This window comes from Anabaena azotica FACHB-119 (assembly GCF_014697625.1).
GTDB lineage: Bacteria > Cyanobacteriota > Cyanobacteriia > Cyanobacteriales > Nostocaceae > Trichormus > Trichormus azoticus_A.
On the sequence record NZ_JACJSG010000039.1, the window covers coordinates 1 to 57,671 of the forward strand.

The 57,671-nt window shown below is 42.9% G+C and carries 49 protein-coding genes and 2 tRNA genes (1 of these 51 running past the window's edge); 23 read left to right on the top strand and 28 right to left on the bottom strand.

The genetic code is table 11. The features are described 5' to 3' along the window. A partial coding sequence (locus H6G83_RS24235; RefSeq protein ID WP_199328579.1) for a hypothetical protein occupies window positions 1-383 on the top strand: 383 nt, incomplete at its 5' end. A 276-nt stretch (window positions 384-659) separates the two neighbouring features. Here H6G83_RS24235 and H6G83_RS24240 read toward each other — a convergent pair. Then, the gene (locus H6G83_RS24240; RefSeq protein ID WP_190476665.1) at window positions 660-1,241 is read right to left on the bottom strand and encodes a DUF3611 family protein; all 582 of its coding nucleotides are present in this window, start codon (window positions 1,239-1,241) and stop codon (window positions 660-662) included. 129 nt (window positions 1,242-1,370) lie between these two features. Between H6G83_RS24240 and H6G83_RS24245 the strand changes: the two genes are divergently transcribed. The 3 genes from H6G83_RS24245 to H6G83_RS24255 all read left to right on the top strand — a co-directional run bounded on the left by H6G83_RS24245 (window position 1,371) and on the right by H6G83_RS24255 (window position 3,046). Beyond that, window positions 1,371-1,526 (top strand): hypothetical protein, encoded by a 156-nt coding sequence (locus H6G83_RS24245; protein WP_190476666.1) that lies wholly within the window; start codon window positions 1,371-1,373, stop codon window positions 1,524-1,526. 304 nt (window positions 1,527-1,830) lie between these two features. Next, window positions 1,831-2,304 carry a TspO/MBR family protein gene (locus H6G83_RS24250; protein ID WP_190476670.1) on the top strand — a complete coding sequence of 158 codons (474 nt, stop codon included), beginning with the start codon at window positions 1,831-1,833 and terminating at the stop codon, window positions 2,302-2,304. 268 nt (window positions 2,305-2,572) lie between these two features. Then, window positions 2,573-3,046: a TspO/MBR family protein gene (locus H6G83_RS24255; protein ID WP_190476672.1), complete on the top strand. Its 474-nt coding sequence runs from the start codon at window positions 2,573-2,575 to the stop codon at window positions 3,044-3,046. 49 nt (window positions 3,047-3,095) lie between these two features. Here the strand turns inward: H6G83_RS24255 and H6G83_RS24260 are convergent, their stop codons facing one another. The 3 genes from H6G83_RS24260 to H6G83_RS24270 all read right to left on the bottom strand — a co-directional run bounded on the left by H6G83_RS24260 (window position 3,096) and on the right by H6G83_RS24270 (window position 6,087). Then, window positions 3,096-3,785: a M15 family metallopeptidase gene (locus tag H6G83_RS24260; protein WP_190476674.1), complete on the bottom strand. Its 690-nt coding sequence runs from the start codon at window positions 3,783-3,785 to the stop codon at window positions 3,096-3,098. A 250-nt stretch (window positions 3,786-4,035) separates the two neighbouring features. After that, entirely contained in the window at window positions 4,036-5,253 is a 1,218-nt protein-coding gene (locus H6G83_RS24265) for a hypothetical protein (RefSeq protein ID WP_190476676.1), read from the bottom strand. Between the two features lie 294 nt (window positions 5,254-5,547). Further along, complete coding sequence (locus tag H6G83_RS24270) at window positions 5,548-6,087, bottom strand: DUF3172 domain-containing protein (RefSeq protein WP_190476677.1); 540 nt, start codon at window positions 6,085-6,087, stop codon at window positions 5,548-5,550. 1,045 nt (window positions 6,088-7,132) lie between these two features. Between H6G83_RS24270 and H6G83_RS24275 the strand changes: the two genes are divergently transcribed. Continuing rightward, a complete protein-coding gene (locus tag H6G83_RS24275; protein WP_190476802.1) occupies window positions 7,133-7,570 on the top strand; it encodes a CAAD domain-containing protein in 438 nt (145 codons plus the stop codon). A 445-nt stretch (window positions 7,571-8,015) separates the two neighbouring features. Here the strand turns inward: H6G83_RS24275 and H6G83_RS24280 are convergent, their stop codons facing one another. Together H6G83_RS24280 and petH are read right to left on the bottom strand one after the other, a co-directional pair. Continuing rightward, window positions 8,016-9,305 carry a homoserine dehydrogenase gene (locus H6G83_RS24280; RefSeq protein WP_190476679.1) on the bottom strand — a complete coding sequence of 430 codons (1,290 nt, stop codon included), beginning with the start codon at window positions 9,303-9,305 and terminating at the stop codon, window positions 8,016-8,018. A 200-nt stretch (window positions 9,306-9,505) separates the two neighbouring features. Then, window positions 9,506-10,804 (bottom strand): ferredoxin--NADP reductase, encoded by a 1,299-nt coding sequence (gene petH / locus H6G83_RS24285; RefSeq protein WP_190476681.1) that lies wholly within the window; start codon window positions 10,802-10,804, stop codon window positions 9,506-9,508. A gap of 1,148 nt (window positions 10,805-11,952) precedes the next feature. Between petH and H6G83_RS24290 the strand changes: the two genes are divergently transcribed. From H6G83_RS24290 to H6G83_RS24315, 6 genes are all read left to right on the top strand, one after another. Then, on the top strand, window positions 11,953-12,957 hold the full coding sequence (locus H6G83_RS24290) for a phosphoribulokinase (RefSeq protein WP_190476683.1): 1,005 nt from the start codon (window positions 11,953-11,955) through the stop codon (window positions 12,955-12,957). Between the two features lie 637 nt (window positions 12,958-13,594). Then, a complete protein-coding gene (gene metK / locus H6G83_RS24295) occupies window positions 13,595-14,857 on the top strand; it encodes a methionine adenosyltransferase (protein WP_190476685.1) in 1,263 nt (420 codons plus the stop codon). 324 nt (window positions 14,858-15,181) lie between these two features. Next, a complete protein-coding gene (gene pgl, locus H6G83_RS24300) occupies window positions 15,182-15,904 on the top strand; it encodes a 6-phosphogluconolactonase (protein ID WP_190476687.1) in 723 nt (240 codons plus the stop codon). Window positions 15,905-16,464: 560 nt separating this feature from the next. Next, on the top strand, window positions 16,465-17,370 hold the full coding sequence (locus tag H6G83_RS24305) for an FHA domain-containing protein (protein ID WP_190476690.1): 906 nt from the start codon (window positions 16,465-16,467) through the stop codon (window positions 17,368-17,370). Between the two features lie 149 nt (window positions 17,371-17,519). Beyond that, window positions 17,520-18,266 (top strand): M50 family metallopeptidase, encoded by a 747-nt coding sequence (locus tag H6G83_RS24310; protein ID WP_190476691.1) that lies wholly within the window; start codon window positions 17,520-17,522, stop codon window positions 18,264-18,266. 285 nt (window positions 18,267-18,551) lie between these two features. Further along, a complete protein-coding gene (locus tag H6G83_RS24315; RefSeq protein ID WP_190476693.1) occupies window positions 18,552-19,697 on the top strand; it encodes a SpoIID/LytB domain-containing protein in 1,146 nt (381 codons plus the stop codon). Between the two features lie 160 nt (window positions 19,698-19,857). Here the strand turns inward: H6G83_RS24315 and H6G83_RS24320 are convergent, their stop codons facing one another. Beyond that, window positions 19,858-21,150 carry a hypothetical protein gene (locus H6G83_RS24320; RefSeq protein ID WP_190476695.1) on the bottom strand — a complete coding sequence of 431 codons (1,293 nt, stop codon included), beginning with the start codon at window positions 21,148-21,150 and terminating at the stop codon, window positions 19,858-19,860. 153 nt (window positions 21,151-21,303) lie between these two features. Here H6G83_RS24320 and H6G83_RS24325 point away from each other — a divergent pair, with 153 nt between their 5' ends. Both H6G83_RS24325 and H6G83_RS24330 read left to right on the top strand, forming a co-directional pair. Next, on the top strand, window positions 21,304-22,533 hold the full coding sequence (locus H6G83_RS24325) for an RNA-guided endonuclease InsQ/TnpB family protein (protein WP_190476697.1): 1,230 nt from the start codon (window positions 21,304-21,306) through the stop codon (window positions 22,531-22,533). A 42-nt stretch (window positions 22,534-22,575) separates the two neighbouring features. Next, on the top strand, window positions 22,576-23,055 hold the full coding sequence (locus H6G83_RS24330) for a hypothetical protein (protein ID WP_190476699.1): 480 nt from the start codon (window positions 22,576-22,578) through the stop codon (window positions 23,053-23,055). Between the two features lie 200 nt (window positions 23,056-23,255). On the opposite strand, the gene H6G83_RS24335 is transcribed toward H6G83_RS24330, so the two are convergent. Together H6G83_RS24335 and H6G83_RS24340 are read right to left on the bottom strand one after the other, a co-directional pair. Beyond that, window positions 23,256-23,327, bottom strand: a tRNA-Gln gene (locus tag H6G83_RS24335). Window positions 23,328-23,708: 381 nt separating this feature from the next. Then, window positions 23,709-24,413, bottom strand: coding sequence for a diacylglycerol/polyprenol kinase family protein (locus tag H6G83_RS24340; RefSeq protein WP_190476700.1), 705 nt, complete (start codon window positions 24,411-24,413; stop codon window positions 23,709-23,711). A 61-nt stretch (window positions 24,414-24,474) separates the two neighbouring features. On the opposite strand from H6G83_RS24340, the gene yidD reads away from it, so the two are divergent. Further along, window positions 24,475-24,720, top strand: coding sequence for a membrane protein insertion efficiency factor YidD (yidD, locus tag H6G83_RS24345; RefSeq protein ID WP_190476702.1), 246 nt, complete (start codon window positions 24,475-24,477; stop codon window positions 24,718-24,720). 72 nt (window positions 24,721-24,792) lie between these two features. Here the strand turns inward: yidD and H6G83_RS24350 are convergent, their stop codons facing one another. From H6G83_RS24350 to psbQ, 3 genes are all read right to left on the bottom strand, one after another. Continuing rightward, entirely contained in the window at window positions 24,793-25,641 is an 849-nt protein-coding gene (locus H6G83_RS24350; protein ID WP_190476704.1) for an alpha/beta fold hydrolase, read from the bottom strand. 133 nt (window positions 25,642-25,774) lie between these two features. Continuing rightward, window positions 25,775-26,857 (bottom strand): NAD(P)/FAD-dependent oxidoreductase, encoded by a 1,083-nt coding sequence (locus H6G83_RS24355; protein WP_190476706.1) that lies wholly within the window; start codon window positions 26,855-26,857, stop codon window positions 25,775-25,777. A 130-nt stretch (window positions 26,858-26,987) separates the two neighbouring features. Further along, window positions 26,988-27,491 (bottom strand): photosystem II protein PsbQ, encoded by a 504-nt coding sequence (gene psbQ, locus H6G83_RS24360; protein WP_390822705.1) that lies wholly within the window; start codon window positions 27,489-27,491, stop codon window positions 26,988-26,990. Between the two features lie 332 nt (window positions 27,492-27,823). On the opposite strand from psbQ, the gene H6G83_RS24365 reads away from it, so the two are divergent. Both H6G83_RS24365 and H6G83_RS24370 read left to right on the top strand, forming a co-directional pair. After that, on the top strand, window positions 27,824-28,252 hold the full coding sequence (locus tag H6G83_RS24365; RefSeq protein ID WP_190476708.1) for a hypothetical protein: 429 nt from the start codon (window positions 27,824-27,826) through the stop codon (window positions 28,250-28,252). A gap of 73 nt (window positions 28,253-28,325) precedes the next feature. Continuing rightward, window positions 28,326-28,970, top strand: coding sequence for a Uma2 family endonuclease (locus H6G83_RS24370; protein WP_190476710.1), 645 nt, complete (start codon window positions 28,326-28,328; stop codon window positions 28,968-28,970). Here H6G83_RS24370 and H6G83_RS24375 read toward each other — a convergent pair. The 3 genes from H6G83_RS24375 to mnmA form a co-directional block, all read right to left on the bottom strand. Continuing rightward, the gene (locus H6G83_RS24375; protein WP_190476712.1) at window positions 28,967-29,371 is read right to left on the bottom strand and encodes a hypothetical protein; all 405 of its coding nucleotides are present in this window, start codon (window positions 29,369-29,371) and stop codon (window positions 28,967-28,969) included. The two genes, H6G83_RS24370 and H6G83_RS24375, sit on opposite strands and share 4 nt — an antisense overlap. Beyond that, a complete protein-coding gene (locus tag H6G83_RS24380; RefSeq protein ID WP_190476714.1) occupies window positions 29,364-29,708 on the bottom strand; it encodes a hypothetical protein in 345 nt (114 codons plus the stop codon). The genes H6G83_RS24375 and H6G83_RS24380 overlap by 8 nt, the downstream gene beginning before the upstream one ends. An 80-nt stretch (window positions 29,709-29,788) precedes the next feature. Further along, window positions 29,789-30,844: a tRNA 2-thiouridine(34) synthase MnmA gene (gene mnmA / locus H6G83_RS24385; protein WP_190476716.1), complete on the bottom strand. Its 1,056-nt coding sequence runs from the start codon at window positions 30,842-30,844 to the stop codon at window positions 29,789-29,791. A gap of 377 nt (window positions 30,845-31,221) precedes the next feature. On the opposite strand from mnmA, the gene H6G83_RS24390 reads away from it, so the two are divergent. Both H6G83_RS24390 and H6G83_RS24395 read left to right on the top strand, forming a co-directional pair. Further along, window positions 31,222-31,947: a hypothetical protein gene (locus H6G83_RS24390; protein WP_190476718.1), complete on the top strand. Its 726-nt coding sequence runs from the start codon at window positions 31,222-31,224 to the stop codon at window positions 31,945-31,947. A gap of 198 nt (window positions 31,948-32,145) precedes the next feature. Then, window positions 32,146-32,961, top strand: a complete 816-nt coding sequence (locus H6G83_RS24395; RefSeq protein ID WP_190476720.1) for a prohibitin family protein — start codon at window positions 32,146-32,148, stop codon at window positions 32,959-32,961. A gap of 778 nt (window positions 32,962-33,739) precedes the next feature. Here H6G83_RS24395 and H6G83_RS24400 read toward each other — a convergent pair. Next, on the bottom strand, window positions 33,740-33,913 hold the full coding sequence (locus H6G83_RS24400; protein ID WP_190476721.1) for a hypothetical protein: 174 nt from the start codon (window positions 33,911-33,913) through the stop codon (window positions 33,740-33,742). Window positions 33,914-33,923: 10 nt separating this feature from the next. Continuing rightward, the gene (locus H6G83_RS24405; RefSeq protein ID WP_190476723.1) at window positions 33,924-34,778 is read right to left on the bottom strand and encodes an SDR family NAD(P)-dependent oxidoreductase; all 855 of its coding nucleotides are present in this window, start codon (window positions 34,776-34,778) and stop codon (window positions 33,924-33,926) included. A 1,368-nt stretch (window positions 34,779-36,146) separates the two neighbouring features. Here H6G83_RS24405 and H6G83_RS24410 point away from each other — a divergent pair. Continuing rightward, on the top strand, window positions 36,147-37,589 hold the full coding sequence (locus H6G83_RS24410; RefSeq protein ID WP_190476725.1) for a S8 family peptidase: 1,443 nt from the start codon (window positions 36,147-36,149) through the stop codon (window positions 37,587-37,589). Window positions 37,590-37,688: 99 nt separating this feature from the next. Here the strand turns inward: H6G83_RS24410 and H6G83_RS24415 are convergent, their stop codons facing one another. The 7 genes from H6G83_RS24415 to H6G83_RS24445 all read right to left on the bottom strand — a co-directional run bounded on the left by H6G83_RS24415 (window position 37,689) and on the right by H6G83_RS24445 (window position 46,641). After that, a complete protein-coding gene (locus H6G83_RS24415) occupies window positions 37,689-39,464 on the bottom strand; it encodes a serine/threonine-protein kinase (RefSeq protein ID WP_190476727.1) in 1,776 nt (591 codons plus the stop codon). 209 nt (window positions 39,465-39,673) lie between these two features. After that, complete coding sequence (locus H6G83_RS24420; RefSeq protein WP_190476730.1) at window positions 39,674-41,377, bottom strand: serine/threonine-protein kinase; 1,704 nt, start codon at window positions 41,375-41,377, stop codon at window positions 39,674-39,676. Between the two features lie 438 nt (window positions 41,378-41,815). Continuing rightward, window positions 41,816-43,264 carry a protein kinase domain-containing protein gene (locus H6G83_RS24425; protein ID WP_190476732.1) on the bottom strand — a complete coding sequence of 483 codons (1,449 nt, stop codon included), beginning with the start codon at window positions 43,262-43,264 and terminating at the stop codon, window positions 41,816-41,818. A 335-nt stretch (window positions 43,265-43,599) separates the two neighbouring features. Next, a complete protein-coding gene (locus H6G83_RS24430) occupies window positions 43,600-44,142 on the bottom strand; it encodes a GIY-YIG nuclease family protein (protein ID WP_190476734.1) in 543 nt (180 codons plus the stop codon). A gap of 197 nt (window positions 44,143-44,339) precedes the next feature. Continuing rightward, window positions 44,340-45,605: a glutamate-5-semialdehyde dehydrogenase gene (locus H6G83_RS24435; protein ID WP_190476737.1), complete on the bottom strand. Its 1,266-nt coding sequence runs from the start codon at window positions 45,603-45,605 to the stop codon at window positions 44,340-44,342. Window positions 45,606-45,609: 4 nt separating this feature from the next. After that, window positions 45,610-46,017 carry a hypothetical protein gene (locus tag H6G83_RS24440; RefSeq protein WP_190476739.1) on the bottom strand — a complete coding sequence of 136 codons (408 nt, stop codon included), beginning with the start codon at window positions 46,015-46,017 and terminating at the stop codon, window positions 45,610-45,612. Window positions 46,018-46,398: 381 nt separating this feature from the next. Beyond that, entirely contained in the window at window positions 46,399-46,641 is a 243-nt protein-coding gene (locus H6G83_RS24445) for a hypothetical protein (RefSeq protein WP_190476741.1), read from the bottom strand. Window positions 46,642-46,857: 216 nt separating this feature from the next. On the opposite strand from H6G83_RS24445, the gene H6G83_RS24450 reads away from it, so the two are divergent. Beyond that, window positions 46,858-48,171, top strand: coding sequence for an AAA family ATPase (locus H6G83_RS24450; protein ID WP_190476743.1), 1,314 nt, complete (start codon window positions 46,858-46,860; stop codon window positions 48,169-48,171). Beyond that, entirely contained in the window at window positions 48,164-48,646 is a 483-nt protein-coding gene (locus H6G83_RS24455) for a hypothetical protein (protein WP_190476745.1), read from the top strand. Before H6G83_RS24450 ends, H6G83_RS24455 begins: the two co-directional genes overlap by 8 nt. Before the next feature lie 114 nt (window positions 48,647-48,760). Here the strand turns inward: H6G83_RS24455 and H6G83_RS24460 are convergent. The 3 genes from H6G83_RS24460 to psbZ all read right to left on the bottom strand — a co-directional run bounded on the left by H6G83_RS24460 (window position 48,761) and on the right by psbZ (window position 49,969). Next, window positions 48,761-48,832: transfer RNA gene (locus tag H6G83_RS24460), tRNA-Gly, on the bottom strand. A gap of 183 nt (window positions 48,833-49,015) precedes the next feature. Beyond that, window positions 49,016-49,588 (bottom strand): 6,7-dimethyl-8-ribityllumazine synthase, encoded by a 573-nt coding sequence (gene ribH, locus H6G83_RS24465; RefSeq protein ID WP_190476748.1) that lies wholly within the window; start codon window positions 49,586-49,588, stop codon window positions 49,016-49,018. 192 nt (window positions 49,589-49,780) lie between these two features. Continuing rightward, complete coding sequence (gene psbZ / locus H6G83_RS24470; RefSeq protein WP_190476750.1) at window positions 49,781-49,969, bottom strand: photosystem II reaction center protein PsbZ; 189 nt, start codon at window positions 49,967-49,969, stop codon at window positions 49,781-49,783. A 231-nt stretch (window positions 49,970-50,200) separates the two neighbouring features. On the opposite strand from psbZ, the gene H6G83_RS24475 reads away from it, so the two are divergent. Then, entirely contained in the window at window positions 50,201-52,906 is a 2,706-nt protein-coding gene (locus H6G83_RS24475; RefSeq protein ID WP_190476806.1) for a CBS domain-containing protein, read from the top strand. Between the two features lie 369 nt (window positions 52,907-53,275). Here H6G83_RS24475 and H6G83_RS24480 read toward each other — a convergent pair whose 3' ends face one another. Continuing rightward, window positions 53,276-54,421: an alanine--glyoxylate aminotransferase family protein gene (locus H6G83_RS24480; protein ID WP_190476752.1), complete on the bottom strand. Its 1,146-nt coding sequence runs from the start codon at window positions 54,419-54,421 to the stop codon at window positions 53,276-53,278. Window positions 54,422-55,837: 1,416 nt separating this feature from the next. Between H6G83_RS24480 and H6G83_RS24485 the strand changes: the two genes are divergently transcribed. Beyond that, window positions 55,838-57,671, top strand: the 5' portion of a protein-coding gene (locus tag H6G83_RS24485) for a M10 family metallopeptidase (RefSeq protein ID WP_190476754.1). Its footprint extends 893 nt past the window's final position; the window shows 1,834 of its 2,727 coding nt (coding positions 1-1,834); the start codon lies at window positions 55,838-55,840; the stop codon falls past the right edge of the window.

Genomic DNA, 57,671 nt, shown 5'->3' on the forward strand with positions numbered 1-57,671 from the left:
TAGATGAACGAGTAGTTGAGGTGGATGAATCTATCTCTGAACTAGATGAACGAGTAGTTGAGGTGGATGAATCTATCTCTGAACTAGATGAACGAGTAGTTGAGGTGGATGAATCTATCTCTGAACTAGATGAACGAGTAGTTGAGGTGGATGAACGAGTAGTTGAGGTGGATGAATCTATCTCTGAACTAGATGAACGAGTAGTTGAGGTGGATGAACGAGTAGTTGAGGTGGATGAATCTATCTCTGAACTAGATGAACGAGTAGTTGAGGTGGATGAATCTATCTCTGAACTAGATGAACGAGTAGTTGAGGTAGATGAACGAGTATTTGTAGGGCGCTGCACTGCCCACCATATCCTAATAGGGTTGAAAAAAGAATAATTAACCGCCGATAACCGCCGCTCAACGTCGATAAATTCAGATTTTTAATTAATTGCTTGGAATTATTTCAGTCCAATCTAACCTTAACTGAACTGTATTGTACCGAATCATTGGCTTGGTGGGCAGTGCAGCGCCCTACTAATACCAATTCTCTATAAAGTTGCATCAAATAAATTATGTAGAGACGTTGCATGCAACGTCTCTACAGTTAAGAATAAAGTGCATCTTCATCAAAAAACGGTATAAGTCTTTCAATTAAGAATCACGAATTACAGATTAATGCTGATGGACTCGTTCAAGTAACCAAATTGAAGCGATCGCACCAATAAAATGAGCAGTAATACCATTAATATTAGCTACCATCACAAACACATCCAACGCCCGAATAATCTTGTTGGGATCAGTAATTGCAACGCCTGGCGGTTGGGAGATAGATTTGGCTATCAGTACACTTAAGGTTGCACCCGCACCCAGCAGGGTTAATAATATCCCCACTAAACCGACTATTATCCCTATCCTAATAGCTTGGGTTGTGTCCGCTTTACTAGGATGTAAAGACGGATTAGGATTTGCTAAATGCTTACCGATGCGAGTGTAACGAAAATCCCAATACACGCTAAACAATAAAGCAATAGCACCACAGACAGCCCAAAATACACCAACTCCCAGACCTGGATTTGGTTGATCGGCAAAAGCGCGACCAGTGAAAGCAAATAGTAAAGTTAAACTAGTTACTACAGTCAGTCCTAGTTGTATCCAAAAGGTAATCCAGCCTGTAAGACGAATTGTATTTGCAATTCCGTATAGTTTCGGTGATTGCATATGCTCTACAGTAGGTGTGCGTGTTTCCGCTTCCATATTCCTTTCCTTCACTTATCCCCCAATCATTAAGATATTCCTCCCCTAATATATAAACCCCCATCCCCAGACAGAACACCCTACAATTCTGGGGACATAAAATCGCAATACGGCAAATTGGTATCACTCATGGCTAGACAGCGCCAGAACATTCAACAAATACAAGAAATTGCTCAAAATACTTTTGGTTACGAATCCTTAAAACCAGAACAACAAGAAGTTATTGAAGCAATTTTAGCTGGACATGATACTTTAGCAATCATGCCCACGGGTTCAACAAATTGATTAATTAGACTAACGTATGGCGCTGCACTGCCCACCAAAACCAGCAAATGGTGCAAAAAAATTCAGTTAAAAGCTCTCTTTTTTGAAAGAGATTAATTAAACATCTCAAATCATCGGTGTAGCTTGTGGTGAGATTTGTATATATCGGCAGTTAATTATGCTTAATGGTGGGCAATGCCACGCCATACAAATTTTATTAATTCTTCCCATGTAAAGATAAATTATCAATCTCAAGAATGATGAAAAATGAATATTTAAGTTGTCAAAATACCTTTAGAATAAACGATATTTAAGTAATAGAGAAATGATTAAATCTTGGATGGTGATTGGAGGTGTGGCGTTTTTAGTAGCCTTGGCTGCTAACTTCATTACACCAAGCGATCGCAAATGGTTCAAACGTCTACAAAGACCCAGATGGCTAACCTTTGAAGCCGCAATTCCCGTTATCTGGACTGTAATTTTTATTTGTGGTGCTTGGTCAGCATATATTGTGTGGGAAAAGAACCCAGGAACCAATACAACCTGGGTCATCATGGGTTTATATTTGCTATTAGAAATTGTCACTATTGCATATACACCTGTAATGTTCAGGCTGCGTAGTCTTCAGGTAGGTACAATTGTCGGCGGTGCAGGTTTAATTATCAGCATCATTTTAACCCTGGTCGTCCTCTCTATTTCCAGTTGGGCAGCATTATTACTAGTTCCTTACCTGCTGTGGAGTCCAATTGGTACTTACACAACTTGGCAAATGGTTCATCTTAACCCGCAGGATGCTTAGGGAATAGGGAATAGGGGACAGGTTACAGGTAACAGGTAACAGACTTAAAAGCCTTTTGCTGCCTAAGTTTTCTCATTTCCTGATGTCCTAACTGTCTTGGCTATTGCTATAAATTAGAACTTAAACTAATCAGAAAAATATTTCCTGTAACCTGTCCCCTGTGTCCTGTCCCCTAATAAAACTTACTACCAACGACTGATTAATCCCATATTCACGCTTGTCAAACTGACAGTATAGGACATGACAAAAGATCAGGGACAGAAAAAATATGATACCCTCTTGGATGGTGATCGGAGCTGTTACTTTCTTAGTCGCAATTGGTAGTTTCTTTATTACGCCCCGTGATATTAAATGGTTTGCTCAACTAAGCCGTCCCCGATGGCTATTTTTTGAGCCACTTATACCCTTTATTTGGACTACAATCTTTATTTGCGGTGCAGCTTCCGCCTACATTATTTGGGAACGTAACCCAGGCGGTATCGTTACTTGGCTGTTGATGGGTTTATATCTTCTAGTAGAAGTAATTACCGTTACCTACATACCTTTAATGCTGAGATTCCGCAGTCTCAAAACGGGAGAAATTATTGGCTTAAGCGGCTTCCTAGCAGGTATTGTATTAGCGATCGCAGTACTACCCATCTCCGTAATTGCCGCCCTATTAATCGTTCCCTATTTACTTTGGAGTCCCATCGGTACATACACTACCGATGAATTAAAACAACTCAATCCCGAAGACGCTTAAACAATTCAAAATTCAAAATTCAAAATTCAAAATGGACTATTAGCCTCAGCTATATCACCCGTCCATACATAGCTGTGGGTTGGTTACTCAGCCAAGCCCACATTTGATCACCGTAACAAAAATGCCACCATTCCTTGGGGTTGCGTTGAAAGCCAGCTTTTAACATCACATCACACAACAGTTGACGATGAGTGTGATATTGTTGTGCGGCTGGTTGTTCATTATGGGCATAATAATCGGGATGCGATCGCTCTGACAACTCATCAATCGGCGAACCCATATCGACAACTCGTCCCCTATCATCAACCAACGTCACATCCACGGCTGCACCTGTACTGTGAGGAGGCGGCGTTTTTTTATCCAAACTGGGTACAGCCCAAATCTCGTAAACAGCTTGCCAAATTTCTTGGCGTTGCTGCGGGGTTAACTCAGCCTCAACCCACCCGCGTTCCTGTATCGCCGTAGCAAAGCTGTAGTCTACCATAAACTGCTGTACAGCTACAGGACGATAGCCATCAAAAATTTGCATCCGCCAGTGAGGACGCAGCGACTCTAAATAACTTTGGGCTTGAATTAAGTTATTAACTACACTTTGACGTAGATAATAAGGTGAATAGTCTCCGTAAATCGCCCCCAGTTTTGCATAAGGATGGGGAGATTCCACCGCAAACAGTTCTAGAGGAATCTCTACTAGGGGTTCACCACATTCCAAAATAAGTATCTGGTGATATGGCCTCATGTATTAAATCTCAGTACCTGTAGTACCTGTAGTGGCTTGGCTAGACTAAAATAGTAGTGGACTGTCTAGACTAAATTTGTGCATTAGCAAACTCTTGTGGGATGGGCATCTTGCCCGTCCAGTGCAGGCAAGATGCCTACACCACAAGAAAATTTTTTGCAACCTTTTAGCCTAGACAAGCCAGTAGGGTGCGTCAGCATAAATATTTTCTGGGTATAGCTACTGACACACCCCAGATTTTGCATATTTTTTAAGGATATGAGTAATTATTAGGGTTATTAGGGTATCCATTGACAGGTTGCCCTTGATAAGAATTGTTATTTGAGAAGATAGGTTGAGGCGTTTGAGTTGGTTGCGCCAAGATAGAATTTCTATAACCACCATTAAACCCTGCATTGGTTCTTGGGCTACGGACTGTGTAGGGGCCAATAATTGGCGATGTTCCAGTAATAGTAGATGTTGATTGAGTTTGATTGGGTAAATTTTGCGGGTAATTTAAATTATTAGAAGGATTGGGTATAGCTGGCTGACTGTAACCCACACCTGAATTAAATCCTGTATTGGGCGCAATAGGCTGATTGTTATTTATGCCATTGTAATAATTTGGCTGAGTGTAACCCGTAGAGGAATTAACTCTAGTATTTATGGGTACAGGCTGAACGTTATTTAAGTTATTGGTATAACTTGGTTGTGTGTAACCCAAACCAGTATTTAACCCTGTGCTAGGTGAAAACCCCTGACTGGTTTGGGTGCTAGTTGGTAAAGGCTGCGTCACTCCACCATAAGTAGGCACTGTAGAGTTGATAATAGATGAAGAGTTATTATTTACACTAGGTGTTTGATTCGTCGATGGGGTAAGCCCTGTGGGTAACAGGTTATTAGAATTAACATTCTGGCTTGTATTTACTTGATTAACTAATTCTGGTCTTAATAGAGAGGTATTAGGCGTTTCCCCTGTAGTTGGGGATGTCCCATTTACAGATTTGTATCCCATCAACTGATTATTATCAGTCGCCCCAAACCGCAGTAAATTTTCTGCTTCTGAGATAAAAATATTTTTATCTATAGTTGTAGGTGATTGATTACCTAAACCTAAGTCTGAGTTGGGTTTAGAACTATCAACAGATGGTGATTTGGTATTTGTATTTGTTGAGGGTGTTTTATTTTTATCCTTGGAAGATTTAGTTGTAGCTGGTGTAATGATTGGTTGGGTATCAGCAAACAAAGATGGTAAATTATCGATATCTGCTGCGATCGCTTTATCTTCCTGTGTCAGATCAGAGTCCTCCCCAGTAGTATTGGCTGTATTGGGATTGTTCGTTACTTCTGGATTACTCCAGTATTGCTGAACAACTAGCCCTACCACACATAAAAAAATTGCTGTCCCCCAAAAACTAGGTTTACCTAAATTTAATAACCTAGCTCTCAGATAGCGCCAATATGGAGAAGGATAACGACGATTTGACATAGTTGTTGCTAAATAATTGATGGGTGGTTAGTCTTAAAATAACAACTATACGTAATATGGGCATTGCCCAGCGTATATATACTGTTTGTTATAGTTTTATGTTACTTATATCTGTAATTCTATAATTTATTTTTGCTGATTTATTTAAAGTATTGTGTTTAATAGATGTCGTAGCATTTAGATATGGTAATGGGTTTGCGCCCTGAGCGTCAGTTAACGGTAACTAGTATTACCAATTAACAGCAAAGTCCACCCATTACCAATTCCTGATTTATCACCAGCAACTCAAGATTACTAGAATCTATCCGTTTCCTGAGTAGGTGCAACTGCGCCTGGTTGAGACATAAAGAAATTCTGTGCAGCTTCGTTTTGATAAATACACCTAATATCAGGTTTTTCACTGTCCAAGTTGCCAGTAAAACCAAAAGTATTGAGGCGGTTTTTACATTCTCTCACTTGATCGGATGTCACAAGTTTACGTTGCTCCAACAACGCCCAGTTATTTTGCCGCAGAACACATCCAGGGCGCATACTAGGTTGAGCAACATAGACATTAAATGGGTTGAGAGTCACAAACAGCCTAGCGTCCATCACCATTGCACTCGCCCCATACTGGACGCAAATCTCTGGGTTTGGTGCTTTTGTATCGATAAATTCACGGGAAGCCACATTAGACGGCGATAATGTGGTTGTGGAGCTAAAAGCAATGCCAATACCAATTCCTAGTACAAAAACACCCCCTAAAATCGCAATGGTGAACAAGTTAAACATTGAGGATAGGGAATTAGGAGGTTTAGATGGAGTAGCTGTTCTACCAGTAGATTTACGTCTCATTAGTGCTTTATAACCTTCACGCCTGAAAAGCCGAGAGAGCTTGCTTATATAGTAATAAGTTACCAGTTATAAATGTTAGAGAATCTTAATAACTGCTAGTAATTTACTAATTTAATTAGCTCTCCTTATTTCAGTATGCCGATTCTTGACCTAATTGCCCGCAACTTCACAGACAATGTTTAATAATGGTGTGTATACCACAAAAAAAGCCAAATGTCCAGTCAACTTAATGTAAAATGGGCGGTTAGAAACCGCATCTACACAGACAAAACCTGCCTCCGCAGGTTCAAAAACATTAGGACTTATACCAATTCTCCATGAAGTTGCGCCGAATAAACAATGTAGAGACGTTGCATGCAACGTCTCTACAGCGCAGAATAAAGTGCATCTTCATCAAGAAACGGTATTACGCAAGTGTCATAATCAAACTAACTGTAGGCTGCTTCAGCCCCAATAATTTCGTACACATTCAAGGATTTTCTGCATCTGACGCACCCTACTACTGTGCCAGTTGCGTAAGTCCTGAACATAAATTTTTCTTGAGTCCGCGTAGGCGGACTTTGCCTGTGTAGCCGCGAATTATATTCGCCCACGCTTAAGTTGACACTGTCTGCCCCCTGCCTCCTGCCGCTCGTAGACCATTGCGGTTTAAGATAGCTTTAATATTCCGATAAAATCGGCGTTTATGCTTATATAAATGAAAGGTAGAGTGATTTTTGCATAATTTGTACTTGAATCAGTACGATTAGGAGCAAGTGACACAGTTTGGGATAATAACAACCTGAAGATTGCAGTTGATTCACGAAAACAGAATTTAGAAAGGTGGAGAGTGTAGTACATTCTGCTAATTTCTGACTTCTATCCTCCTACTGACTGTCTACCTTGTAGTTGATGCAGCAAGTGTTGTGGGACAAGTATGGTTATAGGACATTAAATTCTATTTCCTCTCCTTTGTTTGATGCACCCCTGCATTGCCCAATCAACAGCCTTTTGGTTGTCATTGTCCTGATATAGAACCTCAACTGTCAAATTTATGGAAGTGAAAATGCAAGAACCAGAATTTACTCAAACCCAGCCCAAAGAGGCAACAGTGCCAGACATCAACACTCAAGCAGGAACTATTACCAAACTCCAGCCTCCTGTGCAGTCCCAAGAACAATGGCGCAAATACGGAGAACAAGTTTCTGACTTCTTAGCCACTCTCCCCGACTACGTAGGCAACTTTTTTAACGACTACAAACAACCCTTAGTCAGCGTGGGTTTAATTGTGGGAGCAATTGTCGCAGTTAAAGTACTGTTGGCAGTTTTAGATTCTTTGAATGATATCCCTTTAGTAGCACCAACTTTTGAATTGATTGGTATCGGTTACTCGGCTTGGTTTGTTTACCGCTACCTATTGAAAGCTTCTACCAGACAAGAACTAACCGAAGAAATCACCACCCTCAAATCTCAAGTCGTTGGTCAGGATGGTACAGAAGTATAATATAGTGCTGAGTTATGAGTAATCAAGAGAAGTAGTTGCTTTATTGGTCTGAACAGTCAGCACTGTCCTAACTTATGTAACTACGGCTATGTCTGATTAACCAGCGACTAATATTTTTTTCATCAGAAAAATGACCAAGCATGGTTTTGCTTGGTCATTTTTTTACCACGCCGTGCTTGTTCAGTTTAGGACTTACGCACTAAGATTGTCTGTTTAGACTGGGTGTAAGAGTATAGGTTTAAAGCTTTTACACCCCTACACCCCTATACCCCTATACCCCTGTACCCTTACTAAAACCCTTGATTTTTCGTTCTCATGCGTAAGTCCTAATAAAATCCTTCTACCAAGCAACTTTTAAAGCTGTCACCCTTTGGGTTCGCAGTCGCCTACGGAGGGAAACCCTCCTACAGCGCTGTCTCACCTGTCACCTGTCACCTGTCACCTGCTATAACACCCGCAAAATGCTAGGAATACTGTCAATTGCTGACAAACTCTTAATTTCTGCCAGGGCTTGACGAAATTCCCCTTCTCTGACATCGTGAGTTACAACTACAATCTCGGCTAGTTCTCCCTGAAAACCAGTTTGGACAATTGACTCTATACTCACACCATGATTCCCGAAACAAGTACCTAATTGCCCAATGACACCGGCTTGGTCTTTGGTGAGAAATCGGGCGTAAAATCGGGTTAAAAGCTCGCTGATGGGGGCAATTTGGCTGTACTCTTCGTGTCTACAGCTTAACAGGGGATTGGGGGCTGTGGTATTGCTTTTTAGGGCTGCAACCAGACTCAAAATATCTGAGGTGACGGCGCTGGCGGTTGCACCTGCACCCGCACCAGGGCCAAAAAACATTACCTGACCGATGGGTTCGCCTTCTACGAGAATGGCGTTATATACGCCGTTAATGCTGGCTAGGGGATGGGCTTTGGGTACGAAGGTCGGATGCACCCTGACAGATAGTTTGCTGGTATCGTTAGCCTGATTGTTAGCGATCGCCAATAATTTAATCACATATCCCAATTTTTCAGCATAGGCGATATCCGTCTGACTAACTTGGCGAATCCCCTCACAATAGACATCCTCTAGCTTAATCCGTCCATCGAAAGCCAAGGATGCCAGAATCGCTATTTTATCCCCTGCATCTAAACCGTCTACATCAGCCGTAGGGTCAGCTTCCGCATAACCCAAGCGTTGGGCATCAGCCAGCACATCAGAGAAGTCGCTACCCTCCGTCTGCATCCGGGTGAGGATATAGTTAGTTGTCCCGTTGACAATGCCTGTGACAGTATGAATCCTATTCACACTCAAAGCCTGCTTCAATGGCTGAATCACGGGAATACCACCACCAACGGCGGCTTCTAGCATCACATAAACCCCGGCCTCATTGGCAGCCGTAAAAATTTCTGCCCCAAATCTCGCGATCGCCGCCTTATTTGCTGTGACTACGTGCTTCCCATTTTTGATGGCTTGGAGAATTAGCGATCGCGCCGGTTCCAAACCCCCCATCACTTCCACCAGAATATCTACTTCTGGGTCATTGACAATTGACTCTAAATCTGTTGTGATAACTGCCGAGGGTAATTGTACCTCGCGGGGTTTATCAAGCGATCGTACTCCCACCCGATATATTTCTATTTCTTGCAGCAAAGGATGACGACCAACCGCATCTTGCAGTAGTTGCACCGTCCCCGTTCCTACCGTACCTAATCCTAAGATTCCCAGCTTTACACCCACAAACTTTCTACCAAATTTAGTTTTAACTGCTGAGTCCTAGTAGGAGCGTACAGATGTACACCCCTACCTCAGCGATTTATATACAAAACAATTGTAGGGTCGGCACTGCCCACCCTACAAATTCATGTTTAGTTGTTCACCAATAGCCCTAGTCCTTTAACTATAGACTAATGACCAATGACCACTGACTAATGACCAAATTAATATGTCTCAACGTGCCAACGTCCAGCTTTCTTAAGGTCTTTTTGGTAATCACTCCAAGTCACACCTTCCTTAGCAGCAGCAGCAGTTAAAGCAGCATCAATACCATCTTCCATACCGCGCAAACCACAGATGTAGGTGTGGGTTTTCTCATTCTTGATTAACGCCCACAATTCATCAGCATGTTCTGCCACACGGTCTTGGATGTACATTCTGCCACCTTGGGGATTCTTTTGTTCCCGGCTGATAGCGTAGGTGAGGCGGAAGTTATCAGAATATTTCTCTTGAATTTCTTCCAATTCTTCTTTATAAAGGATATTAGGAGTTGTCGGAACGCCGAAGATTAACCAAGAGAACCCTTTAAATTGGTATTCTGGGTTAGCAGCTCTTTCTGCATCCTTAAACATCCGCCACAGGTAAGTCCGCATAGGCGCAATACCAGTTCCTGTTGCCAACATAATCACATTGGCTTCGGGGTCATCGGGTAATAGCATTTCTTTACCCACAGGCCCAGTGATTTTCACTTCCGCACCTGGTTCAATGTGAGTCAGGTATGTTGAGCAAACACCGTAAACTGTTTCGCCGCTTTCTGGGTGCTTGTACTCTAATTGACGCACGCATAACGAGATGGTTTTATCATCAACATCATCGCCGTGACGAGTTGAGGCGATGGAGTACAATCTCAGTTTTTCCGGCTTACCGTTTTTATCTAGACCTGGGGGAATAATACCGATACTTTGACCTTCAATATATTTCAAGTCTCCGCCAGTCAGGTCGAATTTGATATGTTGTACAATACCAATCCCGCCTTCCTTTACCAATGGCTCGTTAGAAATTACCTTACCAATGAAGGGAGCATTGGGACGGTAAATATTCACAGGAACATCAGCGTGTTTAGCTTTCGCTTGAGTCATGGTGTTGCCTTTGTTGTCTTTTTTATTAGACTTTTCTTCAGCTGGCGGTTTAGCGAGGCTTTGAGCTTCACTATCCGCTTTTACAGGTGTGGCTTTACCATTAGCCTCAGTGTTAGCCGTTTCACTGGTAGCTTTACCATTGAGTTGTTCTAGTATGCTTGCCTGGTGAATGTTAACAATTTTGCCGCCTAGTCGAGTGATACGCTGCATTTCTTGATTCATGCGCTTGTAAGGCACTCTGATGAACACACTGCCACTTTTACGAATTGGGTAGTTAGTTTGATCAGTTTCTTCGTTCTGACGTAGACCCACCACTTCGTAAACGAAGATGCGGCTACCTGATTCTATGTTGGCAGCACTCTCAAAAGCACCTTGATTAGACATTCCTTCTACCACTCCGATCTTTAACTTAACAGTTTCTCAAAAAAATTTTTCTCGTCACAAACCAGCTTTAGTTTATCGGATTTTTCGTCACCAAAACTAGGGTTCCGAGAAATTAGCATTATCAATTAATGCCTCGCTTGGAACACTCTCCTCAAGACGTGCAGGTATGGTAAGAAACACACCTATTCACCTTCTAAGTTAGAAGATAAGTCTCCTAGAGAATGTTAATAATGAGTCAATTTAATCATTTCTTCTTAAACTTATACTCCTGCGTGGAAAGAGTAATACGTGCTGTTAGCAGTAGCAGAAATTTTATCCACATACTGAGTCCTGAGCCTTGAATTCAAGTACAGTTAGCAGCCATTAACACTTTCGGGGAGACTTGTTACAAGTAGATACATAACTTAAGTTTTACTTGATGTGTAGCATCTGTCAACCTCTATTCCCATCTGGCGATCGCTTGTATATTTACAGCTATCAGTCTATATGAGGTGATCCCCAAAACTTTTTGTCCTCATCGCAGGTTCACTCCGGGGATAGATTCAGTTGGTAATATTTTCCGCTATGTCGGGTGTATAAATAAAAAAATGGCGAAAATTTTCCTAAATTCGCTGCTAAAAGAATTTATACCTTATAGACTGAAATATATAAACATACAAACCAATAGACGGATTAGCTACACGAATTACGGGTAGTGATGAGGGCAATTTCCAAAATCCTAATTACATCATCAGTATGTTTGGTCAACTAACTCGATTCTCTTGACAATCAATATTGTATGGGATACCCCATTCTGTTAAAATCAACTATACCACTAGGATTAAATACTTACCAGCTATAAATCAAGGATATTCAGAGGGTTACAGCCATTGAATCAGTGAACAGTGAACAGTAAACAGTGATCAGGCGGATAGTGTGAGATTTAAACCAGCTACTCAACCTACTACCAATTGGTGTAGGCTTTCCCCCAGGATTTAACTGAATAACTGATAACTGATAACTGACAACTGTGGTTTTACACCTGTCTGGTAAATCTTTAATGCTGCTGAGTAGCAAGAACGCAGGACAAACCTATGGGGTAACTCCTGGCTTCACATTCTGCTGTGTGAAAACTTATTGATTGACACATTTAGTATTTGAGGAGATTTATGACAACTAAGCCGGAACGCGTGGTATTGATTGGAGTAGCCGGAGACTCCGGGTGCGGTAAATCTACGTTTTTGCGTCGTTTGATTGATTTATTTGGTGAAGAGTTTATGACAGTCATCTGTTTAGATGACTATCATTCCTTAGATCGCAAACAACGTAAAGAAACTGGAATCACTGCACTTGACCCCAGGGCCAACAATTTTGATCTGATGTATGAGCAAATCAAAGCGCTCAAAGAAGGTCACGAAATTAACAAGCCGATTTACAACCACGAAACCGGCATGATTGACCCACCTGAAATAGTCAAGCCAAATCATATTGTAGTGGTTGAGGGTCTGCATCCTTTATATGATGAACGGGTGCGAGGTCTCCTCGATTTCAGCGTCTACTTTGACATCAGTGATGAAGTCAAAATTGCTTGGAAAATCCAACGCGATATGGCAGAGAGGGGTCATCGCTACGAAGATGTTCTCGCTGCGATCAATTCTCGTAAGCCAGATTTCCAAAAGTATATCGAACCCCAAAGAGAATTTGCCGATGTAGTGCTGCAAGTATTGCCCACCAACTTAATTAAGGACGATACAGAGCGCAAAGTGCTACGGGTGCGGATGCTACAACGGGAAGGTAAAGAAGGTTTTGAACCAGCTTACTTGTTCGATGAAGGTTCAACGATCAACTGGACTCCTTGTGGACGTAAACTCACCTGTTCTTACCCTGGAATGCAGTTGTACTACGGTTCCGATGTTTACTACGGTCGCTATGTATCCGTTCTCGAAGTAGATGGTCAATTTGACAACCTCGAAGAAGTAATTTACATCGAAACCCACCTCAGCAATACATCCACCAAGTACCAAGGTGAGTTGACTCAGTTGCTACTCCAACACCGTGAGTATCCAGGTTCTAATAACGGAACTGGTTTTTTCCAAGTATTGACAGGTTTGAAGATGCGTGCTACTTACGAACGCTTGACAGCAAAGGAAGCCAAGCTAGCAGTTCAGGTTTAATACAGCAGTGTTTGTGTCAAAACTCCTGGGGTACTTTCGAGTACCCCTTTTTTTGTGTAGATGAAAACATATTTTAGTTATTGATAATTTCCGTAAATTGAATTTTTGCCAAAATTACTTAAACATAAAGTTATTTTTTTCACAAACAGACATACTCTCTGTAGAATGTGTCAAGATGATTATCGAAAAACTGGGTCTAAAAACCCGTCGTTCTACGACGGCTTTCTGATAAAGTTGAACATAAGCGGGAACGAAGATGTAGTCGTGGCATACGAACTCACACGCTGTATAAAGGCTAATGTCACCAACCTAAAACGGGTTGCCCCAATACCTCACTGCCCTCTAAAAATATGGCATAGGTGGGAGAAAACAACAATCAAATAAACTACCGTGGGACACAAGGAAAGTTAACGCTTCTCTTCGAGACGCTAGCGCGAAGGGGAGTAGTCCATCAGAGTGCTTGCCGCAAGGTGTAGTCGGACTAGACATGATCTTGTAAGACCAATATTAAGCTTGCTTAGTGGAGGCAGTGATCAGCCCAAGAATCACCGCACTTTTAGGGCGGTGAGTGTCAATAGCTTGCCTAAATAAGTTAAATATTTAGCCAGCGAAAATACTACTATAGGAGGAATACTCTTTGTCTAAACGTTATCTATTCACCTCCGAGTCTGTTACAGAAGGTCATCCAGATAAAATCTGCGATCAGATTTCTGATACGATTTTGGACACCTTACTGGCACAAGACCCTACCAGCCGAGTTGCAGCTGAAGTTGTCGTCAATACTGGCTTAGTGTTAATCACAGGTGAAATCACCACCAAAGCCAATGTTAACTATGCCAATATTGCCCGCAAAAAAATCGCGGAAATTGGTTATATCAATGCTGATAACGGCTTTTCTGCCAATAGCACCAGCGTGATTGTCGCTTTAGACGAACAATCACCAGATATTGCCCAAGGGGTGAACACTGCTCAAGAAACCCGCGAGCAGGATAGTGATGAGGCCTTCGATAAAATTGGTGCTGGTGATCAAGGTATCATGTTCGGTTTCGCTTGTAACGAAACCCCGGAATTGATGCCCCTGCCCATTTGCTTGGCTCATCGCATCGCCCGCCGCTTGGCAGCAGTCCGCAAAACAGGCGAATTATCATACCTGCGTCCTGATGGCAAGACTCAAGTTACCGTTATTTACGAAGACGGTCGCCCTGTGGGTATCGATACAATTCTCATTTCCACCCAGCACACAGCTACCATCGATGATATTACCGATGAAGCGGCAGTACAAGCCAAAATTAAACAAGATTTGTGGGCTGCTGTAGTTGAACCTGTGTTTGGCGACCTGGAAATCAAACCAGACGAAGACACACGCTTTTTAGTTAACCCGACGGGTAAATTCGTGATTGGTGGGCCTCAAGGCGATTCTGGTTTGACAGGACGGAAAATTATTGTTGATACCTATGGCGGTTATTCCCGACATGGCGGCGGCGCTTTCTCTGGTAAAGACCCCACCAAGGTAGACCGTTCTGCGGCTTATGCGGCTCGTTATGTAGCGAAAAATATCGTTGCTGCTGGGTTGGCGGAGAAATGTGAAGTCCAGTTAAGCTATGCGATCGGTGTAGCAAGACCAGTAAGTATTTTCCTTGATACTTTCGGTACTGGCAAAGTAGAGGATGAGATTTTGTTGGAACTAGTCAAAGCCAACTTTGAACTGCGTCCAGCCGGGATTATCCATAGCTTCAACTTACGCAATTTACCAAGTGAAAGAGGCGGACGTTTTTATCAGGACATCGCGGCTTACGGTCACTTGGGACGGAACGACCTAGATTTACCCTGGGAACGTACCGATAAGGCGGATTTCTTGAAGCAAGCCGTTAGCCATTCATTATCAGCTGCGATCGCCTAAACATTTGTTCGTAGTGGGGGCTTCAGCCCTCATTCACAAGAGGACTAAAGTCCTCACTACATACTAACAAGGGAGTATCTCAACACTCCCTATTTTTTTAGTCATTAGTCATTAGTCCCCCTTCCCCTTTCCCCTTTCCCCAGTCCCCAATTCCCCCCATTAGTACAACTGACTACTGACAGCATCCATAGAAAATGTTAAGGATAGATCAAATTGACTTATACCCTCCCAATTGCTGATGTTAAGAGTTTCAAAAGTTAAAAAGGAGGGTTGTCAGAAGTTAGGTATGGTATTGCTGGAAGCAGGCAATGTGATGATAAAGCCATGAAAAAAACGGTTGAAGTCCTACCGGATCAAACAGCGTTAATTGCGCGATCGCTTGATTTGATCCTGACAAAGTTAGATACTGCCATTAAACAACAAGGGCGATTTACGATCGCCTTATCTGGCGGTAGCACACCTAAGCCGTTGTATGAAGCGATCGCTAATCAAAAATTACCTTGGGATAAAATTCATGTTTTCTGGGGAGATGAACGTTATGTTCCACCAGATCATCCCGATAGTAATGAACGGATGGCGCGGCTTGCATGGCTAGACCGCGTTGATATTCCGAATACGAATATTCACGCCGTCCCTACATTAGATAATGACCCGGCTGTGTCGGCTGCGAAGTACGAACAGCATCTGCAAGGATTTTTTCACTCTGCACCGGGAGAGTTTCCCGCTTTGGATGTGGTATTGCTGGGAATGGGTGATGATGCCCATACTGCATCTTTATTTCCCCACACAGCAGCTTTACAAGTGCGCGATCGCTTAATTACTGTGGGTAATAAAGACGGGAACCCCCGCATCACCTTCACCTACCCATTCATTAACGCCGCCAAGAGTGTAATGTTTGTGGTTGCAGGTGCTAACAAGCGACCAGCCCTAGCTCAAGTTTTTGCACCCAGTGCAGATGACTTAGCTTATCCATCCCGCTTAATTCAACCCCAGGGTGAACTTTTGTGGCTACTAGATGCAGCCGCAGGTGCGGAACTCTCAGCTTGATTTTCCCATCACGAGTAATTGTTAAAATCGGAAGCTAGAGTCACCACTTGCTACATTTTCCATAGATAGGACTGACGCTGGAAAAAGATAAATCACCGGGTTTGCCCAGGGTGTAAGGGTATGAGGGTGTAGTACCAAGTCTGAGCGCCGGTTTGGGGCGAACAGAACTTTGCACAGAGGGGTGTAGGTGTTCCCAAGCCTGACATTCCTATCCCCTTACGCCCTCCTAAAACCTAAAATCTCGTTGCGTCAGCCCTCAAGACAAGCCTAACCTTTAGGTGTTTCACCCAAGCCTGACTTGATGAAGATGGAAAATCTAGGTTTTAGTAGGAAATACCGGGGTGTAGAGATGTAGGTATTTAATATATTGACACTTTTACACCCTCAAAAGTGAAAACTTTCATTATACAATACCAACTCCAAAATTCAACAACAAACCCAAACTCAGACATCCATGTAAAATCCGGTTTTCTGAATTTTGAACTGGTATGAGTCCTGAATCGGTTAGTTTTCTTGTTAGCACTATATTTTAGGATGCTCTTGAACAAAGGCTTAAATCAATGATCGTTTGCCCAAATTGCAATCACCCTAACCCAGATGGCGCTGTCCAATGTGAAGCTTGTTACACGCCGTTACCTGCTACTAGCAACTGTCCCAACTGTGGAGCAACTGTACAATCTGATGCTGCTTTTTGTGGTCAGTGTGGCTTTAACCTGCACTCAACCGCCGCACCTGCTACTGTCGCTGCTACAGTCGCCCCTGATGTCCCTGTGGAATTACCACCTTTAGTTACTCCTGACCCACTTTTAGAATTATTACAACCCAATGCTTTGGGTCTTGACCCGGTTGCTAATCAGAATCAACCTGCGCCTTCACTCGTACCACCAACAGCAGTGGCTGCACCACCAGTACCGCCTCAACCAGCGCCCTCAGCGCCACCCCCAGCAGTAGTAGAAATTACACCTGCTGCACCGCCACCAGTTGTTGAGGCTGAACTTGTAGCACCTCCCCCAAGTATTCCCACTCCCCCGCCACCAGCACCACCTGAACCAGAACCTGCACCTGTTCAAGTAGTAGCACCCCCACCACCCGCACCTGTAGCCCCGCCTCCCTCTCCCGCTAGAACACAACTACAGCAGATTACAGCGCGGTTAGTTCACGTTCAAAGCGATCGCGAAATAGAATTACCCCCCAGCTTGTCTGTGATTCATATCGGTAAGCCCAACGATCGCATCCCCCCAGATATAGATGTTTCCGGCTTTGCCAACTCCGAGATTGTCTCACGGGTACACGCCGATATTCGCGTTGAGGGCGACGCACACTATATAGAAGATGTAGGTAGTTCCAACGGTACTTACATTAACAATTTGCCCCTATTACCAGGTAACAGACACCGCCTCAGACCAGGCGATCGCATCAGTCTCGGTAAAGGCGATTTAGTCACATTCTTGTTTAAACTCGCTTAACTCAGGGTATAGGGCTGTAAGGGTGTAAGGGTTTAAGTGTTCCAAATCCTACACCCTTACATCTTGATATACAGTACAAAATAGAAATAATTACGGCATAGCCTGCTGTAGTCAAAATGTCTGGAATTTTTAATTTTTAATTGATAACTATGAGTCAGCCAGGGAATGATTTTGACACCTTGCTTCACCGGGAAGCCCCGCCAGAAGTGGAGCGTATGGGGTTAACTTGGTTGGTCGGAGCTGCGATCGCTACAGCCCTACTATGGCAGATTCCAGGTGGTGATTATATTTTATACCCCTTTACTATCCTTGCTACTTGGTTTCATGAAATGGGTCACGGCTTAATGGCATTGGTTTTAGGTGGTCAATTTCAGAAATTACAAATTTTTAGTAATGGTTCAGGTGTAGCAAGTTATGCCATTAGGACATCATTAGGCCCTATCGGACATGGGTTAGTCGCCGCCGCCGGGCCGATGGGGCCGCCGCTTGCTGGTGCGGCTTTGATTTTAGCCTCCCGTAGTTTCACCGCCGCCTCCCTCAGTCTGAAAATCTTGGGGAGTTTTTTACTAATTTCTACATTAATTTGGGTACGTTCCTTATTTGGATTGGTGGCTATTCCCCTGTTAGGTTTAATTATCCTTTTAATTGCTCTCAAAGCTAGCCGATGGATACAGGGATTTGCTATTCAATTTTTGGGTGTACAAGCCTGCGTCAGTACCTACCATCAATTAGATTATTTATTTAGTTATACGGCTGGCGGCTTGGGATTATCGGATACAGCCCAGATGCAAAGATATTTATTATTACCTTATTGGTTTTGGGGTGGATTGATGGCGATCGCATCCTTGATTATTCTCGTGCAAAGTCTCCGAGTTGCCTATGGTCAAAGTCATTAGTCATTAGTCCATAGTCCATAGTCAACAGTCCATAGTCAACAGTCCATAGTCAACAGTCCATAGTCAACAGTCCATAGTCAACAGTCCATAGTCAACAGTCCATAGTCAACAGTCCATAGTCCCCTTTCCCCTTTCCCCTTTCCCCTTTCCCCTTTCCCCAATCCTCAAAACACGTTGCATAATTGTTAGGAAGTAGCAACCTCTAACTTAACAGAGGTGTCTTATCTTGAGTTGTGGACTTAATAGTCCAGAGCTGGAAACAGATACTAGGACTAGATAATCAGCATGAAATTTCAACTGTTGTTAGGCTCTTTATTATCCCAGATTAAAGTCCGTCATTGGTGGCTAGGTATCTTATTGTGGATCGCTTTGGTTGCCCCAGCTCAAGCCTCTGTCATCCTGCGCGTGGCAATTGAGAGGGGCGTTAATCAGGCTAAAGTTGGGAGTTCTACAACGGCAATTGTCAAAGATAGTACGGGGCGTACTTTGGGACAATTGCCAGCGATGAGTGCCTTTTACGCACAAGCTGTTCCAGGGGGGGTGGCTTTAGATAAATGGCAGTCTGGTTTATTTTGGATTGAACCATCAGGTAAAGGATATGTTTATATTGGCGATCGCTGGTTTCGTGGCAGAACTCTAGTAGTTCCCACTCAAAGTGGTATAGATGTGGTTAACTGGGTAGATTTAGAAGAATATCTCTACAGTGTAGTCGGTGGAGAAATGAGTTCTAACTGGCCAGAGGAAGCCCTAAAAGCGCAAGCGATCGCCGCCCGTACCTATGCCCTATACAAGCGAGAACAACAGCGCAATAACCCAGTTTACGATTTAGGTGATACCCCAGATCGTTGGCAGATTTATAAAGGAGTCAGTAGCGAATCTTCTAAAACTTATGCCGCCGTTGATGCTACAGCCGGGCAAGTATTAACTTATAACAATAATCTCATTCTTTCGGTCTTTCATGCTTGTTCTGGTGGACACACGGAAAACGTAGAAGATGTTTGGAGTAATTCTCTGCCTTATCTCCGTGCTGTTCAAGACTACGACCAAAATGTTAAGGAATGTAGTTGGCAAAAAACTTTCACCCCAGCAGAAATCAGCGCCAGAATTTCTGGTGTAGGTAATGTCAAGGATATAGTTCCCGAATCTTTCTCACCATTCCGCAGTGTGAAAGCTTTAAGAGTTGTGGGTGATAGAGGTACAAAAGTCCTGCGGGGCGAAGAAGTACGTACAGCCCTGAGACTGAGAAGCACTCGCTTTAACGTCTCTAGAGGCGCAGATGGTAGCTTTACTCTGCAAGGCGCAGGTTTTGGTCATGGCTTAGGCATGAGCCAATGGGGCGCTTATAATTTAGCTTTACGCGGCGCTAACTACCTGCAAATACTAGGACATTATTATCGTGGTGTCTCCCTCACACCCATTAAGGCGAAGTGATTGGGGAAAGGGGAAGGGGGAAAGGGGAAGGGGGAAGGGGGAAAGGGGGAAGGGGGAAGGGGGAAGGGGGGAAAGGGGAAAGGGAAAAGACTATCTCCCCTGCTCCCTCATCTCCCCTGCTCCCTCATCTCCCTCATCTCCCTCATCTCCCTCATCTCCCCTACTCCCTACTCCCCAACCTCCTCTGCCATTCCGCCTCAATTTGTGCCGATCGCTCAACTTCTTGGTCGAGGAGGTCGGTTTCGGTAGAATATACTAAGTCTTCATTGCTGATGACTTTCTCTTGGGCAAATTGACTGGCGTAGACAATTTTTTGATGTAGGGCTGCATCGGGACTGGCTAATATTCTGGCGCGAGTTTGGCGATCGCGGTTACGTGCTGCAATTTTCCGATTACGCCACTTGATCCAAAAATAACGTACCAAAGGAACGCCTAAAAAACCGATTCCATAAGCCAACAATACCCAATAAATTCCTTGTACAAAAGCGACAAACCCTCCTAACTTAGCCGCAACTGTACCCCCCGCCAATAAATTCCCCAAGATTACAGCACCAACTAAATTGGCTATCCCCAACCCTGCACTCAGCATAACTTGCCCAGAACTAGCAGCACTAAAACGCCAGGGAAATTCTTCTAAATAAACTGAGACTTGTTGCTGTTGTTTTTTACTTGCTCTTATCTGTAACTCTGGGAAGTAATAGACAATTTGTCCTTCAGGACTGACGCTTGGTTGCCCATTGAAGCGCAACAGCACAGGCAACATATAATCTTCGTACTCTTGCTGATAAACTTCACCTATATCATCCAAGTATGGGGCAATTTGTTCTCCTACGACTGCACCGCGATTAGCGCGAATTATAGTAGCAATTTCTTGCCAACGACGTTCCTCTAAATTGGCGTTAGGATTACCATCACCAAACAAAAAAGAAAATACAGCTTCAAAGAAATTCAGGTCACTGCTTTCCCCTCTACTACGTCGTTCTGGTGAATAATAACCATAATTGGGGCTGAAGTACCAAAATAAATCCGGGAAGTAGAAAAAGCCCCAACTACCACCATAATTATTGTGGCGATCGTCATTATTACTACTTGCGTTCATCGCCGTGATGATGAGAATTATGGCAATAGTAATCAAAAAGATGGAAGCAATCAGAAAAATTGCAAATGAGATGCGAATTAGGTAAAACAAAATCCGCCATATCTTCTGCCAAGCTTCTTGTAATCTTAATTTTAGGTATTTATTTCTTAAAACATCACGAAAATTTCGCGGAAACAGATAAACAATATCACCCGTTTCTGCTACTTGCAAATGTCCACCCGCATCACTGGCTAGAGCTAACAACCCTTGACCAGCCTCTGCTAGATTTAATCCCGACTGAGTAGCCACATCACCAACAGTAACGCGGTAGCCCAGTTTTTCCACAGCCTGCATAATTGTGGGGTTGGGAGTCATTGCTCTCCCCTCCTGTTAAAACTTCTCGCCTATACTTAAGTATAGTTATTTGTCAGTTGACAGAGGCTGGAGGCTGTAGTTAATAATTTATTTTATAACTTTACCACAATATATATTTATGGTAGAGTAAGCAGTTCAAGGAGGTGATGCTGAGTGTTACACAAGGTTGTACAAGTCCGTTTATATCCGTCCTTTGAGCAAGAAATACAACTAGCGCAAACTTTTGGGTGTGCTAGATGGTGGTGGAATTATGCCCTAGATAAGTCAATCGAGACTTATAAAGAGACGGGTAAAGGACTTGGCCGTGCTGCACTCAACGCATTTCTTCCTGCACTCAAAAAAGCTGAAGAGACAATATGGCTATCTGATTGTTACAGCCAAGTTTTACAGGCTACAACACTCAATCTAACTACGGCGTATAAGAACTTTTTTGAGAAACGCGCCCTTTTTCCTAAGTTCAAATCCAAGCATGGCAAACAGTCAATTCAGTACCCTCAAAACGTCAAAATTGTAGATGGTAATGTCAAACTCCCAGGCAATATCGGGATAGTCAAAGCCAAAATACACAGACCTATTGAGGGGAAAATCAAAACTGTTACTGTAAGCAAAACGCCATCAGGTAAGTACCTTGCATCCATTTTGACTGAGGTAGATGGTGAAAATCCGGTTATTTCAGAAGGGAAAATATATGGGATTGATCTAGGTTTGAAACACTTTGCTGTCGTCACTGATGGCGAAAAGGTTTCCAAATACGATAATCCTAAACACCTTGCCAAACATGAGAAAAATCTCAAACGTAAGCAAAAGAAATTAGCGCGTAAAGTAAAAGGGAGTAATTCGAGAAATAGATATAGAAAAGTTGTTGCCAAGGTGTACGAGCGAGTTAGTAATTCGCGGCAGGATTTTCTACATAAACTTAGTTATAAGTTGACGAGCGATAGCCAAGCGGTCATAGTAGAGAATCTTCATGTCAAAGGCATGCTTCGTAACCACAAATTGGCGAAATCAATATCTGATGTAGGGTGGGGAACATTCACTAATTTTTTAGCCTATAAGCTAGAACGCAGAGGTGGAAAGTTGCTTGAGATTGATAGGTGGTTCCCTAGTTCTAAACTCTGTTCTAATTGTTTTTATCAAATAGGTGAGATGCCATTAGATGTCCGTGAATGGACTTGTCCTCATTGCAGTACTCATCATGATCGTGACGCGAACGCCGCGCAGAACATTAGAGCAGAAGGAATCAGAATGATAAAGGCGGAAGGTTCAGCCGTCTCTGCTGTAGGAGGAGAGGTAAGTCCTATTCTTGGGCGAAAGTCTAAGTTTAGGCACTCCCCCGTGATTACAGAAGCCCCAACTTCAACCGTACTCGGTAAGTTGGGGTAGTTCACTGTTAAAATATGCTTATTAGGCCTGGTTAATCAGTATATGGTTCAGTACACACTAGCTCAAAGCCCAGAAATTATTCTTACCGTTCCTGGGAAAGATTCAGCCAAAGCTCGCGATAAAGCGATGGATCAGTTGGTGGAACTGATTGATGCTGGTAAGCTACCTACGGAACTTGAAGAAGGATTCGGCCCTCAACAATTGATTGAAGTTAAAGAGCCATCTGCTGATGCTGCTAGTGGTGAAGATGCAATTACACAAGCTGTCCAAGTTCTCAGCAACCTGGCTACACTTAAGTTAAAAGTACAGGAATCACGTACCGAAGCCTTGGAAATTCGCCAAGCTGTTGATGTTCTTTTTTCCGATGACTCGGTAACAGAAGAAGAAATTACTCGTCTTAAGGAAGGGTTTAAAGTTCTCAAAAATTTCGCTCAAGCAAATCTCCGCTACCAAGAAGCACGAGCTAAAGCCGAACAGGCTAGGCAAATATTGGATCAAGCTCTAAAATCACCAGATAAATAATTTACTGTGCTTCCAAAGACCAGTTTTGTGCGTTTTTACTTGGGAATGCGAAATTAGTATTCACCAAAAAACCCTATTATATTCACTTGAAGAAATTCATGGGCGATAATAACAATAACATTTGTATCTTATCACTATCCCTTCTCTATAAGTGGATGATAATTATCTTGAATTATAGGGTAATTTTATTTCGTAATTAACTGGGGCGCTAGGATTCGAACCTAGGGATGTCGGGACCAAAACCCGATGCCTTACCGCTTGGCGACGCCCCAAAGCTTTCGACTCTATTAATATAACAGGCTGTATATGGGTAATGTCAAGTGTTTTGAAAAAAAAATTCTGGAATTGAGGGGGAGGTGACAGGTGACAGGTGACAGGTGACAGTTGACATTTGTTCTCCCCTGCTCCCCCTGCTACTGTGACTTCCTCATCTCCCTCATCTCCCTTTTCCCCTCCTGGGAGGGGCTAGGGGTGGGTTTCTCCCTTATTTCCTCCATTCACCACTCCCTTTTTAAACAGGACTTACGCACCAAGGTTATCTGTTGAGACAGGGTGTAGGGGGGTAAGGGTGTAAGGGTGTAAGGGTTTTAAAGATTTACACCCCTACACCCTTGCCCAAACCCTTGATTTTTCGTTTTTATGCGTAAGTCCTATTAAAGTAACCAGAACTGAATTAGTGCATAGGCGATCGCAGCACTACCTAAAGGAACGGTCAAGTTATCCACGCCTAAGAAAGAAACAGCTTCTAAGCTAGTGGCGACGACAGCAACTGCTAGGGATACTGTCCAGGTTTGCCAAACGTTGCCTATTACGCCAAGTAAAATTAAACTACACACCAGATAACTTGCCGCAGCCATCGTTAAGGAGCCTTCCCAGCTTTTTTGCGAACCTAGCAGCGTATACTTATGTTTACCAAAGCGCTGTCCAATCAAGGCTGCTAATCCATCGCCCCAGGCCATTACCATCATACCGATCGCTGCATACTGGGGCTGTTGTATGTGCCAAAACCAAGCAACTAAAACGCCGACACTGACAGCATAAAAGAATGTGCCTAAGCTTTGTCGTCCTACGCTATTGATACCGGGGAGAATAGGCAAGATATAGGATAACAGAGTGACTATACTGGCAATAATGGAAGCGCCAATACCCACGCGGGCAGGAATATCTAACCACCAAGCCAGTAGAATAACATGACCTGCGCCGATATGGACTATTTTCCGCAAGATTTCCGAGTCGCTGGTAGCAAAGCGATTTACTAATCCAGCGATCGCTAGAATGAAAAATACCCAAGCTGCAACAATGGTAATTTGCAGCCACAAAGGCGGATTTGAGGTTAATTCAGGGACTAGAGTTAACAAAGATAATACAAGATAGACAGTTTTGACCTTTCTTACAATTTATAAGATTTGGGTGACGCTCATGAAGCAAATATTTATTTGGTTAATTAAGGGATACAGAATGTTTATTTCACCACTGTTTCCCCCAACTTGTCGCTTTCAACCCACTTGTTCAATGTACGCCATCCAAGCTATTGAAAGATTTGGCGCTTTCCGTGGTGGCTGGATGGCTATTCGCCGCATTTTGCGCTGTCATCCCTTCCATCCAGGCGGTTATGATCCTGTACCGGAAGTTGGCGATCGCTGTTGTCATCATGAGGACAGTTGACAGTTGACAGTTGACAGTTGACAGTGGAAATAAGCTGATAACTGATAACTGATAACTGATAACTGATAACTGTCAACTGTTAGCACGACGCACGAAGGGCAAAAGGTCTTCTAGGATTGTTTTGTGGTAGTGTTCTTGGGGGTAGTGACCGACGTTATTGAGTTTGATTAATTCGGCATTGGGGACGGTATCGGCAAACTTTTGGGCTACTTCTACAGGCAACCAAGGGTCAATCATGCCCCATTGAATTAAAATTGGTTGTTGCCATTGTTGAAAACCTGACTCAATTTCTGTCATGGCTGCGGGGAGTTGCAAATTGCGAATTGTGGCTAAAAGCGCCCTTCCTACAGCAGAGGTTTTCAAGAAGGGTTGACGATAAATATCTAGGTCTTTATCTTCGATACGGTAACGACTACCACCTTCTAAAGTGCGATCGATTAATAATGGGTCTTGTGTCATCATGTCACCAACGAATGGTAAACCCATTTGTTGCAGTTTCCACGGTAATTTAGCAGCCGTGGAGATGGGCGCATTTAAAATGGCTATGTTGGCAATTTGTTCGGGGTATTTTAGGGCGTATTGTAGACCGACAGACCCAAGAAACCCCTGTACAACCAGAGAAAAACGTTCAAGTTCTAAAGCTTGAATAAACTGGGCTAATGCTGTGATGTATGCTTGGGTGGTGTAGGCAAAGTCTTGTTTTTCCGGCTTGGCTGAAAAGCCCGAACCGATCCAATCTGGTGCGATCGCTCTTGTTCCCTGGCTACCTAATGCTGGTAGAATATTGCGCCAAATGTAACTTTGTGACGGTATGCCATGCAGTAACAATACAGGCAATAAGTCAGTCCTACCAATGGGTGCAGATTCCCGATAAAACCACTCTAAAGAATTTATTGTTATTTTATTTTCTGTTATTGACACGATTTTTCCTAATTGTCATTGGTCATTTGTCAACAGTCCATAGTCAACAGTCCATAGTCAACAGTCCACAGTCCATAGTCATTCGTTTTTCTCCACCATCTCCCCCCAGTCCCCAGTCCCCATTCCCCAGTCCCTATTTAAAAATCTTCTCACGAATTGCCTGAGCAGTTGCGGGTGCGAGTAAAACGCCGTTGCGATAATGTCCTGTTGCTAACAGGACGTTACTAAACCCTGGTAATTCCTCAATTATTGGTGCGGGGCGACCTTCAGGGCGAGGGCGTAAGCCTGACCAAGTACGGAGAATTTCGGCTGTGGCTAATTCTGGACAGAAGGAAATTGCTTGTTGTCTGACTGATGCTAGTAATTCTTGATTAGGGGGAATTTCATTACCGTCTGTGGGAAATTCTACTGTTGCACCTATCCAATAGTCTCCCGCACCTACTGGGACGATATGCACGTCGTTACCTGTAATTGCTGGTTGAAAGTCGGGATTTCCTAATGGATGTCCTAAGCGCACTTGTAAAGCTTGTCCCAGGACAGGGCGAATATCTACTGTTTGGTTGAGTTGTGCTGTGATGGGTGTAGAACCTAACCCTGCCGATATGATAATCCAGTCGGCGCTGATTTTTCCCTCTGTCGTTTCCACGGTTGTACATTTGTTACCTTCTATAGTGGTAACACCTAACACAGTTACGCCGAATTTAAACGTTACCCCATTGTGTTGGGAAGCCTCAATTAAGGCTAATGTTAAGGCGGTGGGGTCTAGTTGCCGGTCTTGTGGAGAGTAGACTGCGCCTGTAATTTGCGGATTATTGACTTGGGGACAGATATGTTTAAGCTTGGTGGTATCCCAAATTTCTAATTGCCAACCTTGAGAGTGACGAATGGCTGCTAATTTTTCCCAGTCTTGGGTGTTTTCTCCCTCCAAGCACAGACTGAGAATGCCTTGACGGTTGAAAGGGATTTTACGTCCTGTGATGGCTTCGAGTTCAGGAATCAAGGTTTCATAGCGTTGAATGCTTGTTTGCCGCATCTGCCAAGCTTTGCCCTTGACTTTTTGGCTGATGATGCCTACTAAAACACCCAGCGCTGCGCCTGTGGAAGCCTGCGCGGGTGGTTGTTTATCAAAAACGGTGATTTTGAGTCCAGGTACTTGGCACAGTTCATAGGCGATCGCCGCCCCAACTACGCCACAACCGATGATCGCTACGTTCATGTGTGTTGCTTGTGAAGAGAGTAGGGGGAGTGGGAAACAAGAGGGTAAAAGGTGAAAGGTGAAGGGGGAAAGGGAAAAGCCTTTACCCTTTACCCTTTACCCTTTATCCTCATCTCCTATTCTCTCCTGTCTAACCCGCTTCTGACTGGCTGCTGGTGTCAGGTAGCAGTTGTAGGAACTTATCAATATCTGCAAATGCAGCTTGATAGTTATTCAAGGCAAGTTGAGAATTACCAGCACTAGCGGCCTGATCGATTTTTACCAAATGGTTCAGCAAATCTTTAGTGATTTGCCGGGCTGTGGGTTGGTCTTTGGGTAGGAGGTTGGGTGTGATATATGTCATGGTTAACCTTGCTTCCGCAATGGGGCCATGAATAAAATTACCTACATTGATCCATTCTTTTGTTTGGATCAGTTTTTTCAGTTCGTCCGCGCGATCGCGCACAGCCTGAATATCTGGTGCGTATCCTTGAATTCTTTCAAGTTGTGCAGTTGTGTAGGTTGGGGGTGCAGATGCGGTAGTAGGGCTACCACAACTAATGAGGAAAGTTGCTAATAATACCAGTATTAATGAGAAAATTGAGCGTTGACGCGCCATACACTGAAATTGGTTGGTTTCGTTTTGCCTATTCACAGTGTAATTTTAGATCGCAACGGTAATTTATCGTTCCCACTAGGAAATGATTTTGTGAAAAATTTTTAGATATGCTGAGTTGGTATTTCCTGCTGAGGATGCAGTCACAGCTTTTTTTGAGTATAATTACCCAATATGATTTAATATACTGTTTCCAGTGAAAACGAACAGTTGTTACTGAATATACCTCATCCTCATTATGAGGAAAGCATGATATTGAGTTGCTAAATTTCTGGAGTATTGATAAGCTAAAACACCAATATGATAAGCCTTCTGGCGGTTTTTTGTTGTTACCTTCACCTACACTGACAAAATAAGGGAGTGTTTTTTTAGTGAACGCATCTGAACAAGCAACCAACCTTGAACTCGCCAGCAAGATTGCTACAGCAGTAAATTTATTTAAGTTTGAGTTTCCTGATGCTAAATCAGATTTGAAACCTTGGAATAATGATCCAGAAACTAGGGAGTTAGTTGATCCTGATTCTATTGATATTGGTTTTCATTTCCCTGGTGTCAGCAAATCTTGGCGTAGTCGCAGCGTGTTAATTCAAATCCGATTTTACCAAGATCCGGTGACAAAATTGCGTCGAGCGATCGGTTTGGAGGTGGCTGGTTTTGACCATCGTGGTGAGGTGTGGCGACTGTCTACTGTGGAAAATTGGAGTTTTGTCGGTGAGTCTGTACCTTCTCCTCAAATTGGTAATCAGCTTAAACAAGTTTGTCGGCACATTTTAGAGGTGTTTAATCAACCTGGAGATTAGCTGGATAATTCTGTCATGGGTTAGGCTAAAACTAAAGCGTCCTGAAATTTCAGTCGGAAATTTTAAATTATTTATGACTGCTGTATCCCCTGTTGTTAAACCTATTAGTCAAATGCGTCTAGCGCCTGGTAGTAGAGTAACTATTGAGGGCGTAAGTTGGGATGAGTTTGAGTCTATTTTGCAAGAATTGGGAGAAAAGCGATCGCTACGGGTGGCTTACAGTAATTCTACGTTAGAAATCATGGTTCCCTTACCTGAACATGAAAAGCCGAAAGATATAATTTCTGATATTGTCAAAATCTTACTCAAAAAAACAGGCAGAAAATACGAACCTTTTGGTTCAACGACATTTAAGCAAGAAAATATCGCCGGGGTAGAACCGGATGCTTGCTTTTATATCCAAAACTATCAGAGAATGATTGGTCGGCGGAGAATACAAGCGGGTGATCCTCCCCCAGATTTGGCGATTGAAATAGATGTAACATCTCAAACAACTCTTGATGCTTATGTGGCGATCGCCACTCCCGAACTCTGGGTTTATAATGACAAGCTGACTATCTATTTATTCCATGATGGATTTTACATTAAATCAGATAATAGTCCCACATTTCCCAATATTCCACTCCTAGAGATTATTCCCAATACTATAGACCGAGCTTGGCAAGTTGGCACTGTGCAAGCGTTGGAGGAGTTGGAAACGCTATTAACTACTTACTAATTTGACTTATTCTGAAACTGCAAATATTCTAGCATTAGCAACCGCAAGTAATCTAGCATTCTAATATAACTCTTCATCTGCTCATACTTGCCATTGTTATCAAAAAAAAATCTCGCAATCTGGGGTATGTTTAAAACTTGCATTGATTTTAGTTGCTCAATTACCTGATTTTTATTAGCTACTTGACCTGTTTCTTGAATTTGATGGGCATAGCCTCTAAAATTTACTGTTAATAGTTCCAGTTCTTCTATTAGGGAAAATTCTTCATCATTAGGAGGAAATTTACTTATTATTTCTTCTCGTTCATAGTAAGTATTTTGCTCAGTAATACTTAACTGTGATAGTAATTGAGTAATATTTTTTTGAGTCAGTTCTGATTCATTTAAAATTGCTTTAGTCATCGTTAACTCCATAAGTAACTATCTTTTCATTACCATATTGGTCAGGTCTGACAATTAAATATTCATTGCCTTTACGGTATACTGCCGAAACATCTCCACGATATCCTATTTTTGGGACTCTAGTAGCTCCTTTTTTATTAAAATTATGAGCTTTACGTAGATATTTTAATGGGTCAATATTTTTTCTAGCAGCGTGGTCTAGAATACTTTGAGAAACACTGATATAAGTGCCAGCATCCCACTCATTGATATATTTTTGAATTTCTGCCGCTTCTGCCAAGCTATAACCTTCTAAAAGTTGTATCAGAAAGGGATCAGAAGTTGGTTTTTCCTGCATATTTGTCTAAACTGTCAAAAAAATACCCCTCAAAACAAGCGTGAGGGGAAAAGGTGGACTAAGCCAAAATTACGTTGATTTTAACTAAACTGGTCAATAATTCCGCCGCCTAGAACCTTATCGCCGTCATACCAGACCGCCGCTTGTCCGGGGGTGATGCTGAACTGGGGTTCATCAAATACTAAGCGGACGCGGGAGTTTTCCAGAGGAATGACTGTCACGGGTTCGGGTGCAGAACGATAGCGAATTTGCACGGCGGCGCGAATGGGGGTTGATGGTTGGGCGATGGAAACCCAATTGATGCGGCTAACTGTACATTCTGCTTGAGTTGCTTTGGTGCGATCGCCTACAACTACCTTATTATTAACTGCATCCAAGGCAATCACATACAGTGGTTCAGCCGCCGCAATTCCCAAGCCTTTGCGTTGACCAATGGTGTAATGATGGACACCATCATGCTGTCCCAAAACTTTCCCTGTAGTATCGACGATATCGCCTTTTTTGGGGGTGATATACTTATCCAGAAAAGCCCGCATGGAACCGTTACTTTCAACTAAGCAGAGGTCTTGACTTTCTGGCTTATCGGCGGTTTTCAGCCCATGTTCGGCGGCTATGCGACGGGTATCAGCCTTTTCCATTTCCCCTAGAGGAAATAGGGAGGCTGCAAGTAAATCTTGAGTCAAATCGTACAGGAAATAGGATTGGTCTTTGTTGCGGTCAACAGCCCTTAATAATTGGTAACGTCCCGTTGCTTTGTCGTAGCTGATGCGGGCATAATGACCTGTGGCGATGCGATCGCACCCCAACTTTTCACGGGCATATTCTACCATAGGGCCGAACTTCACCGTTTTATTGCACTGAGAGCAAGGTAACGGCGTAATCCCCGCACCATAACCAGTGACTAGATAATCGACAATATTAGTTTGAAACACATCCCGCATATCCACAACTTCATGGGGAATGCCCAACTGTTCACAAATATAAGCCGCGTCGATCATCCCTTCAGAACAACATTGACCTTTGCCTTTCATTAGCCAAAGAGTCAAACCAATTACTTCATAGCCCTGATGATGGAGAATAGCGGCGGCTGTGGAACTGTCAACGCCACCAGAGAGACCGACGACAACTTTTTTCATAGTTCTGGATTTTGCACAAGATACCGCGAAGCGGAATTTCCAAATAATAATTTTACTTTTTTCATTTAGCAGATAACCAAACTGTAGATTCTGGCTATTTCCCAACAGGATTTACACCAACTTCATCCAGCTTTACTTTCTACCCACCTATTTAGTAAATTTTAACTGCTCAATTGTAGCACATATTCCTCAAAGCCTTATTAGTTAAGCATTTGGCTGGGAGTTTATCAAATTGGCAACCTAGCAAAAGAGTTAAAAGAGAATTATTATCGGCGTTGCTGATTGATAGGATAAATTTTGTTTCGTGCCTTGGTGCGATAATCTAGCTAAAGATAAACATTTCTTCCATTCAATCATCTATAAATTCTGTTCCTAGTATGCCCAATAGGATAACTGGTAAATATATTGCACTACCTCTAACGCCGTTGTTAATTGGCAGTTGGTTAACATTAGTTGCTAGTATTATTCCCGCGTATGCACAAATCAAGAACAATGAGGGGGTTTTACTCACTCAAGCAGTATTTGAAACTTTACCACCACCTCCTAACTCCCAGTCACAGGGAATAGAATTTAACCAAGAGCAGCAGAACTATCAACCCTATCAACCTGGACAGAGTTTTCAACGTTATTTTGTCTATGTTGAAAATAGTAGTTACCAGACGCTGCAAACAGTAAAACGTATTGAGCCTAGTGCTTATATCCGGCGATATAACGGTCGTTCTGTCATCCAAGCAGGAGTATTCTCTAGACAGGCAAATGCCCAACAGCGAGTGAGAGAATTAGAATACTCTGGGATTTATGGAGCCAGAATTGGTGGTTCTGGTGATGGGGACGGAATACCAAATTCTCCAGGTGAGGGCTATTATGGCAGTGACAGGTCTAGATATTATGTAACCATTCCCGCAAAAGCAGAAGAGGTTCCTGTAATTGCTAACAGAATTAGGTCAGCTGTCGGTAGATATGGGTTTGTGGCGGAAAGAAGCAGACCACTAGGCCCACACGTAGCAGTCGGGCCTTTTGCTCAACGGACGCAAGCAGAACAATGGAATAATTATCTGCGAAATATGGGATTTGGTAATGCTAGGGTCTATTACGGAAGGTAGGGAGTAGGGGCTAGAGTCTAGTGAAGGTAAATTATGTCTGAAATCCTATATTTTCAGAACAACCTACGTGGTTATATCAAACATATAGAATTTACAGTTGATTTTTGATACTTACGTAGGGTGGGCAGTGCAGCGCCGTATCATATTGATGGGCAGTGTAGCGCCCTACAAATACTAGCCTCTAATCTCTAGCTAGCCATGAATAAAAGTAAAACTTTAAATAATGCTGGGAAACTTACTGCACTTTTATGTTTGATAACTATATTTCTGACACCTTTTGTCATTGTCAATGCAGGGGAACGGGGTGTATTGATGGAGTTTGGCAAAGTTCAAAAGCCAATTCTTGATGAAGGATTGCACATAATTATTCCTGTAGTTAATACTGTGGAAAAATTAAGTGTGCGGGTACAAAAGCAAGAAATATCTGCGGAAGCATCTTCTAAGGACTTACAAGATGTATTTGCTGATGTAGCTCTTAATTGGCATATTATCCCCGAAGAGGTGAATCTGATTTTTCAGCAAATTGGCAATTTACCAAATGTAGTTGAGCGAATTATTAACCCAGCAGTGGAAGAAGTGCTTAAGGCTGTGATGGCTCAATATACGGCGGAAGAAATTATTACTAAGAGAGGCGAAGTTAAAGCAAATGTAGATGTGGCATTATCTACAAGGCTTGGTAGTTATCATATTGCTGTAGATGATATTTCTTTAGTTCATGTGCATTTTTCCGAAAGATTTGGCGAAGCGGTGGAAGCAAAACAGATTGCGGAACAAGAGGCGAAACGGGCGGAATTTATTGCTTTGAAGGCAGCAAAAGAGGCTGAAGCTAAAGTTAATATCGCTAAAGGTGAGGCGCAAGCTTATGAGTTGTTACGTGATGGATTAACATCTGAATTGCTGCAAAAACAAGCTATAGAAAAATGGAATGGGAATCTACCTTTAATTATTGGGAAAGAAAGCCCGAAAATTTGGGATTTTAGTGAATTTGTGAAAGGATATAAATCAAGTAGATAGGTGATATTTTGAGAAGGCTATAGAGTTTTTTCTATTATTAGAGATACTTTATAAAGTAAACCTGAAATTGTAGTATTGTAGCAAGACTAAACTTTTGCATCAACCAACAATCTAACATCCTATTCATCTGCGTTTATCTGCGTTCAATTTTTTGCAAATTTATTGCCGCATTTTAGTCCGGTCACGCTAGTAGGGTGCGTCAAACCCAATAATTTTGTACATATTAAAGGATTTTCCACATCTGACGCACCCTACCCCAAGTGCCAGTTGCATAAGTCGCAAGGATAATACTTTTACGTCTAATTTGAATTAAAATCTTGTAATTGGATAGACAGTTGATTCCAGTCGCTTTATTGCGTTGACTTCTAAAGGTGAATTTACATGGACTAGAAGACTACTTGCTGCTGATGAACCACTCAGTGATTATTTCTTTGCACGCAGTTCTATATTTGGGGGAGAAGGATTCATCCAAACTTCTACATTGTTTACTAAAAAAGAAAAAGTAGCGAATTGCGTCAAAAACTAGAGGCAAATTCAAAAGATGCGATCGCACAATTGAGTTCGTAGTAAGGACTTTAGTCCTTTTCCCCGGACTAAAGTCCTCACTACAAACCTTGATTTATTTAATCAGTTCTACTTAGTAGTGGACTGGCAAGGCTAAAATGTGGCAATAGATTTGATCATATTAACCGCCGATAAACGCCGATAAACGCCGATGCAGATTTTCGCTAATGCACTATTTTAGTCTAGACACGCTAGTAGTATTGGAATGGCAAGGCTAAAATATTGCATAAATATAACTCTTGTGGTGTGGGCATCCTGCCCGCACCGGACGGGCAAGATGCCCATCCCACAAGAAAAAAATAATGCCACATTTTAGCCTTGCCACGCTAGTATGCTTTTGATGGGCAATGCCCACCTGTTTGCTGCTATTAACAAAACTAGTAAACATTGCTCAATATCTATAAACCCATTGAATATAAAATCACCCGGTCATACAATTTATCAGGCAAAAGAGACTTGAGTATGACTGCCATTTTTGCGTCTTGACCGATGAGATAGCGTGTCTTTGGTTTTTTTGCCGTGAGTGCATGAACAACAGCCTGAGCTACAATATCCGGTGAAATGCCCTTAGATGCTATAATTCCCGTTTGTTTACGTACAGCAGTCATAGCAGAACCGTAGAGCTTTTCAGCAGATGGCGACAAATTTTGCTTTGCTGTATCGGCTTGAGCGAAAGACTTTTCCCAAATAGGGGTAGAAATTGACCCAGGTTCAATAATTGAAACTGAAATTCCCCAAGGTCGTAATTCCATACGCATCACATCGGTGAGCGCTTCAAGTGCAAATTTTGAAGCATTGTAAGCACCAAGAAACGGAGCAGCACTTCTACCACTAATAGAACCCATATTAACAATTCGTCCTCGACCTTGGCGCAACAAACCAAGAAATGCTTGTGTCACAGCTAGTTGTCCAACCACATTAACTTGTAGTTGTTGTTGAAATTCAGCAATAGGTAATAATTCTAGCGGGCCGGGAACCGCAATTCCAGCATTATTTACTAAACCCAAAATTTCATCACCAACTGTATTTTTTACTGTCTCAACTGCAAATGCAATGGAATCAGTATCAGTAACATCTAAAAAAATAGGGATGAGTCTTTGAGAAGCTTTCTCTTGAAGTTTTTGAGCATCAATATCTTTACGCACTCCAGCAAAGACACAAAATCCTAATTTGTCTAAAAGCAAAGCGCAGGCTTCACCAATTCCTGATGATGCGCCTGTAATCATGACTACACCTTTATTGTTTGCCAGCATTTATTTTATCCAATCTTTGAGCTTTAACTATAAAATTATTTGCTGGGAGCAAATGATATATTTGCTACTTATCAAACATAATTCAGGAGTCAGCAGTTAGGAGTCAAAATTCATTGTGAATCCTGTACAACTGGTGGATTAATCAGTGGTTTCATCAGCATTTAGAGGCTATTTACTTTCAAGAAACACAGGTGACAGGTGACAGGTTACAGGTTACAGGTTACAGAAACAAGAAAATAGGGAATAGTTGTGTTTCTTTTATATTTTGCGGGAGCTTTAACTGCGCCCGTGGGAGGCTGATAACTGATAACTGATAACTGATAACTGACAACTTTCAAGAAACACAGGTGACAGGTGACAGGTTACAGAAACAAGAAAATAGGGAATAGTTGTGTTTCTTTTATATTTTGCGGGAGCGTTAACTGCGCCATTGGGAGGCTGATAACTGATAACTGATAACTGATAACTGATAACTTTCAAGAAACACAGGTGACAGGTGACAGGTTACAGAAACAAGAAAATAGGGAATAGTTGTGTTTCTTTTATATTTTGCGGGAGCGTTAACTGCGCCATTGGGAGGCTGATAACTGATAACTGATAACTGATAACTGATAACTGACAACTCCTAAGAAACACATTTGAAAATCCTTTAATTGGGTTTTGAGTTAAACCAAGAGACTCTAGTTGCAAATTATTTAATTGCCGCAACGAATCAATTTAAACCCTGTTATGCTTCTGGATAATTTAGCTTGTTTACTACTTACTTGTTGGTTTCGCCCAAGGGAGAATAGGTAGCGATAATGCTTTCAGCCAATACATAGGTGCTGTATTACCCCAGACTTGATTGTATTTCACTGAATTTTTACTGTATTTCCTGTATTGTTTGTCTGTTTCTCACTGCTTAATCAAGCATAGCGTTTAACTTTACTTCTGGGTTTTTGTTGTCTCAATTTTTCCAATATTCTTGATTTGCTTACTGCTTTCTCTGTGTACCAGTTTTAGGTGCGGAATGTGGGATAAGGAGATTCAAATATATCAATGAGTGTTTCAAATTACAGCCAATCACTTTTCCCACAACCTCGAAGTCCTATAGTTTGATATTTGCCACTTGTTCTATTGTCAGAAAAAACTCAAGATTTAGAAAGTCGATTTGATGAATAAAGTTCCTAATAACTAGATTTTGGAGAAATTATAAATAAATAATTAAAATATTTTGGATATTTTTGGTAATAGAAAAGCCATTTTCAGACATTAATTCGTAGTAGTTATTTACTAGGAGGGTAAACTAATTTGGCGCGAGTCTTGATTTAAATGCTTTAAAAATTAAACCTGCAAAAAATACTTACATTAGTTGAGGAGCAAAGACCTATGCCCACAAATCAGACTAATCAAAATTCCCTGGAAAATGACGGGCGCAACTCTTCTTATCTCTCCTCTTCTGATACTTTTAATACAGAAAATAATTATACATCTAATTTAGGAAATCATAGTAGCTATACATCCAATGAGGCTACAGCTACTAGTACTTATAATTCTAGTGACGGTTATGGCTTAATTGATGCCAACAAATCCGTATCAGAAGCAGCTGGGACAAGTCCATCAAGTGATGTTGCTGACCAGGGTGGTAATAATTGGGGATTAGATATGATTAACGCCCCAGAAGCTTGGAATCAAGGATACACAGGTCAGGGCGTAATTGTGGCTGTGATAGATACTGGTGTAGATTATAATCACCAGGATTTAAAAAACAATATGTGGACGAATACTAAGGAAATTGCTGGTAATGGTATAGATGATGATGGTAATGGCTATGTAGATGATGTTAATGGTTGGAATTTTAACGATAACAATAACAACACTCTGGATGATAATGGACATGGAACCCATGTTTCTGGAATTATTGCTGGGGAAAATGATGGAGATGGTGTAACTGGTGTGGCGTACAATTCCCAGATTATGTCTGTGAAAGTGTTGGATGCTTCTGGCTCAGGTTCTTATGATGCGATCGCCAGTGGCATCCGCTATGCTGTAGATAATGGAGCTAAAGTAGTTAACCTGAGCTTAGGCGGTGATTACTCCAACCAGACTCTTCAATCTGCCATTGAATATGCCGATAGTAAAGGCGTAGTTGTTGTTATGGCATCTGGTAATGATGGTAGATCAAAACCAGGTTATCCGGCACGCTATGCTGATAAAACAGGAATCGCCGTTGGTGCTGTAGATGAAAATGGTAAATTAACGGATTTCTCTAACCGTTCTGGTAATAATCAAATGGCTTATGTTACAGCGCCTGGAGATAATATTTATTCTTCCACACCAGATAATCAGTATGAATATAAAAGTGGTACATCTATGGCTACTCCCTACGTTTCCGGTGTAGTAGCTCTTATGCTCAGTGCTAATCCTAATTTAACTGTAGCTGAGATCCGCGACATTATTACCAGCAACGCAAACAACAGTAATAGCAGCACGACACCAGATACAACATACCCTGACTTTGGTTTTGGCTTCTTTACAATTGGTGACTCATCTACTTTATCTGTAAATAACAGCTCAACTAAAACCTCTAGCTATAGCCTCAAATCCTTCTCAGAAAATAATAATTTCAATAACAATTCCCGTATCTTATCTAAAACATCTAATAGTTCAACAACCACCAGCCCCAACATAGAATTTGTACACCGCAATTATCTAGACTCGCAACCCAACAGCCTCGCTAATACCCCAACTGATAGCAACGATGATTTTGGAGAATTAATAAATCAAATCATTAAACAATTAGAAGAGTATCAAAAATTGCTGGGAAGATAGACAGTTATCAGTTGACAGTTATCAGTTATCAGTTATTAGTTATCAGTTATTAGTTATCAGTTGTTCGTTTTCCCCTTTCCCCCTTCCCCCTTCCCCATCTCAACACTGTTTCGCTGAAGCAGGATTGACAAAATCGTGTAAGTCTGCTTCCCAAACGCTGATGTAAATTAAATCGCAGTTCTGACGCACAATTTGACCTTTAACTCCACCTACGGTAAAAGTAAAATTATCTGACTGACGTTGTTGGATTTGTTGCAATCCTTGCTGAATTTTGGCGTTAGATTGACCGCCTAACATTCCATTTAAGGTGGTTTGCATAACTTCTGGGTCTACTGATTGAGCAAACGCTACTTCTGTTTGGCGCAATGCTCCGGTGTTACGGTCAAATAAATAACCTAAGTCAACTTGGTTTGGGACTAGGCGATAGACTACAGCACGGGTATTGCGCCACACTCCTCTTAAATCTCTATTTGGCTTTCCGAGTGCGGCTTCTACGGTGCTTCTTGCTGTTCCTGTGGGAAAGGCGGGAACGCTTGGGCTGGTTGTATTTGCTTTTTTTTTGGGTAAATCAGCTTGGGGTGTAGGTTCTGGAACCGGCTGATTTTCTATTTGTGGTGTTGAGGTAGCTTCTGGTGTGGGAATATCTGCTGTTGTGGGTGTATTTTCTGGTTCAGGTGTGAAGATTTCTGGAGGCTGAGAGTTTTCTGGGCGGCTCTGTGTGAATGATGGTGTATCAGATGCTACTGGTTGTTGAGGAGGGCTGGCTGGGGGGAGGGTGGGCGAAGACTGAGACGAGACGGATGGTGTGGTGGGTGTGGAAACTGGCGGGGGGAAAGGTTTGCTAACGATATGTGTATTTGATTGTGACTGGCGTGTCAATGTGGAAATGGCTACGCCTGCTAATAAACCACCTACAACCAAGCTTCCGATTATCCAAACAGACTTTTGTCGGTCGCGCTGAGGTTTAATGGCGGGAACAGCTAGGTGTCGGGTTTGTTGGCTGTGTAATTTGGTGGGGGCTGTGGTGGGCGCTATGGTAGGTGGGGCTGTAAGATTAGGTGATAAAGCATACAGCATTTTACTGGCAGTACTGTAGCGATCGCCTGGCTGTGGTTTAATAGCTTGATTGAGTACAGATACTAGTTGTGGCGACACATGAGGCGCAAAGTTTTGCCACATAATTTCGCCATTTTGGGGATTAGTTGGCAGTTCTTCAGGACTTTTACCTGTCAACAAGTAAATTGCCGTCAAACCCAAGCTGTAGATATCGCTGGCGTAAACTGGTCTACCTACGGCTTGTTCGCTGGGCATATATCCGGGTGTACCAATGACGAGCGATCGCGTAACATATCCAGGGGAACTCACAACTGAACGAATGGTTTCTTTGACTGCGCCAAAATCAATTAACACTGGCTTTTGGTCAACAGTCCGCAGAATAATGTTATCGGGCTTAATATCTCGGTGAATAATGCCTTTACTGTGGACATATTCTAAAACTGATAGCAGACTCAATAAAATTGCCCTGACAGTAGCCTCGTTTTGAATTCCATTGTCTGTTACCAGATTTCTCAGGGTTTGCCCATGAATCCATTCTTGCACTAAATAAAACTGCCCATGCTCGGAAAAATAAGCGTAGAGTCTGGGAATTTGGTCACTATGTTCACCCAAAAACTCTAGAGTTGCAGCTTCCCTCTCAAACCTTTGTTGAATCATTTCATAGGTTTGTGGGTTATTGCTGACTGGTTTGAGTTGCTTAATCACGCAACGACGGCGCGATGGCATATGGGTGTCTTCCGCCAATAAGGTTTCTCCAAACCCCCCAGCACCGAGTACCTGAATAACTTGATAACGATTGTTCAGCAGAATTGATTTCATGCGAATTTAAAATTGTCCGCCCTATCTCAATGTACATCACGATGTGGCGATAGGTTATGTTCCTGTGGTTGAGGGTGGGAAACGCAGAGGTTGGCGAAGCGACGGCCTTTGCTTTAGACATGAGGGCTTGTGCCTGTCGTCTAACAGTGAGTCTAGGGAGATTCAGGAAAAGTCCAGAATTTTCTGCCTTTCTTCCTCTAGACTAATGACTAGTTAGCATTACTCACAACCCATCGATTATTTTCTCCATCCCATAATAAGGAGAAACGCACAGTGCTAGGTGCTTGCTTGCCATTTTTCATCAAATATTGCAACTTAGCGTTAACTGTGGCTGTGTCTGCATTAGCATCTTGGGTAGTTACTTGTTCAACCTCTACACTTTCCACTTGTCCACCCCACCAGTCAACATAAGAAAGATAACCTTTGGGGTGCAGTCTTCTGTTATTTTGAAAGCTGGGGGATAGTAAATTCCAAGCTGTACTATATTCACCCCGGTTAATGGTTGCATAATAGTTCTCTACAGCTGCTTCAGGAGAAGGTCGATTTACTTCTGGTTGGCTTGTTTCTTCTGGTTGGGTAGCGGTTGGAGTTTCCGGTGTGGTAGTTTCCTGGGGAACTGATGTTACAGGTTCTGTGTTAGTTGCAGGTGGGGATTCTACAGGTGTGGCTGATGGTTGTACACTGATGGGAGGAGTACTTGTTCTTCTTGTGGGGTTTTGGCTGACATCTTGATTTATGGGTGTGTCAGGTGTTGTAGTGGCTGAGGGACTGAGAGATGGTTCTGCACTAGGACTTGTATTGCTGCTAACAGTATTTTCACTAGGTGTTGTCTGTGTTACTTGTTGATTTGGTCTGGTAAGGGCAAAACCAATGACGACAGAAGCACCAATCACACCACCAGCAATTAAACTACCAAGGAGGACACCTTTATTGCTGTTGTTGTGACTTACGGGTTGGGGTGTAGGTGCAGTACCGGGACTGATAGCCACGGTATGGGGTAGGGTTGCATTAGCGGGTGTAGTGACTGGTGGTTGTTGATAAGGAACTGTGGGGGATGACTGCGGTTGTTGATAGGGAACTGTGGCGGGAACTACGCCTAATTGCAAGGCTTGTAGCATTTCTCTAGCGGTGGCGAAACGTTCTCGTGGGTGGTAGGCGATCGCTCGATCAATCACACCTGCTAATGTAGGACTGACACTCAAGGCGTATCTGTGCCAAACAATATCACCAGTATGCGGATCTGTTTCAATTTCCTGTGGCTGTTTCCCCGTCAGCAAATAAATTGCTGTCATCGCTAAACTATATAAATCACTGGAATATACTGGTCTCCCTGCGGCTTGTTCGCTGGGCATATATCCGGGTGTACCAATGACAATGGAACTGGTAGCATTACCTTGGGAATTAACTACTGTTCCCATCGATTCCCGCACTGCACCAAAATCAATTAATACGGGTTTACCGTCACGACGACGCAGAATAATGTTATCTGGTTTGATGTCCCGGTGAATGATGCGCTTAGAGTGGACATATTCCAGAACAGGTAATAAATTTACTAGAATTTCTTTAACTGCACTTTCACTAAATACACCTTGCTGCTGGACTTTGGCTGTGAGTGTATCACCTTCCACCCATTCTTGGACTACATAAAATTGCGTATTTGCCTGAAAATAAGCATATAAGGTAGGGATTTGGTCTGTATGGCTACCCAAATCTTCTAAAATAGCTGCTTCCCGTTGAAAACGCTCTTGTACTAGTTGGTAGATTTGCGGATTATTTTGAATCGGTCTCAGTTGTTTTACTACACAGCGACGATGAGAAGGCATTTGGCTATCTTCTGCTAAGAAGGTTTCTCCAAAGCCACCACTACCTAAAGTCCGAATTACCCGATAACGATTGTCAAGCAGCGTTTCCATAAGTTAGCACAGAGCAGTAAGAGAATAAATATTGTATACTTTACGTCTGAATCATGTCGGTCTTTACTCGATAATTGTTACTCAAAGATAGTTTGAGCGTTTCTTAAGCAGTCAACTAAATCAGGGTTATTTCATGCTTAACTAAACATCTATCAGCGATGATTACTGAAAGTAGGCCGATGCACTTGCCCACCAAAGCTATGATCTGACTTTTCACGGGATCTGGAAGACCTCTCTCCAAACCTCTCTCCTACAAGGAGAGAGGCTTTGATTTCTCCCCCTTCCCTTGTAGGGAAGGGGGCTGGGGGGTTAGGTCTGACGGAACGCTTTTCCACATAACGTGAAAAGTCAGAAGCTATGATAAGGTGGACATTGCCTACCCTACTACAGATACTGAGATTTTTTCACAAATCAAATCCGATTCCAGATCAGCGATAATTACTTAAAGTATCGTAAGTTATTACGGGTTTGATATGCGGCAATAGAATCTACATTGCGCTGCTCTAATGTTGATAGCAATTTTACGGGAAATTCTTGAGGTGAATATTGGGGATTATACCAAGGTTGATTATTAAAGTAGTCTTGTAAATCCTGATTATCAAAACGCCGACCGTGCCGAGCGAAGACAGTATTTCGCATAATATCTAAAGTATAACCATTTTTCCCCTCTAAATCTGCGTCGGTAACAGTTCTTTGAGAAAGCCATAAATAATTATCAGTTGTATTTACGTCTACTGAGGCGGACTTAACAGAGGAACCAGGATCAATATTTTCTATAGGAATTTGGACAACAGGTGGTGTAGTTACTGGCGTTGGCGTAACTGTGGTTTTTGATTCTACCGGTTCCGTAACCTTATTTTCGTCTACAGGGAATAATATCGGCATTACCAAAAACAATTGGACAATTGACGATGCAACAATTAACCCTACTCCAATCAATTTGGAGCGGATACCTTTTTGATTATTACCAGAAATAGTTGCTTGAGGAGCTACGGGAAGCGTTGGTGATGCAGGTGTTACTGGCGGGGGTGTAAAATACGGTTGTGTGGGGGGAATAGGATTGCTGAGTGCTTGTAAATCATCTAACATGGCTCTAGCGGTGGAGTAGCGATCGCGGGGATGATAGGCGATCGCCCGCTCCAGTACAATAGCTAAAGCCGGACTAATATGACTGCCATACTCTCGCCAGATCATTTCCCCAGTTTGGGGGTCTATCTCTAATTGTTGTGGCTGTTTCCCAGTTAACAGATAAATGGCTGTCAAACCTAAACTATATAAATCACTAGAATATACTGGTCTTCCGGCTGCTTGTTCACTAGGCATATATCCGGGTGTACCAATGACAATGGAACTGGTAACATCACCTTGGGAATTAACTACTGTCCCCATTGATTCCCGTACTGCACCAAAGTCAATTAATACAGGTTTCCCGTCACGATGACGCAAAATAATATTGTCTGGTTTAATATCCCGGTGAACAATGCGCTGAGAATGGACATATTCCAGCACTGGTAACAAATTTATTAAAATCTCTTGCACAGCAGCTTCCGTCAATAACCCCTGCTGTTTGAATTTCGCCGTGAGAGTATCCCCTTCCACCCATTCTTGCACTAAATAGAATTGACCATCCGCCAAGAAATAAGCGTATAATCCGGGAATTTGGTCAGTTGTACCGCCTAAATCTTCTAAAATCGCTGCTTCCCGTTGAAACCTTTCCTGTACTAACTGGTATATCTGCGGGTTATTTTGAATTGGTCTCAGCTGTTTTACCACACACCGCCGCCGAGAAGGCATATAAGTATCTTCTGCTAGATAAGTTTCCCCAAACCCCCCAGCACCCAGTGTACGGATAACTTGATAGCGATCGTTTAACAGCTGTATCGTCATAACAGGCTTAAAAGACTAGCTAATCTAATATAGCCTCTGTCAGTTGACAGTTGACAGTTGTCAGTTATCAGTTATCAGTTATCAGTTATCAGTTATAGAAATCCTATTTGAATTTTGAAAAAATCTCCGTACCAGTAGGCCGATGCACTGCCCACCAAGACTATGATATGGTAGGCAGTGCATCGGCCTACGTACAATTCACAAATCAAGTAGGAATCCTATATCAGTTATCAGTTATCAGTTGTCAGTTATTCTCCCCTAACTTCCTGTTCCCCTCCTGGGAGGGGCTAGGGGTGGGTTACTCCCTAACTTCCACACCAAATATTACTTAAATATTACTTCAAGTCTAGTAAACCTTCTTCTTTTAACTTAGGATTAAACCGCAATTGAGTTTTTAAACCTCGTAATTCCAAAGTTTCTAAAATATCTGCTTCTACTCGCCGAGCCACATTTTTGATAATTTTAATTTGTGTGAGTTCATCATTAGTAGGTTGGTGATAACTTGCCTGTTCTTCTTCTGTCATGAATGCTTTCACATCTACAGGCTGCGTCCATTTCTCTTTGTCTTCTCCATTCCCCGCAGGCGTATCAACATTTTCAGCTATCCAAGCCTTTTCGATATTTTCCAAAACTGTCCGGCTAGGACGTTCAATAGTTTGCACTTTCACCCAATAGCAATGTTGTGGCTGACGCACTAAATGCTGTCGCAAACTGAGGTAAACATCACGTGAATATCCCACAAATTGCAAAGATTTCTCTTTGTCAAAAACTGCATATACTCCAATCTTTGCCTGATAAATTTCAGGTAATTGACCATTTTCATCAATATAAGGAATATATTCGAGATTGGCTAAATTAGTAATATTATCGGTAGTCATATTGGGGACTGGGGACTGGGGACTGGGGGAGATGAGGGAGAGGGGGGAGAGGGAGAGGGGGGAGAAACCCACCCCTAGCCCCTCCCAGGAGGGGAAAAGGGAGATGAGGGAGAACAACTGCTAACTGTCAACTGTCAACTGTCAACTGATAACTGATAACTGATAACTGATAACTGATAACTGATAACTGTCAACTGCTAAAACCTCCCATTTCCCTGAATAATATGCTTGAGGGTAGTTAAAGTTTCTAGGCTGATAAATCCTCGGCGATGACCTTTTTGATTAGACATACCTAAAAAGACGGAATCACCCCGTGAAGGGTTACGGGAGAAGCGGGGAGAGGTGTTAATATAGGTGGCGGCGCTGTTAACGCCTAATGCAAATTGGCGACTTTCTTGATAGGATTCGGTGGCGATCGCATCAGCATGACCGCTACTGTATCGATTTATCCAGGCGATCGCACTATCTAAGCTATCCACTAGTTTAAATGCTACTATCTTAGTTAAATAGGGGTTTGCCCATTCGTGATCTTTTGCTAGTTGCAACTGCGGAAAGGCTTGTACTAGTTCCTCATCGCCTCTAATCTCAAAACCTTTCTCTTTCAGGCTATTCCATAATACTGCTAAAGATGAAGGCATGGCTTGGCGATGAATTAGCACTTTTTCAATAGCGTTGACGGGATCTGGTTCGCTTGCATGGCTATCGAGAATCATCCAGCGTACCATATCCAAGCTGCTATTTAATGACCAATACAGGTAACAGTTCCCCATTGCTGACTTTAACACTGGGCAAGTCGCCTGACGCACTACCTGCTGTATCAAGCTAGAACGTCCGTAGGGAATGACTAAGTTAATATATTGGTCTTGGGTGATTAAATCGCGCAGGGAACCCCCATGTTCTGTGGTGACTAGTTCCACACAGCCTGCGGGTAGCCCAACTTCGCCGATCGCATTTTGCAATACTTCGGCGATCGCCGCATTGGAATGGCTCGCTTCTGTACTACCCTTGAGGATGATACTATTACCAGTTTTAATACACAAGCCTGCGGCGATCGCGCCTAAATCGGGAAAGGCTTCATATATAAATCCAATCACACCCAAGGGCATTAACTGGGAATAACTCTGGGAATCTTCTGGTTGATAGTCGGCGTTTCTTACCCGCCTTAAGGGATCAGATATTTCCCCCAACCTTTGGAGAATTTCTACTGTTGTCTCCAACCTAGTGGGGGTTAGCTTTAACCAGTCGAGAATCAATTCTGGCACAGCCATTTCCCGACTAGCTTCTAAATCCAATGTATTCGCTTCTAATATATCATCAAATGCCTGTTCTAGCGCTTGTGCCATCGCCAGAACAGCGCGACTCCGGTCTATCCCTTTAGTAGTACCTAACTTCAGGGAAGCGTGAAAAGCACGCTTGGCGCTTTTCATCGGTTCGGGACAATCATCTACGGCTGCAACGGTCATTGAGTTATCGTCTGTAAGTAAGCCAGAACATGAGTGCCGGCAAAAGAACCAACAAGAGCGCTACCATGGCCCAAGCGATGAGACTAGAACCATTGCCCATTCGCAGTGCTAGTGGTAGCCATATAATCACTAGCACGAAAATACTGCCCAAGGCTATAGGCAAGTACCTTTCTCCCCATTTTGAGTGGACGAGGTTCCAACTATGACCATTCCAGCGCCAAGCGCGTTTGTAGGGATAGGTGGTGGAAAGTTCTTCTAACACATGACCATTATCTTCTACTACAAAGATTCGCTGACAGCGATCGCAACCAAAGGCTTCTGTCAGTGTAATCGGTACTAATTTTCCTTTGCGACGGCAAGGACAAGGATATTCGCTATTTAAGTCGATTTTTTCAGGTTTCTTAGATTGCACAAGCGTTTTTAGCAATTCAATTTAGGTACTGGGGAAAAAGAAAGGAAGGGGAAAGGGGAAAGGGGAAAGGGAGAAGCCATTGACTTTTGTCTTTTACCCTTTACCTTTTCTGATAATTGAGTATGCTACTCAACGTCCCGCTACAGCTAACAGCAATTTGCCAAGCTAGTCTGGACTGTATGAATGTGCGGATTTAAACCAACTTAATTGCTTGTTTAAAAATTTCTGTATTTTCATATATAAATCACAAAATTAATGTATTGCTATTGATTAGGTATTTATGGTGCAGGCTTAAAGGGTACATTTTTAGCTTACGTGGCGAACTCTCACAAGACAACCCATTACAGCTGTATTTAATCAAGCTTTTACTTAAGTTGTTTGCTAAGTGCGATCGCTGTGATTTCTTTGCCGGATAGACAGTATGAATCTGTGATCTCCATCTTGACAGCTACCTTTCAAAGATGAAGATTTGTTTCGAGTGGAAATATCTGAATGTCTTTTGCTAGCGATCAACTTACCCTGCTTTGGGCGATCGCCACTTAAAAAACCCTCACTCCCCCTGACTACTGCTCGAAACTGCCTGCCAATTATGCACCTGATATTACTGCTATCTACCTTAAGCAATATCTAGTTTAATATAGTTTTACTTTTAAAACTGGGTAAATGGATTCGCCAGCGCGACATGAACACCTCACACCCAAAGGTGTCCTTGCTGATTTGCCAAAGTTGGAGGCAAAGTCCAGCAAGAAAAACTCAAAGCAGCACACCGCGCCTCTCTGTTAGAACTTAACAGGCTCTTTGCTTCTTTTCAACATCGTGCATTCCCTGGAGAATTGTAACATGAATGCCATGCTCACCGAATTTACCCTCGCCAACTTCAAAAGTTACAGCACCAGCCGATTACCTCTTGGGTCGCTGACCGTGCTAATTGGAGCCAATGCTGCTGGCAAAAGTAATGCCCTAGAAGGTTTGCGCTTTCTGTCATGGTTGGCACAAGGACAAAGACTATCTAGCATTCAATATGCAGTCAATAGTGTAGAGCGCGTTATGCGGGGTCGAGTCAATGATTTGTGTCATCATGGACAATCAAGTTTTACCATCGGTTGCCGTTTGGACTTAGCAGAGTGGAACCAACTTGAGATAACGCTTAATGTGCGTGACGGAGAACTACACATCAGTAGTGAAAGCATCTTTGGCTCGACAAGTCAAGTCCCACTATATGACCTAGATCAGCCTTCACAAGGCGTAGGGACTGATGTTCGTGTGATATATAACAATTTTTTAAAAGGGAGTAGAAAGCCAAGAATAACGTGCAGCGATCAGATGGCTATATTCGTGCAATTAGATAGCCCTGCTCAATTTAATGCAAAGCACCTCATCTCCCAAAAAATAATTCCTGATACCGTCCGGGAATATCAACGAGTTTTAAAGAACATCCTCTTTTTAGATCCTGTCCCCGCAAAAATGCGCGAGTACAGTTTTAAATCTGATAAGCGATTACAAGAAGATGGCACTAATCTTTCCAGTGTTCTCTATCGTCTGTGGCACAACCAACCCGAAAATCAAGAGGAAATTCTCAATTTCATCCGCAGTTTGCCAGAACAAGCTATAAATGGACTGGATTTCCTGATTGGCCCAAGGGATGAAGTGATGGTGCGATTAGCCGAAACCTTTGGTAATCAGCAACGCTATTGTGAGGCTGCTTTATTATCTGATGGCACTTTGCGAGTCTTGGCTATAGCTGCGGCGATGCTATCAGCTACCGAGGGTAGTTTAGTAGTTATTGAGGAAATCGACAACGGGGTTCATCCCAACCGCGCCCAACATCTACTCGCCAGCATCCGAGATATTGCCGAGCGGCGTGAATTGCGGGTGCTGCTTTCTACCCACAACCCAGCCCTCATGGATGCTTTACCCGATGCTGCTCTTGCAGATGTAGTATTTTGTTTCCGTAATCCAGAGGAAGGAGATAGCCGCCTTGTACGACTTGGGGATATGTACGAATTTCCCGATTTGATATTGCAAGGGCCACTGGGTCAATTAGTAACTGCTGGAATAGTGGATAGGTTTGTCAAGTCGCCGCACACACCAGAAGATAGAAAACAGCAAGCGATGGAATGGTTGTCTCGTTTGCAGGAGTACAGCAATGACTAGTATCTGCCTGATAGATACCAGCGTATTCCTCAACTTACTTAACGTTCCTCATTGCAATCAACAACACGCATCAGTTCTTGAAGAATTTAACACCTATGCTGCGGCTGGTTGTACTTTTCTATTACCTATGGCAACAATCATCGAAACAGGTAATCACATTGCTCAGAACGGCGACGGCACAATCAGAAGGGTAACTGCTCTACGTTTTGTTGAGAACGTTAAAGCTGCATTTAAACCAAACGCTCCTTGGCGGACTACTGCATTTCCCAACACAACAGAGATATTGGAGTGGATTGACAAATTCCCCAATCTGGCTGGCATGAATAAAGCTCCAGATAAACAAGAAGGAACAAGTTTCGGGGATCTCAGCATTATTGAAGAATTTAATAAGTCATGCAAACTGTTTCCTATGAGTGAAGTGTTTATCTGGTCGTTAGACCTGGATCTACAGAGCTATCACCAAAAGCGAAAATGACCTACTAATTTCTCAGGATAGCTGAGAAGCATAAAAACCTGTGCTTCTTTTACCTGTGCCTTGGTTAACTCATACCCACTAGGCTGGATAGTTTAACTTTAAGCTTTTTTCAAAAGCGGGTAACGCGATTCGAACGCGCGACATTCACCTTGGCAAGGTGACGCTCTACCACTGAGCTATACCCGCAAACCTCACATATATAAATATGTCAGATTGATTTTGATTTGTCAAGTGTTTCAACAAGTAAATTTTTCTGGTTGGGGAAGGGGAAAGGGGAAGGGGAAAGGGGAAAGGGGAAAGGGAATAAATGAACTAATGACCAATGACTAATGACCAATGACTAATGACTAATGACTATTGACTATTGACTTATCCCTCAGAAGTCTCTGCGGTGAAGTTACCGATGTTGGCGTTGGGGAAAGCGGCGGGAAGGGATTGGGGGCGGGGGTAGGGTTCTGCTAAGTTGGAACGTAACTGGCGCATGAGGCTAGCCATTTCTAGAGCATTCATGGCATAATCCCAACCGTGATTTGCCTTAATACCTGCTCTTTCCAGGGCTTGCTGCATGGTATCTACTGTCAAAATGCCGAAAATTACGGGTACTCCCGTCTGGAAACTAGCAGCCGCAATTCCTTTAGCTACTTCTGAGGATACATAATCAAAATGGGGTGTCTGTCCACGAATGACTGCGCCAAGGCAAATTACCGCATCGTAACGATGGGTAAGGGCTAGTTGACGAGCAACCAGAGGCACTTCAAAACTCCCTGGAACCCATACATAGTCTACCTGATTGCCTTGGGGATCAGGGTCTACACCGTGGCGTTTTAAGCAATCTTGGCATCCTTGCAGCAGCTTTGTGGTAACAAGGTCATTGAATCGACCAATCACTATGGCTAAACGCAACGGTTCTGTTTGAGTAAAGGTTCCCTCGAAAACTGCCATGTCTCTACCTGAAATTGACTACACTTCTGTCAATATACATTTCTTCTTGAAATATGTAAGAGCAGGAGGACACAATTAGGTAAGCACAATAAAAAACTGTGAAGTTTTTTTTGTATCTTATACCTGTAGTAGTGGCTCTCCTGCCCTGATTGTCTTAATATTGTTTAGCTAAATTTAAGACAAAGTACTTGCCTAAGCTACGAAAAAGTTTAACAACCCTACTAAAAATACTAGGGCGATCCAAACACCAGAACCTACCCAGAGGAGCTTTTTCGATTCCACCCAGTTTTGGGGGGTAGCATAAGCAACAGGTACACCGATAACCAGCACAAAAGATAGTAAAACCAGCGATACTAGAGCAAATTGGAATATTATGGTCATTTTGACTTCTCCCAAGACAGCGACATACTAAAGGAAGCACTAAAAATAGAATATCCTAACTGGCGACACTGACAGTTTTTCTTTGATTGTAAGCTAGCAGAAATTGCGACAATAAGTTAAATAGTCCATAGTCAATAGTCCATAGTCTATTGTCTCGGATTTTGTTTGCATAGCGCCTGACTGTTGACTAATGACTAATGACTGTTGACTAATGACTCTTGACTAATGACTATGGATTTAATTCTTTGCCACACTACAGCAGATTTTGATACCTTGGGCGCAGCCGTAGGGTTAACTTGTCTACTGCCGGGAAGTAAGATTGTGTTGACTGGGGGCGCACATCCGCCTGTGCGTGATTTTTTGGCGCTGCATCGGGATGAGTATCCTTTGATTGAAAGGCGTTCGGTAAATCCCGAAAAGATTCGCTCGCTGACGGTGGTGGATGCACAACAGCGCGATCGCCTGGGCAAACCTGCTGAATGGTTAGATTTATCCCAACTCAAAACAATTACAGTCTACGACCATCATATGGGGCAAACATCGGATATTCCGGCGACTGAGTTTCATATTGCTCCAGTGGGTGCAACTACGACGTTAATTGTGGAAGAATTACAACAGCAGCAAATCACTCTCAACTCCACCCAAGCGACGGTGATGGCTTTGGGGATTCATGTAGATACGGGTTCTTTGACCTATGACCAGTCAACGTCACGGGATGCTTTAGCTTTGGCTTGGTTGATGCAGCAAGGGGCTAGTTTATCGGTAATTTCTAGTTACCGCGACCCTGGTTTATCTCCCCAGTTACAGAAGCTATTAACAGAAGCATTGGAAAAATTGGAATATCTTTGCTTACGTGGTTATACTATTGCTTGGGTAACTTTACAAACGGATGGGTATGTCCCTGGGTTATCGAGTCTTGCGTCGCAACTGATAGAGTTGACAGAAATTGATGCTTTGCTGTTGGCAAACGAACATCCCTCAAATAAGGATGATTCGCGTTTTACGGTAATTGGGCGATCGCAAATTCCCGGTCTGCATCTCGACCAATTATTCCAAGCCTTTGGCGGTGGCGGTCATTCTCAAGCCGCATCCCTGAATTTACGCGGTGTCGATAGCCAAGATATCCTGCAACAACTCCTCAAGGGTGTCAAGGCGGCTATTCCCCATCCCCCCACAGCTAGAGATTTGATGTCTTCCCCAGTCCGCACAATTCGCCCAGAAACGACAATTGCCGAGGCACAGCGCATTTTACTACGTTACGGTCACTCTGGCTTATCTGTGGTTGATTCCCAAGGGCAATTAGTAGGGGTGATTTCTCGCCGCGATTTGGATATCGCCCTACATCACGGGTTTAATCATGCGCCAGTCAAAGGCTACATGACTACTGGTATCAAAACAATTGCTCCAGACACGACGTTGCCACAAATTGAGTCGTTGATGGTGACTTATGATATTGGGCGCTTGCCAGTATTGGAAAATGGGCAGTTAATAGGTATCGTGACTCGAACTGATGTGTTGCGGGAACTGCATCAAGGAGAGGGCAGGGCAGAGGGGCAGAGGGGCAGAGGGACGGAAGATACTGTGAAGTTTTCTAGCTTAGGACAATTGCGCGATCGCCTCAATCCCCAACTTTGGCAATTACTTACCAATGCTTCCCAAGCCGCCGAGGCTAGGGGTTGGCATTTGTATTTGGTGGGTGGTGCGGTGCGAGATTTGCTGTTGGCGGAAGCCGCAGCCCAGACTCTGATGATTACCGATATTGACCTAGTAGTTGATGGTTTCCACAAATCGGCTGATGTGGGTGCAGGTGTGGAACTAGCAAAGGCACTGCAAGAAATTTACCCAGCCGCCCGTTTGGAAATTCACGGGGCTTTCCAAACTGCTGCTTTATTGTGGCACAAAGACCCAGAGTTAGATTCATTATGGGTAGATATTGCCACAGCCAGAACAGAATTTTACCCTTACCCAGCCGCAAATCCCGAAGTTGAAGCTAGTTCCATCCGTCAAGATTTATACCGTCGCGACTTTACCATCAACGCCCTCGCCCTGCGCCTCACCCCTCCCCGCGCAGGTGATTTACTCGATTTCTTCGGCGGTTTATTAGATTTAAAAGCCAAGCAAATCAGAGTTCTCCACGCCAATAGCTTTATCGAAGACCCCACCCGGATTTATCGTGGTGTGCGCTTTGCGGTGCGTTTTGGATTTACCATTGAACTGCGTACCGAAGAATACATCCGCTATGCAATTAATAGTGGCGTTTACGATCGCACCGCCCAAACTAACACCAAAACCCCAGCCCTGCAAACTCGCCTCAAGACGGAATTAAAGCATATCTTAGAAGCGCCATATTGGCGATCGGCTTTACAGTTACTTGATGATTTAGGTGCTTTGCAGTGCATCCATCCCACCCTCAGTTTAGATGGTGAACTTAAACGTCAACTACGTTTGTTAGAACGCTGTTTACAACGATTTGCACCGCAGCCAAATTTGATTCCTTGGCAAATGCGCTTAGAAGTTATCATTGCCCACCTCGCAGCAAAGTATCGCGCCAAAGTCGCAAAAAATCTGCAATTACAGGAGGATAGTATTGGACGTTTGCAAAACTTAGCTACTGCTGATGCAGATGTTAGGGAATTTTTACCTCAATGTCAAAGTCCTAGTCAAGTAGTCAAGTTACTACGCAAGTACGACCAGGAGATGTTAATTTTAATTGCTTTGCTAGGTCAGCGCAGCATCAGAAGGCAAATATGGTATTATTTAACAGTTTGGGCTAATATTCAACCAATTTTAAATGGTAATGACCTGAAGAAATTGGGATATAAACCAGGGCCGCAGTATAAACAAATGTTAGATGATATATTAGCGGCAACCTTGGATGGATGGATTAGCGATCGCGCACAGGTAGAAGAGTTTTTGTCACAGCATTATCCTCTTTAACAGTGAACAGTGAACAGTAAACAGTTATCAGTTAAATACTTTAGTGCAACACCATACCAATTGGTGGAAGGAGTAGAGAGGTGCTTCTTTATCCCCCACTATACGTCCTGGCTGACTGATAACTGATAACTGATAACTGATACAGCAATTTCGCTATTCGTGAAATACTGTAGAGACGTTACATATAACGTCTCTACGGTTTTGGGTTTTACGCTTGTACCTGATTTACCCAAAATATGCTGTATAGCAGTAGCGACATAGGTTAGAACATAGATGAATCATACAATCTTGATAGCAAGCAGTTTGTGAGGCTGTCCCCTGTCCCCTGTCCCCTGTCCCCTATCCCCTGCTATAACTACTCCCTATTGCCTAACTTAAAACTTGCTGTAAAGCGGGAACCAATTGGTCTACGCTTTCTTTACGACTATTGTAACCCATTAATCCCACACGCCAGACTTTACCAGCTAGTTCACCCAATCCTCCGCCGACTTCAATGTTATGTTCATTGAGTAACTGACGGGCTACAGCTTTACCATCAACCCCGTCGGGAATGCGGACTGTGGTTAAGGTTGGTAGTCTGTATTCCTTCTCAACGTGCAGACTTAAACCTATATCTTCTAATCTTTCCCACAGATATTCTACATTCTTTTGATGACGTTGCCAGCAGTTTGCTAGTCCTTCTTGGGCAATTAAACGCAATGCTTCCCGCAAAGCATAATATAAATTAATCGGGGCTGTGTGGTGATAGACGCGCTCATTACCCCAATATTTACCCAGCAAGTTCATATCTAAATACCAGTTTGCCACCTTGGTGCGTCGTCGTTGCAACTTCTCAACCGCACGGGGACTCATGGTAAAGGGTGAAGCGCCTGGAGGACAACCCAAACCCTTTTGACTGCAACTGTAGGCTAAGTCAACGCCCCAAGCATCCAAAAAGATGGGAACACCGCCTAAACTGGTGACAGTATCGATCAGTAGCAGTGTATCAAATTCTCGACACAATTCACCCACACCTTCCAAGGGTTGACGCGCACCTGTGGAAGTTTCGGCGTGAACTAAGGCGAGAATTGCTGGGCGATGGGTTTCTAATGCGGTGCGGAGTTCTTCCAGGGAAAAGACTTGTCCCCAAGGTTTGTTAATGGTGCGGACATCTGCACCATATCGCCCAGCCATATCCACCAGACGATTACCAAAATAACCCGCAACACCAATCAAAACCACATCACCGGGTTCTACAGCATTGGCGATGGTAGCTTCCATTGCGGCTGTCCCTGTACCACTCACCGCAATGGTGAGGGGGTTTTCTGTTTGCCATACGTAGCGCAGTAAGGACTGAATTTCGTCCATCAATGCGAGGAAAGCCGGGTCAAGATGTCCCACTGGTGAGACATTCATCGCTTGCAGGACTGCGGGATGGGCATTTGATGGCCCTGGCCCCAATAGCAGACGGGAGGGAACTTCTAGCGGTTCTAGTTGTAAGCGTTGATTGTCATTGATTGAGATTATCTGCGTCATAGCGATCGCCTATATAATACTTACCGCATCATAAAGCGATCGCATCACCCATGTTTTATTTTGCCTAGAGAATTATTTCTCAGTTAGTATTGGCGTGACCAGACCAGGACTTACGCAACTGGCACTTGGGGTAGGGTGCGTCAGATGTGGAAAATCCTTGCATATGTACCACATTATTGGGGCTGACGCACCCTACAGTTACTTTGATGATGACACTTGCCTCAGTCAAACAGACTAAACTTGTGCATTAGCTAAAAATCTCTCATCTTGCTTATCGGCGTTCGTCGGCGGTTTTTACCAAAATCCTCTCAAATTTATCTTTTTATCTTTTCTTTATAAATTAGCTCTAGCCTTTGGAGCATAAGCTCTTAGAGGTTGTTTGAAAAGTGATTGGCTGTGATATTGAACATTTTATCATCCCTTCTAGCCCCCATTAAGAGGAGGAAAAGATCAATTTATACTTCCTTTTTTCATGTGGAATTTAGGTAATTATCAAATGTTTAGCTACTAATAACAAGATGTTTAAAACATCATCTTATTGTTTGGATATCTGATAGCTAGAATATTGTTAATAGCTGTATTAACTAATTTTTTTGCTCAAATTTTTATAAAATTGACGAATTTAAGAATTTTTGTTAAATTCATAATCTATAAAGCAAATATCCAATTATATTTGTTCTACGGTATAAAAGTTTTTATGCCATTATCTACTTTGTATTGTTTCGTCAGGTTAAATCATGATTCAGGTCACATCACCTAATATTTTGGCACTGGACGATATTGCCTATTTTATTTAGGTTCACATTTTATTATCGTCCTTGAATGATTAAACATTAACCGCAAATAGATAATTTTTGGTGCAATTATGCGAATGCAGTTTTCGCATATAAATTCTGTGTAATATAGGCAAAAATCCATCTGATAAGGTGAAGAGATAACTGTGAAAATGCCGAAGATATAGCATCTTCGAGCCAGTTTTTTTCATCTATAGTGCAAAAGATTCCCTACATATGTTTGCTCGTGCTGTAGTTTTAGTAAGTTATGAAGATGCCTTAAAGCAGTGTCTATTTGTGGGAGATGATAATTAAGAGCAAAGCTATGTAATACAGCCTTCATACATAGCTTTTAAACAAATCAAGCGCTTCAAAAAAGAGAGTATTAACCAATGGAAAGGTAAAACTTGTTTTCTCCTAGCAGCAATACAAATAAAATTTGATTTTGATAAGTTAAGAACCAATGTTTAACATTAGTTAAATGTTGTTGCACTACCCTATCTTATTTAAGTCTCTGTGGATACTGAGATTAGGTAATCTATTTCGGCATTCAAAATTTTATTGATGTCGTTTCTGAGGCGAAGAGAAATTTAACTAATTCATTGCCTGACCATTCCAACTTGAGATTTGGGAGTAATTAACTATGCCTTATAAACTTCTTAAAACACTTCTGCAAGAGCAAACTCTTACCGATGTAACTTCTAGAGTTGAGAACTACCTCTACAACGAGCAGAAACCCTTGTTAACAGATGGTAGTGCTGATGTTGAAACTTTTGTCCCCATTACCTTGAGACAATCAAGAAATTCCAGCCGACCAGGTGTCACATTGCCGTCTGATATCAACATATCTGCGGGGCTAATCTCGTCAGGAAACGCAAACTTGCTGACAAAATCAGATAGCTTTGGCATCCCTACACCAGCAACAACCGTCAGCGCAACTTACGACAATAACATTGATGGTTTATTGAGCGGGGTTAAATGGTCATCTACCTCAATCAGCTTTAGTTTCACCGACAGCATCAATGACTATGAGCTGGGTTATACAGACCGTGCATCTCATGCAATTAGCTTCCAAAAGTTAAACCTAACTCAGCAAGCTGTTGCAAGAAGATGGATAGGCTCTGGAGGAGAGTTTTACAATATCTCCCTTCTCTCGCCCTTTGAACTGACCGGTACAAGCGATCGCGATGCTACTATTCGCATGGCAATGTCTAGTGTACCGAACACAGCTTTTGCCTATTACCCAAATAGCTCTTATGTGGAAGGCGGCGACGCATGGTTTAATCCCAACAGTTACAACAATCCCGTCATTGGTAACTATGCTTATCACACCTTCGGACACGAGCTTGGTCATGCACTAGGACTCAAGCATGGTCAAGAGCTTGGCGGTGTTCGCAATGTCGCTATGAACTCTGACCGTGACTCAATGGAGTTCTCAATTATGACCTACCGTTCTTACGTAGGTCATGATTTGAATGCTCTACCCTACTACACCAACGAAACTTGGGGATATGCACAGTCGTTAATGATGTATGACATCAGAGCGATTCAACAAATGTATGGTGCATGGTTTGGGTATAACTCCACCAACACAACCTACACCTTTTCAACTACCACCGGAGAAATGTTCATCAACGGCGTTGGACAAGGTACACCTGGTGCAAACCGCATCTTCCGCACCATCTGGGATGGTAACGGGATTGATACTTACGACTTCTCAAACTACACCACTAACCTATCAATCAACCTAACGCCCGGTGGTTGGACAGACCTCGACGTTGGTGGTAATTTCCAACGAGCAATGCTTAACGCTGGCTATGGTGGTATCACCCGATATGCCAGAGGCCATGTTTTCAACGCGCTTCAGTACAACGGTGATGTCCGCTCACTGATCGAAAACGCCAACGGTGGCTCCGGTAACGACACAATTATTGGTAACATTGCTAACAACGTCCTCAACGGCAATGGTGGTAACGACACTATTAACGGTGGTGCGGGAGCGGATACCACCAATGGCGGCAGTGGCAACGATCGCATCATTGACGATGATGCTGTCAGCTTTGATATTCATGACGGTGGAGATGGTATTGACACGATTGATTACTCTCAAATTACCTTCGCGTCAGGAGTGGTTACTATCAATCTCGCAACTAGTACCACCTCAGTTACTGGTGGAAACACTGAAACAATTCGCAACTTCGAGAACGTTGAAGGTAGCCAAGGTGGTGAAACCATTATTGGTAACAGTGCTAACAATGTCCTCAACGGTAATGGCGGCAATGATATTATTGACGGTGGCGCTGGCAACGACACTATTAACGGTGGTGCTGGCGTTGATACTACTAATGGCGGACTTGGCAACGATCGCATCATTGATGATGATGCTGTCAGCTTTGATATTCATGATGGTGGAGATGGTACGGACACGATTGATTATTCCAAAGTTACCTTTGCGTCAGGAGTAGTCACTATTAATC

Bases quoted from the DNA above. Each gene is read 5' to 3' on its own strand.
- H6G83_RS24240 (WP_190476665.1), bottom strand. From the start codon at position 1,241: ATGGAAGCGGAAACACGCACACCTACTGTAGAGCATATGCAATCACCG.
- H6G83_RS24245 (WP_190476666.1), top strand. From the start codon at position 1,371: ATGGCTAGACAGCGCCAGAACATTCAACAAATACAAGAAATTGCTCAA.
- H6G83_RS24250 (WP_190476670.1), top strand. From the start codon at position 1,831: ATGATTAAATCTTGGATGGTGATTGGAGGTGTGGCGTTTTTAGTAGCC.
- H6G83_RS24255 (WP_190476672.1), top strand. From the start codon at position 2,573: ATGATACCCTCTTGGATGGTGATCGGAGCTGTTACTTTCTTAGTCGCA.
- H6G83_RS24260 (WP_190476674.1), bottom strand. From the start codon at position 3,785: ATGAGGCCATATCACCAGATACTTATTTTGGAATGTGGTGAACCCCTA.
- H6G83_RS24265 (WP_190476676.1), bottom strand. From the start codon at position 5,253: ATGTCAAATCGTCGTTATCCTTCTCCATATTGGCGCTATCTGAGAGCT.
- H6G83_RS24270 (WP_190476677.1), bottom strand. From the start codon at position 6,087: ATGAGACGTAAATCTACTGGTAGAACAGCTACTCCATCTAAACCTCCT.
- H6G83_RS24275 (WP_190476802.1), top strand. From the start codon at position 7,133: ATGCAAGAACCAGAATTTACTCAAACCCAGCCCAAAGAGGCAACAGTG.
- petH (WP_190476681.1), bottom strand. From the start codon at position 10,804: ATGTCTAATCAAGGTGCTTTTGAGAGTGCTGCCAACATAGAATCAGGT.
- H6G83_RS24290 (WP_190476683.1), top strand. From the start codon at position 11,953: ATGACAACTAAGCCGGAACGCGTGGTATTGATTGGAGTAGCCGGAGAC.
- pgl (WP_190476687.1), top strand. From the start codon at position 15,182: ATGAAAAAAACGGTTGAAGTCCTACCGGATCAAACAGCGTTAATTGCG.
- H6G83_RS24305 (WP_190476690.1), top strand. From the start codon at position 16,465: ATGATCGTTTGCCCAAATTGCAATCACCCTAACCCAGATGGCGCTGTC.
- H6G83_RS24310 (WP_190476691.1), top strand. From the start codon at position 17,520: ATGAGTCAGCCAGGGAATGATTTTGACACCTTGCTTCACCGGGAAGCC.
- H6G83_RS24315 (WP_190476693.1), top strand. From the start codon at position 18,552: ATGAAATTTCAACTGTTGTTAGGCTCTTTATTATCCCAGATTAAAGTC.
- H6G83_RS24320 (WP_190476695.1), bottom strand. From the start codon at position 21,150: ATGACTCCCAACCCCACAATTATGCAGGCTGTGGAAAAACTGGGCTAC.
- H6G83_RS24330 (WP_190476699.1), top strand. From the start codon at position 22,576: ATGGTTCAGTACACACTAGCTCAAAGCCCAGAAATTATTCTTACCGTT.
- yidD (WP_190476702.1), top strand. From the start codon at position 24,475: ATGAAGCAAATATTTATTTGGTTAATTAAGGGATACAGAATGTTTATT.
- H6G83_RS24355 (WP_190476706.1), bottom strand. From the start codon at position 26,857: ATGAACGTAGCGATCATCGGTTGTGGCGTAGTTGGGGCGGCGATCGCC.
- H6G83_RS24370 (WP_190476710.1), top strand. From the start codon at position 28,326: ATGACTGCTGTATCCCCTGTTGTTAAACCTATTAGTCAAATGCGTCTA.
- H6G83_RS24375 (WP_190476712.1), bottom strand. From the start codon at position 29,371: ATGACTAAAGCAATTTTAAATGAATCAGAACTGACTCAAAAAAATATT.
- H6G83_RS24380 (WP_190476714.1), bottom strand. From the start codon at position 29,708: ATGCAGGAAAAACCAACTTCTGATCCCTTTCTGATACAACTTTTAGAA.
- mnmA (WP_190476716.1), bottom strand. From the start codon at position 30,844: ATGAAAAAAGTTGTCGTCGGTCTCTCTGGTGGCGTTGACAGTTCCACA.
- H6G83_RS24390 (WP_190476718.1), top strand. From the start codon at position 31,222: ATGCCCAATAGGATAACTGGTAAATATATTGCACTACCTCTAACGCCG.
- H6G83_RS24395 (WP_190476720.1), top strand. From the start codon at position 32,146: ATGAATAAAAGTAAAACTTTAAATAATGCTGGGAAACTTACTGCACTT.
- H6G83_RS24400 (WP_190476721.1), bottom strand. From the start codon at position 33,913: ATGTTTACTAGTTTTGTTAATAGCAGCAAACAGGTGGGCATTGCCCAT.
- H6G83_RS24405 (WP_190476723.1), bottom strand. From the start codon at position 34,778: ATGCTGGCAAACAATAAAGGTGTAGTCATGATTACAGGCGCATCATCA.
- H6G83_RS24410 (WP_190476725.1), top strand. From the start codon at position 36,147: ATGCCCACAAATCAGACTAATCAAAATTCCCTGGAAAATGACGGGCGC.
- H6G83_RS24415 (WP_190476727.1), bottom strand. From the start codon at position 39,464: ATGAAATCAATTCTGCTGAACAATCGTTATCAAGTTATTCAGGTACTC.
- H6G83_RS24420 (WP_190476730.1), bottom strand. From the start codon at position 41,377: ATGGAAACGCTGCTTGACAATCGTTATCGGGTAATTCGGACTTTAGGT.
- H6G83_RS24425 (WP_190476732.1), bottom strand. From the start codon at position 43,264: ATGACGATACAGCTGTTAAACGATCGCTATCAAGTTATCCGTACACTG.
- H6G83_RS24430 (WP_190476734.1), bottom strand. From the start codon at position 44,142: ATGACTACCGATAATATTACTAATTTAGCCAATCTCGAATATATTCCT.
- H6G83_RS24435 (WP_190476737.1), bottom strand. From the start codon at position 45,605: ATGACCGTTGCAGCCGTAGATGATTGTCCCGAACCGATGAAAAGCGCC.
- H6G83_RS24450 (WP_190476743.1), top strand. From the start codon at position 46,858: ATGAATGCCATGCTCACCGAATTTACCCTCGCCAACTTCAAAAGTTAC.
- H6G83_RS24455 (WP_190476745.1), top strand. From the start codon at position 48,164: ATGACTAGTATCTGCCTGATAGATACCAGCGTATTCCTCAACTTACTT.
- ribH (WP_190476748.1), bottom strand. From the start codon at position 49,588: ATGGCAGTTTTCGAGGGAACCTTTACTCAAACAGAACCGTTGCGTTTA.
- psbZ (WP_190476750.1), bottom strand. From the start codon at position 49,969: ATGACCATAATATTCCAATTTGCTCTAGTATCGCTGGTTTTACTATCT.
- H6G83_RS24475 (WP_190476806.1), top strand. From the start codon at position 50,201: ATGGATTTAATTCTTTGCCACACTACAGCAGATTTTGATACCTTGGGC.
- H6G83_RS24480 (WP_190476752.1), bottom strand. From the start codon at position 54,421: ATGACGCAGATAATCTCAATCAATGACAATCAACGCTTACAACTAGAA.